Genomic DNA, 57,671 nt, shown 5'->3' on the forward strand with positions numbered 1-57,671 from the left:
TATGCCACAGTCCGAAGAGCAGCGACCCCGCCGCGAACACGCCCCGTGCACCGTAGATCCGGCCCAGCGTTCCGTGCAGAACTCCGCGGAACGCGAGCTCTTCCGGGATCACGGTCTGCAGTGGAATGACGATCATCGACGCGATCACAGCGGCCGAGACGGTCGCGTACCGATCGGCCATGAAGAACGGGCGGGTCAACGGCAGCAACGCGCCGATCGCGACGACCGTGAGGACGATTCCGACGGCTCCCAGCGCGTACAGCGAACCCGTCTTCCACTGTTTCGGTGACAGGCCCAATTCGGCCCAGCCCAGGCCACGGCGGTTCGAGAGAACGACCAACAGAACTGCGGCGATAGGAACCGTCGCGATACTGGCCCACGCCGTGGTGAAGTGCGCGATGAGGTTGGTGCCCACGAGTACGAGCACAACGATGGCGACGTCGAGGTAAGCGTGGAAGGCACGTCTTGGTGCCACGCTTCCGGCCGGGTCAACAGCAAGCATTGGATCGAGTGTACCGGCGTCAGCTGATAACGCCCGGAGAATCGAGGCTTCTGTCGAGGCCCTTGCGGTCGTAGAGAAGGGTGAACAGCAGGCCGAACACGAGCCCGATGAGCAGCCCGAGAGACGTCATGCCCACCGAGTGCAGCAGGCCGGCGTCAGGCGAGGCGTTGAAGTACAGGATCGAGCGGGTGCCGAGGAAGATTTGATGCATCGGCTCGAACTGTGCCAGCCACGTGAAGATCGGCGGGCTCGCCTCGAGGGGAATCGTGCCGCCCGAGGACGGCAGTGCCAGGATGATGAAAACGACCAAGTTGATCAGCAACCCTGCTGTGCCGAATGCCGACATCACCGCTAGCGCCGTGAATCCGACGGCGGTGATCGCGAACGCGCCGTACATCCACAGGGTCCATGCATGGGTGATGGGCATGCCGAGCAGATGGCTGATCAGCAAGTACAGGCCGGATACGAGCATGGCGAGAACGAACATCACCAGCCACTTGACCAGCAGGGTCTGGAACCGGCTGATCTGGGTGGGTCCGCGGTGGATGTACTTCGGGCCGATCTCGGTGGGGGTGAACCCCAGCAGTCCGTCGACGAGGGTGCTGACAATGGTGGCACCGGTGAACCCCGCCAAGACGAGCAGCAGCGCGTAGTAGAACGCAGACAGGCCACCGCCGGTACCGTCGGGTAGTGGATCATGCTGGGCAACAATCACATTGATCGGCTGCGCCAACGTCAGTGCGCTCGCGCCCGCCAGCGGAGTGTCTCCGAGTTGCTGGCGGACCTGATCGGATATCTGTTGGCCCACGGTCTGATTCACCGACTCGAATGCCGGCGTGGCTACTCCGGTCACGAGCGACATACCGAAGCTGCCGGCCCGCGGATTGGTGTACACCGTGATGACCGGCTTCTCTACATCGCCGGGAATCACGCTCGCCTGCGCCAGGATTCCCATTCTCTTGGTGAAATCACTGGGGATGACGATGGAGCCGTAGACCTCCGCAGTGGACAGCAACGACTCGGCCTGTGCCGGGCCGACCTCGCGGAAAGCGACCTTCTCGGAGTCGACGTTCTGGATCAAGCCGTCGACGATGTCGTTGCCGATATTGCGTTGCTCGCCCGCGAGGGTGTCGCCCTCGTCCTGGTTGACGATCGCGATGGGCAGGTCGTGCAAGTTGCCTCGGGGATCGAGAACGCCGCCCAGATACAGGGCCGCGAGGAACGACATCAATGCCGAGACAACGAGGATCGGAGCGAGCCAGAATCGCGGTGAACGAAGCACGTCGGCCATCGACCGAGGGGTTCTGTCGGAGGTCACCGGATCAGTGTCGCAAGTTCGGCTCCGCTGTGCGCGGTAGTTCTGCCTCTGCTGGATGTGGGGAGTGGCAGAACGCCCGCCCGACGGTGGCGGCAAGGGCGGCCCGTCGTCGGTCGTGGTCGGCGACGGGCTCGTTGCTGCCGGCGGTGTGGATGATCGCCGCCTGGGCCCACGTGCCGGCCAAGGCGATCAGCATCGACCAGATGTCTGCGGCGTCCACGTCGTCCACCAGCAGTCCGTCTCGTTGGGCGTCGGCGATCACGGCGAATTTCTCGTCGTCGTGTCCGGGTCTGCGGTCGAACAGCGGCCCGGCCGGGGTTCGCTCCAGCCGCGCCCACGTCAGCAGGCGTACCAGCGTGGGGTCGCCGAGGTACATGTCGTAGAGCTTCACCGCGTACCCGGGCAGGTCTTCGGGAGTGAAGGCGATGTTCTCGATATCGGTGTCGACTCGCGTGTCGAAGACGACGTCGAACAGGGTGTCCTTGTTGCCGAAATAGCTGTAGATCAACGATTTGTTCGACGCGGCCGCCGCCGCGATTCGGTCCACCCGTGCTCCGGCGATGCCGTGCGTCGCAAATTCCTCGGTGGCGGCGGCCAGCAGCCGAGCGCGGGTAGCAGCCGAATTGCCCATGCGTAAAACCATACATTTCCAACTGGTTGGTTGAAAACTATCTCGCCGGACGCTACTGTTTCCAACCAGTTGGTTACTTTTGAAGGGATGCGAACATGCGAACAGCTACCGGATACCGAGCTGTCGACGAGACTGCGCCACTCGAGCGGTGGACATTCGACCGGCGGGATCTTCGCGACGACGACGTTGCCGTTCGGGTGACGTACTGCGGGGTGTGCCACACCGATCTGCACTCGACGCGGAATCCCGGTGACTTTCCGGTGGTGCCCGGGCACGAGTTCGTCGGGGAGGTGACCGAGATCGGTTCCGGCGTCACGGACTTTGCCGTCGGCGATGCGGTGGCCGTCGGCAACATCGTCGACTCGTGCGGTCGGTGCGATATGTGCACGGTGGGTCAGGAAAATTTCTGTCGAGAGTTCCCGACACTGACCTACGGTGGGCGCGACCGACACGACGGAACTACCACTCGCGGTGCGTATTCCAACGAGTACGTGGTTCGCGATCGGTTCGTCTACCACCGTCCGGACAACCTCGACCCGGCGGCGGTGGCACCCCTGATGTGTGCCGGCATCACCGTGTGGGAGCCGTTGCGTCGCTGGAACGTCGGACCTGGCGTCAGGTTGGGGATAGCTGGGATCGGGGGGCTCGGCCATCTCGCGGTCAAGCTGGGTCGCGCACTCGGGGCGGAGGTCACCGTATTGACCACCAGCGCAAACAAAGTCGCCGATGCGCAGAAGTTGGGGGCTCACCACGTGGTCGTCTCGACCGACGATGCCGCGATGAACGCACTGGCAGGTGGTCTCGATCTGATCATCGACTGCGTGCCCGTCGAGCACGATCTCGCACCGTACCTGCGCTGCCTCGCACTCGACGGAACACTGTGCACCGTCGGCTATCTCGGCTCTACGACGGTCGATTTCCTGGATTTACTGATCGGCCGAAAGAGTCTGGCGTCGGCGGGCAGTGGTGGACGCCGATACACCCAAGATCTACTCGACTTCTGCGGCGAACACGGCATCGTCGCCGACGTGGAGACGATGCCGTCCGCTCAGGTGAACAACGCTTTCGACCGGTTGGCTGCCAACGACGTTCGGTACAGATTCGTACTCGATATGTCGGATTTACGCAGTCAACCCATGTGAGCGGAACTTCGACCCCTGCTACGAAGTTCCACTCACCTGCGGCGCAGCCGCTCCTAGGCGGTTGCCCGACGCGGCAGCTTCCAGTCCGGACGTACCCAGTGGCAGGTGTATCCCTCGGGGTACTTCTGCAGGTAGTCCTGGTGCTCGGGCTCGGCCTCCCAGAAGTCTCCTGCCGGAGTCACCTCGGTGACGACCTTGCCCGGCCACAGTCCCGACGCGTCGACGTCGGCGATCGTGTCTTCGGCGACGCGCTTCTGCTCGTCGTTCAGGTAGAAGATCGCCGACCGGTAGCTGGCACCGATGTCGTTGCCCTGACGGTTCTTGGTGGATGGATCGTGGATCTGGAAGAAGAACTCCAGCAGATCGCGGTAGGACGTCTGGGTGGGGTCGTAGACGACCTCGAGGCCCTCGGCATGGTTGCCGTGGTTGCGGTAGGTGGCGTTGGGAACCTCGCCGCCGGTGTATCCGACGCGGGTGGAGACCACTCCCGGAAGCTTGCGGACGAGCTCCTCGGCTCCCCAGAAGCACCCTCCGGCGAGGATGGCGGTTTCGGTGGCTGCAGACATCGTTACTCCTTGTGCTCTATCGGTCCATACATGGTGTCCAACGAACGAGCGGCCGTCATAATTCCGAGTCGTGGGGGCGTTCGCCGACCTCGAGAACCAGTTTGCCGGTGTTTGCACCGTCGAACAACAGGTTCAGTGTCGATCCGAAGGCGGCGACGCCGCCGATCTCGATCTGCTCCCGTGCGGTCATCTTGCCGCTGGTGAGCAGTTCGGACAGGGCCTCGATGCCTTCCTGGTACCGATCGAGGTAGTCGAAGATGATGAAGCCGGTCATCGATGCGCGATTGATCAGCAGGGACAGGTAGTGCGCAGGCCCGGGCTGGGGATCGGTGGCGTTGTAGCCGGAGATGGCTCCGCACAACACCACTCGCGCGCCCTTGCGTAGACGTGAGAGGGCCGCGTCCAGGATCTCGCCGCCGACGTTGTCGAAGTACACGTCGATGCCCTTCGGTGCTGCGGCCTTCAGGCCCTTGTACACCGACTCGTTCTTGTAGTCGATCGCCGCGTCGAAACCCAGTTCTTCGGTGAGCCATGCGCACTTCTCGGGACCGCCGGCGATGCCGATCACGGTGGCTCCCTTGGCTTTCGCGATCTGACCCGCGATGCTGCCGACGGCTCCCGCGGCTCCCGAGATGACGACGGTATCGCCCTCGGTCAGCTTGCCGACGTCCATCAGGCCGAAGTATGCCGTCAATCCGGGGAAGCCGAGGGCTCCGAGCCACGTGGGTGCCGGTGCGACGGATTCGTCGACCTTCTGCACTCCTGTGCCGTCCGACAGTGCATGCTCGGTGACGCCGAACGAGCCCGAAACAATCTCTCCCACAGCAAAATCGGGGTGATGCGATTCCAACACCCGTCCCACGGCATGCGCGCGCATCACCTCGCCGATACCGACGGGCGGCACGTACGAGCGTGCATCGTTGAGCCAGCCGCGCATGGCCGGGTCGAGAGAGACGTAGTCGACGGTGACGACGAACTCGCCGTCGCCCGGGGTAGGAATCGGCTCCTCGGTCAGATCCCACGTCGAGTCGTCGGGGCGTCCCACCGGGCGCTGAGCCAATCGGATCTGACGGTTCACAGATGTCATCTACCGTTCCTTCCACATCGAAGACGTGCATGTCGAAAACAGGGCACTTCGACACTAGGGCAGAATGACGTCACGATGACCAACGCGCCGAACACCACCCGCCTTGCCCCCCGACTCGTTGCCAGCGACGTCGACGGCACCTTGCTCGACCAGCATGAACGCGTCACCGAACGCACCAAGCGTGCCGTCTCGGCCGTGGTGGCCGACGGCGTCCCGTTCGTGCTGTCCACCGGCAGACCACCGCGATGGATTCAACCCGTCGTCGACCAGTTGGGTTACGCACCGATGTCGGTGTGCGCCAACGGCGCGGTGATCTACGACGCGGCCACCGATCGGGTGCTCAGCGCCGAGACGTTGTCGGTCGAGACGCTGCAGTGGTTGGCGGACGTCGCCTACCGCGCGTTGCCCGGCTGCGGTCTGGCCGCCGAGCGAGTGGGGCAGACCGCACACGACTCGGCCACACCGCAGTTCGTCAGTTCGCCCGGCTACGAGCATGCGTGGCTCAACCCCGACAACGTCGAGATGACCGAGGACGACGTCGTCGACGTCCCCGCGGTGAAGCTGCTGGTCCGGCTCTCGGGATCCACCAGCGGCCATATGGCCGATATTCTCTCGCCGCTGATCTCCGGTCGCGCCGACCTGACGTTCTCCACCGACAACGGACTCATCGAGCTGTCGGCCCCGGGGATCACCAAGGCGTCGGGACTGGCCAAGGTGGCCGAGACGCTGTCGGTCGACGTATCGGACATCGTCGCCTTCGGTGACATGCCGAACGATGTGCCGATGCTGTCGATGGTCGGACTCGGCGTTGCGATGGGTAACGCACACCCCGCTGCCGTCGCGGCGGCGAACGAACAGACCGTCACCAACGCAGAAGACGGAGTGGCGCAGGTTCTCGAACGCTGGTGGTGACGCGTCGCCGCCGGATCAGGGGCGGATGACGCGTCGACCCGGCCACATCCGTCCGCGGACGTCGTCGAACACGATGCGCACCGCACATCCGTCCCGTTGGGCGTGAATGTGCAGGTGCGGCTCGGTCGAGTTGCCCGAATTCCCGACGACTCCCAGCAGTTGGCCGGCCTGCACGCGCTGCCCCGCGGTGACAGCGACGCTTCCCTTCTTCAGGTGCGCGATCAGAATCTCCTCCGACCCGGCTCCCAGCACCACGTGATTTCCCGCCGGTTTCGCCGGGTTGAGCTCGCCGTCGTTCAGGCCGTCGCCGCACCTGAGCACCTCGGCGTCGACGGGGGAGTGCACGGGTGAACCGAAGGCGTAGTAGTCCTCGTCGCATCCGGCGAGAACCCCGCGATGCGAGGAACCACGACGATCGACCTCGACGAGATCCAGTGCCGCGCGCTGCAGTGGTGCCTCCCAGTGATGGTTGAACAGTCTGCCCTCGCCTGCGGCCACCTCCCACCGCCCACCGGCGACCGGAAAGTGCAACCGGAGAGTCGTCGAATCACGCACGGCAAGTTGGCGACTCGCAACCGTAGCCGCGACGGCACAGACGGTGAGCACCGCTTCGAACGAGAAGGCGTCGGTGTCGAAACCGGCGGTCCAGTCGTCGATTCGCACGGCCGATACCGCGCACACCAGCAGCAGCATCGCGCTGATCGGAACGTACGGAATGCCGAACGTCGTCGACGACGGTACCGAGAAGAAGTACGCGAACAGGAACGTCGCGAACATCAGCAGTAGAGATCCGGCCCACTGGCCGCCGTTCTCGGCCGTCCAGCAACCGACGACAGCTACGGCGACGAGCACGAGCCAGACCAGCTGGGGGATGGAGGACAACAACACGAAGCGCGTCCGCGTAGACATCACTTCACGCTACCCACCCCAACGCGAAAGGGCCGAGTCACCACAGTGACTCGGCCCTTTCGCGGGAATGTCAGCCCGCGGGTGCAGGCTCCGGTGCGGGTGCCGGTTCCACCGGTGCCGCAGCGGGGTTCTGCATTTCCGCGTTGTAGGTGTCGTTGTACGTCTTGATCACCGTGGTGACGATTCCGGTGAGCTCGTTGAAGATCAACGAACCGTTCTCGAAGTCCGTCCGGAAGCCCTCCGGCACCTTGAACTCGTCGGTGATCGGCAGACCGAGGACGCCGTCGACGCCACCCTGCTGCAGGTACTGCTGGAAGATCTTGCCGATGACGGCCACAGCCTGACCGGCCATGTTGGTGATGATCTCGCCGTTCTGGAACTGCGCCTTCTCACGGCCGCCGCTCACCTGCACCAGGCCGCTCACCGGTACGCCCAGTGAGCCGGTCTCGCCGCCCGAGGCCAACCACTTCTGTGCAACAGGACTGGTCGACGCCAGACGCTGCAGCTCGGCGACCAGCGCCGGGATGTTCTCGCCCAGAGTGGAACTGGCATCGGTGCCCGGGCGTGACGGAGCCGGGTCGGTCACCGCGGTGTCGGGAGCGGTGTCGGTCGTATCAGGTGACGCCGGTGTGGCATCCCCGCCGCCGAGGTTGGCAGCCGCGATGTCGCGGATCTCGCCGAGCCGGGCGTACCCGGCGTCACCGGGGCATTCGGTGTTGCCGACGTCGCGGTGCCCGAAGATCACCGGCAGGTCGACGGTCTTGCCCTTGCCGATGAACGTGAAATCCGTTCCCTCGGAGGTCATCGTCGTGGTTCCCTTCGGATCCAGACCGGCCTTGCCGAGTCGCCAGCCGAGGAACTTGCCGACCGAGTCGACGGTCTCCTGCGAGGGATCCTCGGTGGAGTAGTCGCCCATCATGGCGACACCAACGGTGTTCTCGTTGAACCCGCCCGCATGGGCACCCTGAACCGGCTTGTCCAGGCCACCGGCGCGGCCCTCGAAGATCTGACCGTACTTGTCGACGAGAGCGTTGTAGCCGATGTCGCACCAGCCGAGCGTCTGCGCGTGGTACGCGTAGATGGCCCGGACGATCTCGGCCGATTCGGACTTGGAGTAGTCGTTGCTGCCCGCGGTGTGGTGCACGGTGGCACCGCCGATGAAGTCGTCGATCGTCGGTGTGGCGCAACGGATCGACTCGTCGGCACCCCACTGGGCGCGGGTGATGACCTTGGGGCCCGCGTCGCCCGCCACCGGAGTGGCGAGGTCGCTGAGTGCGGAGTCGGCCGGGGACGTGCCGGGAGTGATGAGTACGGCACTGATGTCGTTCACTGCCGAGGCCAACTGCTCGGCCGAGCTCTCCGGTGCAGCCTCGGGCTGAGCAGGCTCGATCGGGGCCGCGGGGTCCACGGGAGCCGGATCCTGCTGGCGCAGTGGCTTGCTCGACGACGCCGGGGTGTAGCCGAGGGGCTGTTCCGCGGCGGCGGGAGCGGGCGCATCTGCAGCAGGAGCTTCGGCAGGCGCGTCAGCAGCGGGCAGCTCGACGACCGGAACCTCGGGAACAGGTGCAGCCGCAAAGCTTTCGGGAGCGGCACTGCTCGTCAAAGGCGTCAGCAGCACCTGCACGGCCTTGGTCAGTCCGACGAAGATCGGTTCGGTACCTTGCTTTCCCGCAGCGGGAACGGAGTCGTCGGCAGTGCTGTCGACCGGTGCGGTCTGCAGCCACGGTCCCCAGGATCCGTCCTCGAGCTGCCGGCGAACCTGTGCAGACGCGCCGTTCAGCTGCTCGGAGGTCAACGCCACCATGCTGAACGGGGTGTCCTGCGAGATTTCCTTGACTGCCGCACCGAGCGGCGGCCCGGTGGGGTCGGCAGCTTCGGGGTTGACTGGTGCCGATGCGTCCACCCGGGGAATCGGTGCCTGCGCGGTCGCGTTCCCCGGCGCCGGCGTGGTCAGGCCCGGAATGTCGGGGATCTGGATCGGCGGGATCACGATGGAATCCGGCAGCGGCAGATACTTCAGATCGGAGAGCCGCAGATCGGGCAGCGGCAGGCCGGTGAGCTCCTGCAGCGGAATCACGATGTCCGGTGCTGCGCTGAGTGCGGTCTCGACGATCGTGGTCGGCACGGTGACCGGGGTTGTCTCGTTGGCCGGTCGAACTCCGGTTGTCGTGCTGTCGGTGAGGCCGGCGACCGCAAAGGGGGTCGCGACGGCGAGTAGTGCGACAGCACCGAGAACGATCGACGGCTTCGTTCGACGGTTCGGCAAGGCGGTACTCCCTGGTTGTTGGTAGGTACGCGTCGTAGGATCTCGATTGCTGAACATCACGAATCACATCAGCAACATGAGTCCCATCAGACACAAGGCTAAACCTTAGCTTGACAGTTAGCCACAGCCGGGAAGTTCCAGTGGCGCGGCGCGTCGGACATGTCACCTACGCTTTCCAGCTGTGACTGTGCACTTCATCGGAGCCGGACCAGGCGCTGCGGACCTACTCACGCTGCGGGCCGTCGAGTTTCTGCGCTCCAGCCCGGTCTGCGTCTACGCCGGTACCTACATCGACAACGCGATTCTCGAACACTGCCCGGCCGGTACGCGCCTGGTCGACACGGCGAAGCTGGACCTCGACGCCATCACCGCCGAACTCGTCGCTGCGCACGAGCGCGGGGAGGACGTCGCCCGCCTGTGTTCGGGGGACCCGTCCCTTTACTCCGCGCTGGCGGAGATGTCCGCCCGACTCGACTCCGCAGGCGTGCCCTGGGACGTCACCCCCGGCGTGCCTGCCTACGCCGCTGCTGCCGCGTCACTGGGCGTCGAGCTGACGGTCCCCGAGGTGACGCAATCGGTGGTGCTCACCCGCGCGCAGGCTCGCTCGACGGCGATGCCCGACACCGAGGCGCTGAAGAACTTCGCCGCCACCCGCGCGACGCTCGCATTGCACCTGGCGATCACCCGCACCCGACTCATCGCCGACGAGCTCACCGAGTTCTACGGGCCGGATTGCCCCGCCGTGGTCGTCTTCCGCGCCAGCAAGCCGGACGAGCTGATCCTGCGCGGCACCCTGGGTGATATCGCCGATCAGGTCGAGGCCGCGGGCCTGCGTCAGGCCGCAGTCATCCTGGTGGGGCCCGCCCTGGCTCGACGCGTCGTCGCCGAATCGCATCTGTACGACGCATGCCGGGACCGCTCGTGAAGATTCATCTGATCGGCATCGGCGGCGGACATCCGGACCAGGTGACGGTGCAGGCCGTCGAGAAGCTCCGGGCCGTGGACGTGTTCATCGTGGCCGACAAGGGTGCGTCCGTCGGCGATCTTGCAGCAGCCAGGCAGGAGATCCTCGAGCGCCACCACGGTGGCAGCTACCAGGTCATCGAGGTGCCCGATCCACCGCGCGATCGGTCTCCCCGGGAGTACGAGACCGCCGTCCTCGACTGGCACGACGCCCGCGCCCGCGCGTACGCCGACGTGCTCGACGGTCTCGCGAAGGGCACCGTCGTCGGGTTTCTCGTCTGGGGAGACCCCGCGCTCTACGACTCCACTATCCGGGTCGTCGAGCGGCTGGCTGCACTGCGCGGCGACATCGAGTTCGATGTCACACCGGGCATCTCCAGTGTGTCGATGCTGGCCGCGAGTCACCGGCTCGTACTCAATCGCATCGGCGGACCGATCGTCATCACCACCGGCAGGAACCTGGCGGGCGACGTCGCTGCCGGGCTGGACAACCTGGTGGTCATGCTCGACGGCAACCTGGCCTGCAGCTCGCTGACCGGCGCGGGGTGGGGCATTCATTGGGGTGCCAACCTGGGCACGGTCGACGAGAAGCTGATGGCGGGGCCACTCGACGACGTGCTCGCCGACATCCGCCGCGCCCGCGACGAGGTCAAAGCGGCACACGGATGGGTGATGGATACCTACCTGCTCCGACGCCTGGGCAGTTGACACCCGACCGGCCGACCGACGCCTGGTGGGGTAGAGCGGTCACGATCGTCGGATACCCTGGTTGCCCGTGACTGCTGTGAGCTCCGAGACCACCTCTTCCGACGCCTCCGCGACCGGCCGATACGACTTGATCGTCGTCGGATCCGGGTTCTTCGGACTGACCGTGGCCGAACGGGCGGCGTCCCAGCTGGGCAAGCGTGTTCTTGTGCTCGATCGTCGGCATCACCTGGGTGGCAACGCGTACTCCGAGGCCGAGCCCGAGACGGGCATCGAGATCCACAAGTACGGCGCGCATCTGTTCCACACCTCGAACAAGCGGGTCTGGGAGTACGTCAACCAGTTCACCGACTTCACGAGCTACCAGCACCGTGTCTTCGCTCTGCACAAGGGCCAGTCGTATCAGTTCCCGATGGGCCTCGGCCTGATCTCGCAGTTCTTCGGCAAGTACTTCTCGCCGGCCGAGGCGCGGGCTCTCATCGAAGAGCAGTCCAACGAATTCGACTCGAAGGATGCGCAGAACTTCGAGGAGAAGGCGATCTCGTTGATCGGGCGTCCGCTGTACGAGGCGTTCATCCGGGACTACACCGCCAAGCAGTGGCAGACCGATCCGAAGAATCTGCCCGCGGGCAACATCACCCGGTTGCCGGTGCGCTACACGTTCGACAACCGCTACTTCAACGACACCTACGAGGGACTGCCCGTCGACGGCTACACCGCGTGGCTCGAGAAGATGGCCGCCGACGAGAAGATCGAGGTCCGGCTGAACACGGACTGGTTCGACGTGCGGGAGCAGATCGTGGCCGAGAGCCCGAACGCCCCGATCGTCTACACCGGCCCACTGGATCGCTACTTCGACTACTCCGAGGGCGAATTGGGTTGGCGCACAATCGACTTCGAGACCGAGGTGCTGCCGACCGGTGACTTCCAGGGCACGCCGGTGATGAACTACAACGACGGCGACGTGCCGTTCATTCGTATTCACGAGTTCCGTCACTTCCACCCCGAGCGCGAGTACCCGACCGACAAGACGGTCATCATGCGCGAGTTCTCCCGCTTCGCGAAGAGCGGCGACGAGCCGTACTACCCGATCAACACTCCCGACGACCGGAGCAAGCTCGAGGCATACCGCGATCGTGCCAAGGCCGAAGCAGCCTCCAGCGGCGTGCTCTTCGGTGGGCGACTCGGGACGTACCAGTACCTGGACATGCACATGGCGATCGCCAGCGCACTGAACATGTACGACAACACTCTGGCCCCGCACTTCGAGACCGGCGCACCCCTGGCAGGCGACAAGTGACCGCCAAACATCTCCTCGCCGACGGTGTTGCCGACGTGGCCCCGGTGCTCGGCAAGTCACTGCTGCAACGAGTACTGCTGCCCCGCTCGGGCGAGCCGCTCGACGTGCGCACGCTGTACCTCGAAGAAGCGCTCACCAATGCCAAACGGGCACACTCGCTCTCGCGGACATCGGTCACGATCGGCTCCGAGTCCGAGGTGTCGTTCTGTACCTATTTCAATGCTTTCCCGGCGAGCTACTGGCGGCGCTACAGCATCCTGAAGTCGGTGGTGCTGCGCGTCGAGGTCTCCGGACACTGCCGAATCGACGTCTACCGGTCCAAGGCCGACGCGTCGCGCATCCACGTCGAGGGCCGTGAAGCCGTGGACGGCGATGCGGCGCAGGAGTTTCTGATCGACCTCGGTCCGTTCGAGGACGGCGGCTGGATCTGGTTCGACATCACCTCCGATTCCGAGGTGGTGCTCGAGAGCGCGGGCTGGTACGCCCCGATCGAGGCACCGGGCGAGGCCACGGTTGCCGTCGGCATCCCCACGTTCAACCGCCCGACCGATGCTGTCAAAGCCCTTGTGGCCCTTGGCTCGGATCCGTTGGTTCTCGACGTGATCCAGGCCGTCATCATGCCGGATCAGGGCACCCGCAAGGCCAAGGACGAGCCCGGGTTCGACGAGGCCGCAGCAGCCCTCGGCGGGCGACTCGCCATCCACGACCAAGCCAACCTCGGCGGGTCCGGCGGCTACAGCAGGATCATGTACGAGGCGCTGAACAACACTGCCTGCCAACATATCCTGTTCATGGACGACGACATCGAGATCGAGCCCGACTCGATCCTCCGCGCGCTGGCCATGTCGCGATTCGCCAAGGTGCCCACGCTCGTCGGCGGCCAGATGCTGAACCTGCAGGCGCGCAGTCACCTGCACGTCATGGGTGAAGTGATCGACCGCAGCAACTTCATGTGGACCGGCGCGCAGAACGTCGAATACGACCACGACTTCTCCGAGGACCCGCTGCGCACCAGCAAGCTGCTGCACCGCCGCATCGACGTCGATTACAACGGCTGGTGGATGTGCATGATTCCGCGTGTCGTCGCCGAGGAACTCGGGCAGCCGTTGCCCCTGTTCATCAAGTGGGACGACGCCGAATACGGCTTGCGCGCACGCGACGCCGGCTACCCGACCGTGACTCTGCCGGGTGCGGCGATCTGGCACATGGCGTGGAGCGACAAGGACGACGCCATCGACTGGCAGGCGTACTTCCACCTGCGCAACCGCCTCGTGGTCGCGTCCCTGCACATGCCGGGCGACGGCAAAGGCCTGGTGCTCGACACCATCAAGGCCACCGTCAAGCACCTGCTGTGCCTCGAGTACTCGACGGTCGCCATTCAGAACCTCGCGATCCGTGACTTCCTGGCCGGTCCCGAGCACATCCTCGAGATTCTGCCCACGGCGCTGCCGACGGTGCACGCACTGCGCAAGGAATTCCCGGACGCCGTCGTCGTCGGCAGTTCCACGGAGTTGCCGCTCGCATCCGGTGAGGAAGTCGGAGCCGTCGGCCTGCCGAGCAACCCGATCTCCAAGGTCCGTCGTCTGGCAAAGGGCTTGCTGCACAACGTCAAGCCTGCGCACGAGCAGCATCACGAGCGTCCGCAGCTCAACGTTCCGACTCTCGACGCGCGCTGGTTCCTGCTCTCCCAGGTCGACGGCGTCACCGTCACCACCGCCGACGGCCGGGGCGTCGTCTACCGCAAGCGCGACCGCGCGCAGGCCGCCGCGTTGCTCAAGGAAGCACTGTCGTTGCGCAAGCAGTTGGCAGCCGAATTCCCCGCACTCAAAGCTCGATACCGTGATGCCGTGCCGCACCTGACCAGTAAGGAAACGTGGGAACGTGTCTTTCGTTACCAGGCGTAAAGGCCAGACCGAGGTGCCGACGGAAGTCCGAATCCTCGAGAAGGTGCAGAGCACCGTCGGCAGCGCACCCGGCGCGATCACCGTCGCGCGTGGCATGTCGCACTTCGGCGAGCACGCACTCGGCTGGGTTGCGATCGCCGGAATCGGTGCTGCACTGGACGCGCCGCGTCGGCGTCAGTGGGCATCGGTGGCCGTCGGGGCCGTCGGCTCGCATGCCGCGTCGATCGTCATCAAGCGCATCGTGCGGCGGCCGCGCCCCCACGACCCGGCCGTACGCATCAACGTCTCGACGCCCAGCAAGCTGAGCTTCCCGTCCTCGCATGCGACATCCACCACAGCGGCCGCGGTTCTCCTCGGCCGGGTGACCGGGCTACCGTTACCGGCGGTCCTCGTCCCACCCATGCTGCTCTCGCGCTTGGTGCTCGGAGTCCATTACCCCACCGATGTGCTGGCCGGATCGGCACTCGGCGCGTTGACGGCTGCGGCCGTCGTGAAGTTCGAAGGAGACAAATGAGCGAGGATGCCGCACCCGTAGGCGCACCGCCGAAGAATCTGGCGGACGGCATCGTCAAGGCGCTTCGTCCGCGTCAGTGGGTCAAGAACGTCCTGGTACTGGCTGCGCCGCTGGCGGCAGGCTCGGTCACCGATCGCGACGTGCTGCTGTCCGTCGCGCTCGCGTTCATCGTGTTCTGCTTCGCCGCCTCGGGCATTTACCTCGTCAACGATGCGCTCGACGTCGAGGCCGACCGCGCACACCCCACCAAGCGGTTCCGTCCGATCGCTGCTGGTGTCCTTCCGGTCAACGTCGCCTACGGGATGGCCGTCGTGTCCCTCGGCCTGGCCATCGGACTGTCGTTCATCGCCAACTGGAAGCTTGCCCTGGTCATCGGCGTGTACATCGCGGTCCAGCTGGCGTACTGCTTCGGCCTCAAGCACCAGGCCGTGCTCGACATCTGCATCGTCTCGTCCGGCTTCCTGCTCCGCGCCATCGCCGGTGGCGTCGCTGCCTCGATCCCGCTCTCGCAGTGGTTCCTGCTGATCATGGCGTTCGGATCGCTGTTCATGGCGGCCGGTAAGCGGTACGCCGAGCTGCAGCTCGCCGAGCGAACCGGGGCGAAGATCCGCAAATCGCTCGAGAACTACACCACCACATACCTGCGATTCGTCTGGACGCTGTCGGCGACGGCCGTCGTCATCTGTTACGGTCTCTGGGCCTTCCAGGAGGATGCGGGCACGGGAGCCAACTGGTTCGCCATCTCGATGATTCCGTTTACCATCGCAATCCTGCGATACGCAGTGGATGTCGATGGCGGCGAGGCAGGCGAACCCGAAGAGATCGCGTTGGGAGACAGGGTTCTGCAGCTACTCGCCATAGCGTGGATCGGAGTGGTTGGTGTCGCTGTCTACCTCGCCTGACCAGCGAGATACGCGGGAGGAGGACTCCGCTCGGGGATCGATCACCAGGCCCGTCTTCTGGGTCGGGGCCGTGGTCACCGGAGCGTTGTTCCTCTGGGGTGCGTGGGAGCGCCGCTGGATCGCCGACGACGGCTTGATCGTGCTGCGCACCGTCCGCAACCTGCTGGCCGGCAACGGCCCGGTGTTCAACGCGGGCGAGCGCGTCGAGACCAACACCAGCACCATCTGGACCTACCTCGTGTACGCGGGCAGTTGGTTGAGCGACGGACGCCTCGAGTACGTGGTTCTGACGATCGCACTCGTCCTGTCCACCGCTGCCGTCGTCATCGCGATGATCGGCACGTTCGCCCTTCAGGGTCGTACCGCGACGCGGACTCTGTTCCTCCCCGCAGGAGTCCTGGTCTACATCGCGGTTCCCCCCGCCCGCGACTTCGCAACGTCCGGGCTCGAGACCTGCTTGGTCATTTTCTGGCTGGCGACGCTGTGGTTGCTGATGGTCCGCTGGGGCCAGCGCCGCGGCGGTGGCGTCGAACTGCTCGGGCTGGCTTTCTTCGCCGGTCTCGGCCCGCTGGTGCGTCCGGAACTGTCCATCGTGGCCGTGTTCGCGCTGGCGATGATCTTCCTGGCTCCGCAGAGCTGGCTGTCCAGGATCCGGGTGTTCGCCGTCGCCGGAGCGGTTCCGGTGCTCTACCAGATCTGGCGTATGGGGTACTACGGCCTGCCGTACCCCAACACCGCGGTATCGAAGGATGCGGGCGGAGCCAAGTGGTCGCAGGGATTCGCGTACCTGTCCAACCTGGTGGGGCCGTACCTGCTGTGGTTGCCTCTCGCGCTTCTTGTGGTCGGAGCGGCGCTGTCGGTGTCGCGAATTCGGCTGTCCGTGCCACGGTCGCTCCACGATTGGCTTGCGGCGCTGAGGACGCCCACTGCCGTCGTCGTGTTCGCATTGATCAGTGGTTTCGTCCTCGCCGTGTACGCCATTCGTGTCGGCGGCGATTTCATGCACGGGCGCACGTTGTTACCGGCATTGTTCACGCTGTTGTTGCCGATTTCGGTGTTGCCCGTTGCCCTACCGAAACGCTGGTCTGCAGACCGGGCGACTGCGGTATTCGTCGCCGATGTTCTCGTGTGGGTCGGCATCGTCGTCTGGGCCGTCGCGGCCGCGAATACGACGGGGATGCCGCAGGGCTCGATCGTCGGCCGAAGCGGCATCGTCGACGAACGTGCCTTCTACTCGCTCAACACCGGGCACGCCCATCCGATTCTCGCCTCGGACTATCTCGACTACCCGCGGATGCGCGCGATGGTCGAGGCGATCGAGGACACCCCGGACGGTGGCCTGCTGCTGCCGTCGGCGCAGTTCACCTACTGGGACGTCGTCCCGCCGCCGCTGCCCATCCCCGACGGTGGGTTCGGTCACACCGTCTACTTCCTCAACCTGGGAATGACCAGCATGAACGTCGGCCTCGACGTGCGGGTCATCGATCAGATGGGACTGGCGTACCCGTTGGCGTCGCACACCGAGCGGCTCGAGAACGGCCGGATCGGGCACGACAAGAACCTGTACCCGGATTGGGTGGTGGCCGACCTCGGACTCGTCGGGATCCACCCGTACCTCCCCTGGTACATGGACGAGGACTGGGTCACCGAAGCTCAGGTGGCACTGACCTGCCCCGATACCGAGGAATTGATGGCGTCGTATCGAGCGCCGTTGACGAAGCAATTGTTCGTCCGGAATCTCAAACGCTCGTTCTTCTACGCGGGATATCGATTCGACCGAGTGCCCAAGTACGAAATACAGCGATGTGATCTTCCGGCTCCGATATTGAAAGCCGATAATTAGATGTCAGGACACGAAAGAGTCACCGGGTTGCGCCGAATAGATCTCGACGCCAAGATGAGCTATCTCAATCGTGTAACGGCGGTCGTACTTCGCGCGATATGTGCGAAGGATGTGTATGCGAACGACCTGTACGGCCGATCGACAGACATGATGAACTTGCGAGATCAAGCGTTGATTGCGTAACCGATGTGACGACGAAGCAGCTGAGAGGTCGAGTGCATGCTGGGTAGATGGAAGAGCCGGTCCGTGGATGAGCGTGGGGCGGACAAGCGAGCGGGGTCATGGGGACGCCGCGCCGCCACGTCCATGCTGATGGCGGTGGTCCTCCCACTGGGATTGGCTGTAGCGGGCGGTGGCGCAACTGCCAACGCGGCCTTCGACGGCAATGCCATCGACGTCTGGACCGACTCGAGCATGGGCCCGATCAAGAGCCGGGTGTGGCGGGCAGCGGACGGTAACACCAACCGCGTCGTCTACCTGCTCGACGGTCTGCGCGCCACGACGGACATCTCGGGCTGGGAGCACGAGACCGACGCCGGAGCAGTTCTCGCCTCGTGGAACATCAACGTCGTCGAGCCGGTCGGTGGACAGTCGAGCTTCTACTCCGACTGGTACGCACCGTCGAACTTCAACGGTCAGCAGACCACCTACAAGTGGGAAACCTTCCTGACGCAGAACCTGCGAGAGAACCTGCGCGCCAACTGGGGCTTCAACCCCAACCGCAACGGTGTCATCGGTATCTCGATGGGTGGCTCGGCCGCTCTGACGCTCGCCGCGTACCACCCCGACCAGTTCAGCTACGCGGGCTCGCTGTCCGGCTACCTGAACATCTCGGCACCGGGCATGCGCGAAGCGATGCGTCTGGCGCTGCTGGACTCCGGTCGCTACAACATCGACGCGATGTGGGGACCGCCGTGGGATCCGGCGTGGCTGCGCAACGATCCGTTCGTCTTCGCACCTCGTCTGCGCGACAACGGAACGCGTGTCTGGGTATTCGCAGGTAGCGGTCTGCCCGGCGGACTCGATCGCCCGCAGAGCTTCATCGACTACTACAACACCGCCAACGGCATGGGCCTCGAGGCCATCGCTCTGGCGAACAGCCGCGCCTTCCAGATCCGCATGGCGAGTATCGGTGCCAACAACGTCACCTACGCGTTCCCGGCCGTCGGTACCCACCAGTGGGGCTACTGGGGCGAGCAGATTCGCGTCATGGCTCCGGACCTCAGCGCCAACATCGGTAACTGACCGGCCGCACAACGTTTCGGTCGTTTCGCCCGCTTTTCGGCCCCTAGTGACAACTCACGACTTTTCAGGGCTGTTCAGCGGGGACGACGCAGGATAGTCTCCTGTTTCGGGGAAACGGCGAGATGAAACTGCGACGCTGATCACAGTTTTGCCTTGGAACCGCTCGATGGAATAACCTCCATCGAGCGGTTCTCCTGTTCTCAGCAGAACCTCAGCTTCTCGAGGCTTCGGTCTTGTCAGCATCCCCAGCTCCACCTCGGCCTCACGGGGCCACCAGTTCGCCCTGTTCGATTGCCGGGGGCCGCTACGACAGCGGAGACCGCGTAGATGAGAGAGAGCACCATTCCATGCGATTTGCCGGCCTCAGCAGTACACCGAAGGCCTCCTCACGCTGGCGTCAGCGCCTGCTCGGCGTCAGCGCAGCAGCGCTCGTTCTGCCCATCGCAGCCGGTGTGGTCGGCGGAGCCGTCGCTGTTGCGGCACCGGCGTCCGTCGTGCACCAGACTCCGGCCGGTGGACGCGAGGACCTGATCGTTCCGTCCGAGATGGGCCCCATCAAGGTTCAGGTTCAGTGGGCCGCTCGTGGCGGAAATGCTGCTCTCTACTTGCTCGACGGCCTGCGCGCCCGCGACGACCGCAACGCGTGGACGTTCGAGACCAACGCGCAGGACCAGTTCGCCAACGACGACGTGACCCTGGTCATGCCCGTCGGTGGTCAGTCCAGCTTCTACAGCGACTGGTACACCTCGTCGAACTTCAACGGCCAGGAAGTCACCTACAAGTGGGAGACGTTCCTGACGCAGGAGCTCCCGGCGTTCCTCGAGAACTACGGTGTCTCGCGCAGCAACAACGGTGTCCTCGGACTGTCCATGGGTGGTTCCGCGGCTCTGACGCTCGCGGCGTACCACCGCGATCAGTTCAAGTTCGCCGGCTCGCTCTCGGGCTACCTGAACATCTCCGCGCCCGGTATGCGTGAGGCCATCCGCGTTGCGATGCTCGACGCAGGTCGCTTCAACGTCGACTCCATGTGGGGACCGCCGTGGAACCCGGCGTGGCTGCGTAACGACCCGTTCGTCTTCGCACCGCGTCTGCAGGGCCTGTCGCTGTACATCTCGGCGGCCAGCGGTCTGCCCGGCGAGTTCGACCATCCTGCCGCGCCGATCGATTTCTACAACACGGCGAACGGCATGGCTCTCGAGGCGCTCTCGCTCGCCAACACCCGTGCATTCCAGATCCGGATGAACACTCTCGGCATCCCGGCCACGTACAGCTTCCCGTCGAACGGAATCCATGCCTGGCCGTACTGGGGAGCCGAGCTGTGGAAGGCTCGCACCCAGATCCTGGACGCGCTCAACGCCTGATCTCGACAGGTAATCGATGCTCGGAGAATGCCGCCCTGCGCACCAACGCAGGGCGGCATTCTTCGGTTTCGGCGGGATCGAATCCATCACCTCTGTTCACAATCGCACCATCAGTCACAGCGCGTCTGCTGTCCGTCGCCATCCGGCACGTGTAGAAAGACATACGAAGCATGTCTCCTAACGAGACCTTCGAGAGTTCACGTCGAAAGAGAGTCACCATCATGCGCACTGGGCTTGTTCGGTTCGGTCGAATCCCATCGGCCGGCACACGGGCCGGGCGAGCGGCAGCAGCACTGGCCGTCGCCTCCGCGCTGATGATCCCCTTCGCGACGACGACGGTTGCGGCCGCAGCTCCGATTGCACACGCCGGACCCGCCTACACCCAGACCTCCGGCGCCACGGTGACGTCCGTGGACTGGCTTTCCGATCGCCGCGTCGCGCTGTGGATCCAGTCGCCCTCGATGGGTACGCCGATCCAGGTTCAGCTGCTGCTCGCCCGTGACTGGAACATCAACCCGCAGGCGACGTTCCCGCAGGTCTACATGCTCGACGGCCTGCGCGCGACCGATCAGGAGAACGGCTGGACGGCCGAGACCGACGCCGAGTCGTACTTCGCCGACAAGAACGTCAATGTCGTCCTCCCCATCGGTGGCCAGTCCAGCTTCTACTCCGACTGGGTCGACCAGGACAACGGCAAGAACTACCAGTGGGAGACGTTCCTGACCAAGGAGCTCCCGCCGATCCTGGCCAAGGACTGGCGCAGCACCGACACCCGCGGCGTCGTGGGTCTGTCGATGGGTGGCACCTCGGCGATGTTCCTTGCAGCGCGTAACCCCGGTTTCTTCAAGTTCGCCGGCTCGCTCTCGGGCATCCTGACCACCACCTCGCTCGGCATGCCGCAGGCCATCCAGTACGCAATGACCGACGCCGGCGGCTACAACTCAAGCGCCATGTGGGGGTCGCCGTCCAATTCCCTGTGGGCACAACATGATCCGTACCTGCTCGCCGACAAGCTGAAGGGCGTCAGCCTCTACATCTCCAGTGGCAACGGCTCCACCGGACCGTACGATCAGCCGTCGCCCATTCCGGGTGTGAGCACCAACTACGCCGGCATGGGCCTCGAGATCCTGTCGCGGTTGACCTCGCAGACCTTCGCCACCAAGCTCAATCAGCTCGGTATCCCGGCTCAGGTGAACTACCGGCCGTCGGGCACGCACTCGTGGCCGTACTGGCAGTTCGAGCTGCACCAGCTGTGGCCGCAGCTCGCCACCGCGCTCGGTGTCGAGGTGGACAAGCCCGCGTGCAGTGCTGCCGGAATGATCGGCAACGCCAGCGGAGCCAACTCGTGGCTCGGACCGTGCCTGACCGAGGAATACAACGTCGCAGGTGGACGCGCTCAGGACTTCACGTTCGGCCGAGTTTTCTTCACCCCCGACACCGGCGCGCAGGTCGTCGCCGGAGCGATCGGTGGCATCTACCAGGGCAACAAGGGCCCCGAGGGTGCACTCGGGTTCCCGAAGACCGGCGAGATCGGTACCCCGGACGGTCGTGGACGGTTCAACGCCTTCCAGAACGGCATGGTCTACTTCACGCCGCAGACCGGAGCGCACGTGGTCAAGGGAGCCGTGCTCGACGAGTGGGCAGCCCAGGGCTACGAGGGTGGGCCCCTGGGCTACCCGGTGCTCGACGAGGTCGTGACTCCGAACAAGCCCGGGTCGGTTCAGGGATTCGAGATCGGTGCGATCTACACCTCGCCCGATGCAGGAGTCCATTCTGTGCAGGGCATGATTCTCGGTAAGTACGGTGAATTGGGTTGGGAGAGTGGACCTCTCGGGTTCCCCAAGTCCAACGAGCTCGGCCCGATCCGAGACGGCGGACGGTTCAACCAGTTCGAGACCGGCAACATCTACTGGAGCCCGCTCAGCGGTGCCTGGTCCACCCCGTACGGTCCGATCTTCGATGCCTGGGGATCGGTCGGCTACGAGGGCGGCCGCCTCGGCTACCCCACCAGCGATCAGTTCGATATCGACGGTGGCGTTAAGCAGCAGAACTTCCAGTTCGGCATCATCACTGTCAAGGACGGCGTGGCGACGATCGCGCCGTGACCTCTCGAGAGTGCTTCGGAGTCGGTCACGGCTTCAGAGTTCTCTCAGAGCGTGGCTGTACGCTCGCCTGCGACCCGACGACCGAAGGATTTTCGATCGATGACGCGTAACTCTCTGGCCAGAACTCTGTCTCTCGGCGTACTCGCCGTGGCAGCGAGCTCGATGCTGGTGGCCTGCGGAAGTGACGACTCGACGGCCACCGGGGCCCCGACGAGCACCACCACAGCAGCCGCAACGACAACCGAGACGAGTTCGACGACGTCGGCGGCGGAGAGCACCACTGCCGCCCCGACCACGAGCCCGGGCGAGGCGGCCACCGCGCCGCCGGAGCAGCCGCAACCCGTTCCGGACGATTTCCCGGGCCCGACCGAGAGTCAGATCGACGATCGCGGTCAGAGCTTCCTCGACGAGCTGAAGAAGCAGGGCATCACGCCGGCAGGCAACGGCGACATCGCGGTCTCGACGGCCAACTACATCTGCGCCGCACAGGCCCAGGGTGTGGCGGCGGACGAGATCTCGACCTACGTCACCGCGAACGTCGGCGTCGAAGCCAGTGCGGCCGGAACGCAGATGAGCGAGACACAGGCCCAGCAGGCTGCCCAGACCTACATCGCCGCCGCGCAGGCGACGTACTGCAGGCCATAGATCCACGCTGATGGAGATGCACGCCGATGGCCAAGCGTAAGCGCAGAATCCTTCCGGTGATCGCCGTTGCGGTGATCATCGGATTGATCATCGTCGCCCTCTGGTACCTACTTGCCGGACGGTTGCCGAAGGGCCCGGATACTCCGGTGCCGCCGCCGGGTCCGGAAGAGCCGACGTCGCAGCCGGCGGATTGCCCCGACGTGCAGGTCATCGCCATACCCGGCACCTGGGAGTCCTCGTCGACCGACGATCCGTACAACCCGACGGCCAACCCGGTGTCGCTGATGCTCAACGTCACGCGTCCGTTGCAGGAGCAGTTCCCCGGATCGCGCGCCGACGTCTACACCGTGCCGTACGTGGCTCAGTTCTCGAATCCCATCGCTCTACCGCCGGACGGTCAGCAGTCCTACAACGACAGCCGCACCGAGGGTAAAGCTGTTGCCGTACAGAAGATGACCGATGTGAGCGCACAGTGCCCGCTCACCAACTTCGTGCTCGCGGGCTTCTCCCAGGGCGCGGTCATCTCCGGCGACATCGCGTCCGACATCGGCGCGGGTAACGGCCCCATCTCCGCCGATCGAGTACTCGGGGTGACCCTCATCGCCGACGGTCGACGCGATGGAGTCTCGGGAACCGACGTCCCCGGCCCGCTCGACGGCGTCGGTGCCGAGGTGGCACTCGGGGGACTCGACCTGCCCGGCATCACCATGACGGGGCGTCGGGACGGTGGGTTCGGTGCGCTCGACGACCGGACCAACCAGATCTGCGCACCCGGGGACTTGATCTGTGCCTCGCCGTCGGATGGATTGTCGCTGCGCAACATTCCGCAGAGCATCCAGATTCTGATCGGTGCTGCAGGCAATCCCGTGCACGCGTCCTACAACAGTTTTGTCGTCGACGGCTCCGGCACGACGGCGACGCAGTGGACGGCGGCATGGGCTGCCGGGTTGATCGAGAATGCCCCGACACCCGCTCATTCGTGAGAACGTGCCGTTTATAACGGACACATCACAACGCGGCGTGTCGCTAGCTATTGCCGCCCACAAACCTGGGCCCGGCAACCCCCAGCCGGTGTGATCCAATCCGGCGAGCGGCTAGAGTGACGCCTTGGACCTGCGCAGATCGGCTCCGGCCGGCTGCTTCCAGCGCCCTACCGACCAGCTGCTTTCAGACCGCTACAACTTCGAAGACCCCCGAGGAGAGCATTAGATGAGTTCCGCCGAGGCCGCGACCGCCGGGCCGCGCAAATTCCGATTCGCTGCAGGCGGAGAGGGAAACGCCGAGGAGGGCGGGGCTCGGAAATTCATCAAGCTGGCGCAACAGGCCGAGGAACTGGGCTACGACAGCTTCATGATTCCCGATCATCTGGGTAATCAGGTCGGTCCCATCGCAGCGCTCGGCGCACTTGCCGTCGCCACCGACAAGATCCGGCTCGGCACGGCAGTGTTGGCGAACGGTTTTCGGCATCCCGCGGTGCTGGCCAAGGACGCGGCGACCATCGATGTGCTCTCGGGTGGTCGACTCGAACTCGGTCTCGGTGCGGGGTGGATGCGCGAGGAGTACGACAAGGCGGGCATCACCTACGACCGTCCGGGAGTGCGAATCGAGAAGCTCGAGGAGACCCTCGAAATTCTGGACGTGCTGTTGCGCGGTCAGGAATGCAATTTCGAGGGCAAGCACTACACGATCTCCGGACTGAAGGGCAGCCCTCGGCCGCGGCAGGGGCCGCGTCCGCCTATCTGCATCGGTGGCGGCGGTCCGAAGATGCTCGCGTTGGCGGCCAAGCATGCAGACATCATCTCCGTGGTGCCGAGCACCTCGAAGGAAGGCAAGCTGCTGCTGTCGGGCATGACCATCGAGAAGACCCTCGAGCGCGTCGAGTTGATTCGCGCCGCCGCCGGGGACCGGTTCGACGACATCGAACTGAACTGGGCGATCACCACCATCGTCGTGACCGACGATCGAGAGCAGATGGCCGAGATGGCGCTTGCGGCTCTCGACAACGGCTACCCGCCGAACGTGGACGTCGACGTCAAGCTGACCGTGGAGGACATCCTGTCGTCTCCGTACCTCGCATTCGGGACGTACGAGGAGATCGCCGATCAAATCCGTAACGTTCGCGCGCGAACGACGATGTCCTATGTCGGGGTTTTCCCTACTCAAATGGAAGCATTCGCACCGGTTGTCGACTTGCTGAAAGGCGAGTGACGAAGGCGCGTGTCGGTACCATGTACCTGGCCTCGAAGCCAGGTGCCAAACCGACACCGGTAGAGCTACTAGTCAGTAACATACAAAGCTGTTCGGTGTCTGCGCTCGTGCAGTCCGGCGTGCGGGTCCACTTCACGCAGGCTGTACGGCAGCGGATTCGTGTCGGAGGAGATTGAAGTAATGAGCCACAATTTCGATGATTTCATCGATGAGAACGGCCACATCACCATCGGTGAAGGGCAAACGCTCGTCCGCCACGTCGAGGTGAACGTTCAAGAGAATTCCGACACGCTGGCGTACCGCTTCGTCGACTACTCCCGCGAGCGTGACGGCGAGGCGCACGAGCTGACCTGGGCCGAGTTCGGAACCCGACTCAAGGCGGTCGCGGCCCGTCTGCAGCAGGTCACCCAGCCCGGTGACCGCGTCGCGATTCTGGCTCCGCAGGGCCTCGAGTACGTGGTCGCCTTCTTCGGCGCGATCTACGCGGGAACCATCGCAGTGCCGCTGTTCGACCCGGACGAGCCCGGCCACACCGACCGTTTGCATGCCGTCCTCGGTGACTGCAAGCCCAGCGCCATCCTCACCGCAGGCAACTCGGCCGCGGGTGTGCGCGCGTTCTTCCGTGCGCTGCCCGCCGCAGAGCGTCCCCGCATCATCGCAGTGGATGCCGTCCCGGACAGCGTGGGCGAGACGTGGGTCGAGCCGACGGCAACGCTCGACGACATCGCCTACCTGCAGTACACGTCGGGCTCGACGCGAACCCCGGCCGGCGTGGAGATCACCCACCGTGCAGTCGGCGTCAACGCGCTGCAGATGGTCGACAGCATGGAGATCAACCACGATTCGCGTGGCGTCACCTGGCTGCCGATGTTCCACGACATGGGTCTGCTTACCGTCATCCTCCCGGCGCTCGGTGGCAAATACATCACCATCATGAGCCCGCGCGCGTTCGTCCAGCGCCCGTGGCGCTGGATCAAGGAACTCGCGGCGGTCTCCGACGGCGCAGGCACGTTCGCCGCGGCACCGAACTTCGCGTTCGAGCACGCCGCCCAGCGCGGACTGCCGAAGAACGGCGAGAGCCTGGATCTGTCGAACGTCATCGGTCTGATCAACGGCAGCGAGCCCGTCACGACGTCGTCGATGAAGAAGTTCAACGACGCGTTCGGCCCCTACGGCCTGCCGAAGTCCGCCATCAAGCCGTCCTACGGCATGGCCGAGGCCACGCTGTTCGTCTCGACCAGCAAGCACGCCGACGAGGCCAAGGTCGTCTACGTCGACCGCACCGAGCTCAATGCGGGCAACTTCGTGGTCGTCGCCCCCGATGCACCGGGTGCCATCCCGCAGGTGTCCACCGGAACGGTCGCCCGCAGCCAGTGGGCCGCCATCGTCGATTCCGAGACCGCCACCGAGGTTGCCGACGAGCACGTCGGCGAGATCTGGTTGCACGGCGAGAACATCGGTCAGGGCTACTGGGGTCGCGAGACCGAGACCACCGAGACCTTCCACAACAAGCTCGTCCACCGCAACGCCGAAGGCTCGCACGCAGACGGCGCTCCCGAGGGTGGCAACTGGATGCGTACCGGCGACTTCGGCGTCTATCACGACGGCGAGCTCTACATCACCGGTCGCGTCAAGGACCTCGTCATCGTCGACGGCCGCAATCACTACCCGCAGGACCTCGAGTTCTCGGCCCAGGAAGCCAGCAAGGCTCTGCGGCCGGGCTTCGTCGCGGCGTTCGCCGTCCCGCTCAATCAGCTCCCCGACATCGTGTTCGAGTTCAGTGGCGCAGCCCTGACGAAGGACTCGGACGACAGCTCCGAACAGCTCGTCATCGTCGCCGAGCGCGCCCCGGGCTCCGGCAAGGCCGACCCGCAGCCGATTGCCGACGAGGTGCGTACCGCGGTGTCCGCACGTCACGGCGTCACGGTGCGCGACGTCCTCCTCGTGCCTGCCGGTTCCATTCCGCGTACCTCCAGCGGCAAGATCGCCCGGCGGGCCTGCAAGGCCGCCTACATCGAGGGCACGCTCCGCGGCGGATATCAGCAGACGGCGTTCCCGGACGCCGAACTGCCCGACTGATCTCTGGGCCTCCCGTTCCTTCGATACATAGCTTGGTGAGTGATGGCTGAACAAGAGACAGACAAGATTCAGAGTGCGGACGGGACGGACCTCACGGTCGCCCAACTGCGGGATTGGCTACGCAACTGGGTTGCGGACGCGACCGGGCAACCGGCGTCGGCCATCTCCGACGACCGTCCTATGGAGGAATTCGGTCTGTCCTCTCGCGATGCCGTCGCACTGAGCGGGGAGATCGAAGAGCTGGTGGGGGTCACGCTGACCGCCACCGTCGTCTACCAGCACCCCACCATCGCCTCGCTGGCCAAGATCATCATCGAGGGCGAACCCGACGAGCCGGTCGGCACCGTCGACGATGCGTTCTACACCGGCGGCGAACAGTCGGGCGACGCACACGACGTCGCGATCGTCGGCCTGTCGTCTCGCTTCCCCGGCACCGGGCACACTCCCGAGGAGATGTGGTCACTGCTCATCGAGGGCCGCGACGGCATCACCGATCTGCCCGACGGCCGCTGGCAGGAATTCACGTCCGATCCCGTCATCGCTGCCGCCGTGGCCGCGACGGTGACCAAGGGCGGTTACCTCGACGACGTCAAGACCTTCGACGCCGAGTTCTTCGCGATGTCGCCCAACGAGGTCGTCAACGTCGATCCGCAGCAGCGGCTCGCGCTGGAACTGACGTGGGAAGCGCTCGAGCACGCACACATTCCGGCCAGCTCGATCAAGGGCAGCCAGGTGGGCGTCTTCATCGGCAGCTCGTCCAACGACTACCAGCTCATCGCCGTCAGCGACCCGGCCGTGCACCCCTATGCGCTCACCGGCACGTCCACGGCCATCGTGGCCAACCGGGTGTCGTACTTCTACGACTTCCGCGGGCCGTCGATCGCCGTCGACACCGCCTGCTCGTCCTCCCTGGTTGCCGTGCACCAGGCGGTGCGCAGCTTGCGTACCGGCGAATCCGATCTGGCTGTGGCGGGTGGCGTCAACATGCTGCTCGCGCCGCCGATCACCGTGGGCTTCGGCCAGACGGGTGTGCTTGCGCCCGACGGCAAGATCAAGGCGTTCTCGTCCGACGCGAACGGCATGATCCGCTCCGAGGGTGGTGGACTCGTCGTCCTCAAGCGACTCGAAGACGCCGAGCGCGACGGTGACGACGTACTCGCCGTCATCGCCGGATCTGCGATCAACCAGGACGGCCGCTCCAACGGACTGCTGGCACCGAGCCCGGACGCGCAGGCCGACGCTCTGCGGTTCGCGTACCGCGACGCCGGTATCAACCCGTCGGGCGTGGATTACATCGAAGCGCACGGCACCGGAACCATCCTGGGCGATCCCATCGAGGCCGATGCTCTCGGTCGTGTGGTGGGCCGAGGCCGCGACGCCGACAAGCCGGCCCTGCTGGGATCGGCGAAGACCAACTTCGGGCACCTCGAATCTGCCGCGGGCGCAGCAGGATTGATCAAGGTCGTCCTCGCGATGCAGGCGAACAAGCTGCCTGCGTCGCTGAACTACGTGGGCCCCAACCCGTACATCGACTTCGACAAGGCACACCTGAAGGTCATCCCGGAGGCCACCGACTGGCCGCGCTACACCGGCAAGGCCGTCGCAGGCGTCTCCGGCTTCGGCTTCGGTGGCACCAACGCGCACGTTGTCGTGCGCGAGTACGTCCCGGGTGAGACCGACGGCGCGTTCGACGCCTCGGCCGTCGACCCGGAGGCGGCTCTCGTCGAGGGCCTCACCGATGTGGCCGGTGAGGAACTGCCGATCGTTGCCGATCCGGAGCCTGTCGTGTCGGAGCCCATCGTGTCCGCGGTCGAGACGACCGATCCGGTAGCCGAGGCCGAGACCATTCTGGCCGAGACCACTGTGTCCGATACTGAAACCGGCTCGGAGACAGTGATTCTCGCTGTGTCTGCTGCTTTGCCGTCACGCCGTAAGCGGGCCGCATCGGAGCTGGCCGACTGGCTCGAGACCGAAGAGGGCAGCACGACGCCTCTCGTCGACGTGGGCCGCACGTTGGCTCGCCGTAACCACGGGCGTTCGCGCGCAGTGGTTCTCGCATCCACCACGGCCGAGGCCATCGCCGGATTGCGCGCCATCGCCGCCGGCAAGCCGGGCCCCGGCGTGTTCTCCGCGGATTCACCCGCGTCCAACGGCGCGGTGTGGGTGTTCTCCGGCTTCGGCTCGCAACACCGCAAGATGGCATCGCGGCTGTACCGAACCAACGCCGTGTTCGCCGCCGAGGTGGACAAGGTGGACGAGCTGCTCGTCGACGAAGCCGGCTATTCCATCCGCGAGATCATCCTCGACGACTCGCAGACCTACGAGTTCGAGAACTCCCAGGTCGCCATCTTCGTCATCCAGATTGCCTTGGCGGCAACACTTCGCGCGCACGGTGCCGAGCCGTCCGCCGTCATCGGACACTCGATGGGCGAGGTCGCGGCAGCCTACGTCGCCGGAGGTCTCAACCTCGAAGACGCCGTCCGCATCATCTACGCCCGCTCACGGCTGCTGGCCGAGGGTCAAGACGGCCTCGGTGCCGCCTCGCAGGGTGCCATGGCGCTGGTGGAGTACACCCCCGACGAGGTCAAGACCCTCACTGATCAGTTCCCGCATGTGGAGCCCTGCGTCTACGCCGCACCGACGCACACCACGGTCGGTGGGCCGCGCGCCGAGGTCGAGGCTCTCGTCGAGATGGCCGAGGCCGCAGGCAAAATGGCTCGACTGCTCGACGTCAAGGGAGCCGGCCACACCGCGGCAGTCGATGTGCTGCTCGGCGAGCTGGCTGCCGAACTGGCCGGAATCGAACCGGGCAAGCTCACCGCCGGGGTCTACTCGTCGGTCGATCGTGAGGCGCACTATCGCGTCGGACATGCGGCGATCCATGGCGTCGACTACTGGACCAAGGGCATGCGCCATCCGGTCTGGTTCACCCAGGCCGTCAATGTCGCTGTCGGAGATGGACATACGACGTTCATCGAGCTCGCGCCCAACCCGGTGGCGTTGATGTCCGTGGCCGCGACCGCATGGGCTGCAGGCGTCGCGGACTCGACGCTGATCCCGACGCTCAAGCGCAAAGAAGACGAGGCCGAGACGTTCCTGGCCGCGCTGGCGCAGCTGTACGTCCACGGGCACGCGCTGGAGTTGGCCACACTGTTCGAGTCCGGCCCGTACGCCGCCATCCCGCGAACTGCATACCTGCGCAAGGAGTTCTGGCTCAACTCGCAGGTCAGCTCGAGCGGTAACACCCGGGTGCCCGGCGCACGCGTTGCGCTGCCCGACGGCCGCCACGTCTGGGAGGTTCAGGCCTCGGCCGTCACCGGTTTCGATGCACTCGTCACGGCGGCTGCGTCGCAGGTGTTCTCCGATGTGGCCCTTGGTGTTTCGGTCTCCCATGCTGCAGTGCCGAAGGTGGGCACGGTCGTCACCACACTGACCTCACACCTCGGTGGCGCGTCGGTCCAGGTGCACGCACACGAGGGCTTGGCGTTCACCCTGCTGCACGAGGCCGTCGTCACCTCCGGTGACGTGCGTCCGGAACCTGTTGTCGCCGTCGAGCAGCAGAGCTCGTCGCCCATGGAGGAGTTGCCGGAGGTCGTCGAGACGTTCGGTGACCGTTGGGATCCGAACGGCAATCAGAAGCTCGAAGACCGATTGGCCATCATCGTGGCGGAGTCCATGGGCTACGCGCCCGAGGATCTGCCGCCCGAGGTTCCGCTGATCGAACTCGGGCTCGATTCGCTCAGTGCCGTCCGCATCAAGAACCGCGTGGAATACGAATTCGACATCCCCACAGTGCAATTGCAGGCCGTGCGCGACGCGAACCTGCGTGAGGTGGAGAAGTACCTGCGCTACGCGATCGAGAACCGCGACGAGGTGCAGGCACTGGCCGACCAGCAGGCAGCAGAGAAGGCGGCCGAGCAGGCTGCCGTTGCACCGGCTTCGGTCGAGCCTGCCCCCGTCGAGACTGCTCCCGTCGAGGACGATGCTCCTGCCGCCGACGCTCCCGTCGAGAAGGCTGCCCCGGCTGTTGCTGCCCCGGCGCAGACCGACCTCGGCGGCAAGGAAGCGTTCGCCGAAGCCGCCGGTTCCGACGTCCCGCCGCGCGACAATGCCGAGCGGATGACGTTCGCAACGTGGGCAGTGGTGACGAAGGAATCGGCCAAGGGCATCTTCAACACCCTGCCGATCCTCGACGACGAGACGGCCGAGAAGTTGGCTGCTCGTCTGACCGAGCGGGCAGGCGGCGAGATCACCTTCGACGACGTCCTCGATTCGGAAACCATCGAGCAGCTCGCAGACAAGGTCCGACCGCACCTCGAAGACGGTGAGATCGACGGTGTTGTGCGCAATCTGCGCGCCCGCCCCGAAGGTTCCACCGCGACACCGGTGTTCGCGTTCCACTCGGCGGGTAGCTCCACCGTCGCCTACGAGCCGTTGCTGCGGAAGCTGCCGGCAGGCACGCCGATGTACGGGCTCGAGCGCGTCGAGGGACCCATCGCCACGCGTGCTGCGGAGTACGTGCCGCTGATCAAGGCGATCCAGCCCGAGGGACCGTACGTGTTCGTCGGTTGGTCGCTCGGCGGCATCCTCGCCTACGAGGTGGCGCGTCAGATGGAGCAAGAGGGTATCGAGGTCGCCTACGTGGGGCTGCTCGATACCGTCATGCCCGGTACCAAGATCCCGGACACCAAGGACGAGGTGCGCAAGCGCTGGGAGCGGTACGCGGAGTTCGCCAAGAAGACGTACAACGTCGACTACCCGATCCCGTACGACAAGTTGGTCGACTCCGACGACGAGGGCCAGATTCGGATCATCACCGATCTGGTGAAGCTCAGTGGCGCAAAGATTCCCGGCGGAATCATCGAGCACCAGCGCACCTCGTGGCTCGACAATCGCGCGATCCAGACGGCCGAGCTCAAGGAGTACGGCGGGCACGTGACGCTGTACTTGGCCGACAAGTACCACGACGACGCGATCGCGCTCGAGCCTGCGTACGCCACCCGCGAAGAACACGGTGGTTGGGGACCGGTGGTCAAGGACCTGGAGATCGTCTACGTCGGAGGCGATCACCTCGCGGTCGTCGACGAGCCGTACATTGGAAAAATTGCGGCCCACCTGTCGAAGACGCTCGAGAACATCGAGTCTGCAAGAACCGGAGCGTAGATTTTGAGTGCCACCACTGCCGAGAAGCTGGCCGAACTACGGGCGAGGCTCGACCTGGCCAAGGAACCGGCCGGCGAGATCGGGGTCGCGAAGCGCGCGAAGAAGGGCATCCCCAGCGCTCGCGATCGCGTCAACTCGTTGCTCGATCCCGGCAGCTTCGTCGAGATCGGTGCACTGGTGAAGGCACCCAACGATCCGGGTGCCCTGTACAGCGACGGTGTCGTCACCGGTCACGGAACCGTCGACGGCCGCCCGATCGCGGTGTTCTCGCACGATCAGACGGTGTTCGGCGGAACCGTCGGCGAGATGTTCGGCCGTAAGGTCGCCGGGATCATGGACTTCGCGATCAAGATGGGTTGCCCGGTCGTCGGTATCAACGACTCCGGTGGAGCTCGCGTGCAGGATGCTGTCACCTCGCTCGCGTGGTACGCCGAACTGGGTCGACGTCACGAAGCGCTGTCCGGCCTGTGCCCGCAGATCTCGTTGATCCTCGGTAAGTGCGCCGGTGGTGCGGTGTACGCGCCGATCAACACCGACATCGTTGTCGCCACCGAAGAGGCGTACATGTTCGTCACCGGTCCGGACGTCATCAAGTCCGTCACCGGCGAGGACGTCAGCCTCGACGACCTCGGTAGTGCCCGCGTCCAGGCCATCAACGGCAACGTCCATCACGTGGCAGCCGACGAGAAGGCTGCGTTCGAGTGGATCCGCAACTACCTGAGCTACATGCCGTCGAGCTGCCAGGAAGAGTCGCCGGTGATCAATCCGGGGCTCGAGCCGGAGATCACCGATTCCGATCGCAAGCTCGACTCGTTCATGCCCGACGCCGACAATGCCGGGTACGACATGCACGACATCATTCTGCGTATCTTCGACGACGGCGAATTCCACGAGCTGTCCGGCCAGTCCGCACCGAACGTCATCACCGGATTCGCGCGCGTCGACGGTCGGCCGGTGGGGATCGTCGGCAATCAGCCGATGCACCTGTCCGGGGCGCTCGACGCCAAGGCAGCGGACAAAGCCGCCCGGTTCATCCGCCTCAGCGATGCCTACAACATTCCGATCATCTTCCTCGTCGACACACCCGGCTTCCTGCCCGGCGTAGACCAGGAAACTCTCGGCGTCATCCATCGCGGTGGCCGCTTCATCTTCTCGTTCGTCGAAGCGACGGTACCGAAACTGACTGTGGTGATTCGTAAGTCGTACGGCGGCGGATACGCGGTGATGGGCTCGAAGCAGCTCGGATCCGACATCAACCTCGCCTGGCCGACCGCCCGCATCGCCGTCATGGGCGCCGAGGGTGCCATCAACATCATGAGTCGTAAGCAACTCGCCGAAGCAGGCGAGAATGCACCGGCGCTGCGCAAGCAGCTGATCAACTTCTACAACGAGCATGTCGCAACCCCGTGGATCGCCGCCGAGCGTGGCTACATCGACGCGGTCATCGAGCCGTCGCAGACGCGCCTCGAAATTCGCAAGGCCCTGCACATCCTGAAAGACAAGGAAGTGCACAAGAGTCCGCGCAAGCACTCGTTGCTCCCGATCTAGCCGGACTGGAGGGGGTGGTCCTTCGTACGCGGGGTCGCTCCGCTCCCGTTCGCGTCAATGGACCACTGCACCGGTCAGACGTATGCAAAGGTCCATTCACGCATCCTCTTGTTCGGTGTCAATGAGCCACTGCACCGGTCAGACGTGTCCGGTGGTCCATTCACGCGGTCGATTCGCGCGGAACCATCACCACATCCGGTCGAGGTCTGGCAAGAGCGTGCTGATAGTTCATCCGTAATTCTTCGAGCACCTGGTTCGGCCGATCGCGGATGTCTTGCGGTGAATGGGAAACGACGATCAGTCCGTGTGCTTGCATTCGGTTGCGTCGTGCTTGTGTCCGCTGGTAGTCGGCCGGTGACAGATGGTGGGTCACGGAATCGACCTCACGTGCCAGTGCCACGGCGTCGATCCACCCGTCGGTGTTGGCGATGAACTCGCCGCTCCGGGCGTAGATGTCGCAGTTGTGTGTCATCGCAGGCAGCCCGCTGGTTCGGTACAGTCGCTGGTCTTCGAGTTCCGCCACCGAGTGCGCGTTGTCGCGCAACTCGCGGAGTACTCGACGGGTGAGCGCGCTGTAGCGACGCGGGCCTTCGGCCAGTTCGATGGCGACCTGATCGATGGTCACGCCGCCCCTTTGGAGCACCTCGGTCAACAAGGCGACGCACCGTGCCTCGGACTTCGCGGCCCGCGTGGCGTCGACCAATGAACGCACCAGGGGAGCAACTCGGATGCTGCCCTTGGTTATCGGCTCGGGAAGCCGCCACGTCCGCTCGGCTCGGACAAAAGACACCGATGCCCGACGCATCTCCGCGGGTAGCAGTAGATGAACCTCCCCGGCGGATCCGTTGGTGCCGTATCCGAACGAATCGAGTCCGACGCAGCCGGTGATCATGCTCTTCGGTCCGCCGTATGCGAGCGCCGCGGCTGACCGCTCGAGCGTCGACGGATGGCCGTTGCGCAGCAGTACGACACCCGGCAGCAACCGCTGCCAAGGACCGCCGGCCGCGCATCTGCCGTCGATCGCTGCGTCACTCACGCCCGCTTCGCGAAGCTGCCGCCGCGTCACGACGCCGGTCGAGCTCAGGTCGAACAATGAAGCTGTGTTCCACAATCGTCTTCTCATGACCGAAGAGTGGAATTCGGCACCGACACGTTCGTAGCGTTTCGATGCTGTCGCCGGTTGTCTGTGGATAGCCGACGATTCTGTGGATGGATTGGCTGCTACCAGTCGCGAGCCGGACGACGCTGTCGGACTCGGATGCTAAGGCCGGCCGATGGAGTCCGCGGGCGTGGCTCCCGGAAAGGTGAATGAACCATCTACGCGCTCAGACGTCTGCAACGGTCCATTGACTCACGACGGGTCGAAACCTGAATGGACCCTTGCACGCTCGAGACGTGTGCAAAGGTCCATTGACGAGGAGCGGGGCCGGGCGGTCAGTCCTCGAATACCCGCAGTTGTCCGTCTTTGTACCAACCCGATCGGGTGACGTCGGCGGTCTCGAGTTCAGCGGGCACCGCGCTCGGGTAGTACTGCTCGTAGCGCTCCAACGATCCCCAGTCCCTGGCCCAGTCGTTTTTCAGGTAGGTGGGAACGGTGACGGGCTTTGCGAGCAGTTCGGACCAGCCCAGTGGACCGCCGTTCTCGCCCGATTGCCATGTGTCGGTGGAGCTGACGGCGAGTGGGCGGTCGGGGAGGATGCGGTATCCGGGCACTTCGGCGACGCCGTAGCGGTGGTCGAAGGGACGTTGGCACGGGAACTGAAGTCCGACGGCCCAGTCGAGCAGAACGGGCTGCTCACTGCCGATCATGGTGTTCAGGTTTTCCATCACCGGAACTCGCGGCGGGGTGAATGCGAGCCATTGGTCGCCGGTGAGGTTGGGGTCGTTGGCGACGATACGGACGGCGTCGGCGTCAGGTGCGATGTCCGCCAACGGGATTCGGAGGTTGCGCCACGAAGGTGCGGGCCCGATGTCGCGGGGGAGGTAGGTGCCCTCGGGCTGGACGGTTCCGTCGGGCTGACGCTTGCCGTATTCGAGCAGCAGTGACTGTCCGTAGGTGAGTGCTCCGGTGTCGTCGTACGACCAGATGCGTCCGGCTGCCGAGAAGACGACCAGGGGTGCGTCGTCGCTCCGAGCGGGCAGTTGGTACCAGCTCGACGTGGCCGACGCGGGTTCCTGGATGCCCTCCTGGTACGAGCCGAGTACCGGGGTGGTGGCGGGGTCGAGACCGAAGGGTAGAGCTGCGTTCGAGCCGTTGACGCCCACGGCTCCGGTACCGCCTGCGGTGCCGGAACTCTGGCCTTCCTCGAAAGCGGGTCCGACGGCCTGTTGGTCGGTATTGCCCTGTCCTGGTTTGACTTCCACGGCATCGGCGCTGAGGTCGCTGGGAATGCCGTTGGCGGTGAAGTTGCGCAGGGTGGAGCTCGATCCGCCGAGCGGGCCTGCGGTGGCATCGAACTCGCCCGGCAACGGGCTGAGGATGCCGGCGTTGGGGTTGGACTCGACGAGGACATCGTTTGCGAGGCCGCACGAATTGCCCAGGACCGATTGCACATTCGAGCGTGCGAGCGAGTACGCGGGGTACTGCGAGACGGCACCCTTGACGAGCGAGAGCACCTCGAACAGCACCATGATTCCGGCGATGACGGTCAGCGGTGCGGCAGCGAACTTTCGGATGCGCTTACCGCGCGCAGACGTCGGCTTCGGCTGTGGCGGAGCGTATCCCTCGCGCAGGTACTGGAAGGCGGCGACGGCAAGGACCAGTCCGAAGAGGATGAGGAACAGGGTGCCCGATTCGTTGCCGCCCAGCGACACCGTCTTGTCGAACCACGGCACGCCGTAGCTCGAGACGTACCAGTAGCCGTTGATGCCCGAGAACGACAGTGCGAGAACGAACATCAGCCCGGCTGCGAACAGTGAGCGGTTGCGCCGCGAACGCAGGGCGCTGGCGGAGACGGCCACCGCTGTCAGGGCGGCGAGCCCACCGGCGATGCCGGCGTAGGAACCGAAGTGGTGAGTCCACTTGGTGGGGTTGAACATCATGAAGAAGATGGTGCCTAGCACGACGCCCAGCAGACGCCAGGCCGGGCCGTTCGCGATGCCGGGGATGCGGCGACGACGCAGCAGCACGAACAGCGTCGTGAAGAGGCACAGGAGCATCGTCAGGAACGCGAAGCGGCGTGCGACGGAGCCGTCGACGGTCTGGACGAAGAGGTAGTAGTACCGCAGGAAGTCTTGGTACCAGGCCTCGTTGGGGCCGATGATGGTCCGAACTCGGGTGGACTCGATGACCGTTGCGTACGTCTGGTCGGCGAAGACCACGACGAGGACGAGCACACCGGCGGCGGCCAACGGTGCCAGCAGGGCGAGGGTGCCGACCTGACGGTGGCGTCTGACGACGATCCGCGCGATGGGTCGTGCGCCGGCGAGAAGTGCTGCCACACACATCAATCCGGTGGGAGCGGCGGCGAGGGTGAAGGCTCCGATGAGACAGGCCGCGGCGGCGGGGAGCAGCCTGCCGGTGGCGATGGAACGCTCCACCGAGCACCAGGTGAGCAGTGCGCCGAGGGCGACGATCGGTTCGGGGCGCAGTCCGTTGTTGTACGGGAGCCAGAAGGCGAGGAACACCAGTCCGCCGGTCCAGAGCGCGACGTTGGACTTGCGTACTGCACGACCGAGGCGCGGAACCACCTCGCGGCTGATCACCATCCAGCACAGGACTCCGGCGATGAGGGCGGGCAATCGCATCCACGGGCTTGCGGTCGAGATCTTGGCGAAGACGGCGAGCACGTCGTAGTACCAGCCGAACGGTGCTTCGGGGACGCCGAACCAGCGGAAGTAGTTGGCCATGTAGCCGGAGTGGTCGGCGGCGCGGGCCATCGTGAGCAGGTAGCCGTCGTCGGAGGTGTTGGCACCGACGAAATGCCACCCCACCAGAACACCGAGGACGGTGACGTCGACACCGGTGAACTTCCACCAGTGGGACGGGAAGAAGCGGCGGTGTGCGCGGCGATCGGTGCCGTCGAGTCGTCCGAGTGCACCGATGGCCAGCGCGGTGCAGGCGATCGCCAGGATCATGATCAGCAACTTGAGCAACGTCGGCGACGACGAGAAGCGGGAGTCGACGTCGACGGTGACGGACATGTCCGCGGGTGCCGCGCCGCTGAGATCGCTGAAGATTCCGACGACCTGGGGGCGCAGATCGCCGTCGAGCCGGCCTTGCAGGGGCTGGCCGTCGTCGTTCGTCAGGCCGGTGAACGCGGCCGAGGTGTACTGGTCGTTCGAGGTGATTTCGATGGCCGCGCAGCGCGTGCTCTGGACGTCGGCGCGAGGTGCCGTCGCGACCACGACGTTGCGATCGAGGACGTCGACGTTCGATTCACCGACGCGCACGAACAAACTGTTCAGCGCAGCGCCTTCACCCTGCGGGGGTGCCGTCGCCAACAGCAGCCCGCCCGACGCGGGGAGCGCGGCGACAGCAGAGCACGGCAGGGTCGCACTGAGGCTCACCGGTGCCTGGGACACCAGCGGGGCGTCCACGTCCTGCAGGAGCCCGTTCTGCGGCCACGCAATGGTGGCGGTGGTCTGCGTGACAGGGGCGAACGGAGTGATCAGTGCGAACAGCACACCGAGCACGCCGGCCACCATGGCGATCAGCCGTGGAATTCGTACCTGAGCACGAAGTTCGTCCGAGGCTCGCAGTGGAGCGGGGACGGGGGGACCAGCTGATGAATCTGTCACGACGTCGGGCACGAGAGTCGATGTTATGCGAGCGTGACGAAGAGGTCACACAGGCACCGTCCCCGTAACCCACCGAAAAACAGGACTTCAGTCTGTTTTCATCGGTCCGTCGCTGGACAGTCCCGACCGAGACTGCTGCTCGACGGCGATCTCGGCCGTCGCGGCGTCAGGGTCGAGTGGCATGTATCTCTCGATCGAACCCCAGTCCCGGGCGTAATCGTCGGCAAGATACGACGGCAGCGTCTGCGCCCCGAGGAGCAGTTCGGTCCAGCCGAGTGGGCCACCGCCGATCGAGTCCTGCCAGGCGTTGGTGGATTCGGCCCCGGTGCGGTCGGGCAGAATCCGGTACTTCGGAACCTCGGCGACGCCGTCCCGATGATCGAACGGTCGCTGGCACGGGAAGGCCAGTCCGACGGCCCAGTCCAGCAACACCGGATCGGTCGATCCGACGAGCGAGTTCAGCGTCTGTGTCTTCGGGACGCGAGGCGGGGTGACGGCGAGCCATTGGTCGCCGGCCAGATCGTTGTCCTCGGCGACGATGCGAACGACGTCTGCCTCGGCCGGTAGATCGCTCATCGGGACGCGCAGATTGCGCCACGACGGCGACGGGCCGATGTCGAGAGGCGTGACGCGGCCCAGTGCCTGGACGTCGCTACCGTCGCGGCGTCCGTATTCCAGTTCGACGCGTTGGCCCGGGGTGACGATGCCGTCCTTGTCCACCGATCGGATTCGGCCTGCGGCGGCGATGGCGATCAGGTCGCCGCGGTCGGTGTCGGAGAGCTGGTACCAACCGGAGGTCAGCGATGCAGGCTCGGTGGCATCGAAGCTACCGAGCACCGGAGTGGTCGCGGGATTCAAGCCGAAGGGCAGGGCGACCGAGCTACCGTTGATTCCGACGTTCTCGTTGGTACCGCCGGAGGTGCCCGCGGAGTTCGACGAGGTTGCCGCCGCGCTCTGTTCGGAGTCCTCGGGTCGGATGGAGTTGGCGCTGCCCTGCGCGGTGTCCTCGGAGTCTGCGGTCAGATCCTGGGCGACGCCGTCGGGCGTGAATCCGGTACTACCGCCCGCTCCGAGTGCGTCCGCTGCTGGGTCGATCGGTTGTAGCACCGATCCGTTGACGTCGGTTTCCACCTGCACGTCACCGGCGAGTCCGCACGAATTTCCGGCGAGAGCCGAGAAGTTGGAGCGGGCGATGGAGTACGCGGGGTATTGCGCCACAGCGCCTTTGGCGAAGGAGAGCACTTCGAAGGCGACGACGCCGCCGGCGACAATGGTCAGTGCGGACGGCGCGAATCGGCGTCGTGTGGTGGGTTCTTTTCTGCGATAAGGCAATCGGACGTGCTGGTAGGCCGCGTAGAGGAGCGTCAGAACCGTCAGGCCGAGCAGGATCGTCGAAAAGCCCTTGCCGGCAATGGACGGCGGCTTGTCGAACCACGGAATTCCGTAGCTCGACACGTACCACCAGCCGTTGGAGCTGGTGAACGCCACCGCCGTCAGGAACAGAACAGCGGCAGTGAACAGTGTTCTGTTGCGTGGAGATCGTACGGTCGCCGCGGTGACGGCCACTGCCGCCAATGCGGCCAGCGACGCCGCGAGACCGGCGTACACACCGAAGTGGTGGGTCCACTTGGTGGGGGTGAACATCATCAAAGCCAATGCGCCCAGGATGATTCCGAGTATCCGACGCGACGGCCCGGTGGCGGTGCCGGGAATGCGTCCGTTCTTGCGGAGCATCACCGCGATGCACACGACGATGCACAGCAGCATCGCGAACATGCCGAATCGTCGGGCGAGGGAGCCGTCGGGTGAGATGGTCATCAGTGCGTCCCAGCGCACGCGCTCTTCGAACCACGGCACGTTCGGTCCGATGGCCGAGCGCACCCGGGTCGCTTCGAGCACGGTGCTCAGAGTCTGGTCGGCGAAGATCGCGATCAACACCGCCAGTCCCGACGCGACCAGCGGCGCGAGAACGGCGAGCAGACCCACCTCCCGAGCCCGCTTGACCACGATCATCACCAACGGGCGCAGCCCGGCGAGCAGGGCGGCGACGGCTATCAACCCGGTGGGTCCGGCGGCGAGGGAGAAGGCGGCGATCAGCGTGCCGACCGCGGCTGGGAGCAGTCGTCCGGTAGCGATGGCGCGTTCGATCGAGCACCACGTCAACAATGCGCCGAGAGCGATGATCGGTTCGGGCCGCAATCCGTTGTCGTAGGGGAGCCAGAAGGCGAGGAACACCAGTCCCGCGGTCCACAGTGCGACGCGGTTGGTGAGCACCGCGCGGCCCAGACGCGGGATGACCTCGCGGCTGATGACCAGCCAGCACAGCAGCGCGGCGATGGTGGCGGGCAGGCGCATCCAGATGCTGGCGGTGCTGACCTTGGCGAGGGCGGCCAGCATGTCGTAGTAGGGCATGCCGAACGGTGCTTCCGGGACGCCGAACCAACGGAAGTAGTTGGCCATGTAGCCGGCGTTCTCGGAGACGCGGGCCATGTTGAGCAGATAACCGTCGTCGGAAGTGTTCGCGCCGATGAAGTGCCACAGCACCAGCACACCCACCACAACGGCGTCGACTCCGGTAACGGATTTCCAGCGCGAGGGAAGGAATCGTCGGTGGCGTCGCCCGTCCATGCCGTCGAGTCGATGCAGCGCGAACAGGGAGGCGATGACAGCGAGTGCGCCGACGATCATCGCCAGCAACTTGAACGTCGTCGGAGTGGAGGAATAGCGCGAGTCGATGTCCACGCGCACGTTCAGGCCGTCGACCGGTGCCGTGAGATCGGTGAACACGCCGACGACCTGGGGCCGGATGTCTCCGTCCACGGTGTTCGCGTTGCCGTCGAGGTCGACGACCGTGCGAGTGGCGTTCGACGACACGGTCAGCGCGCAGTTACCGCTCAGCTCGTCGACGGGTGCCTCGGCAAGAACGCGATCGCGCAGCAGCACCTGCAGTCGGCCGTCGTCGACCCGGACGATCAGTGCCTTCTGCTCGGTCTTCGCAGCGGCGATGGGTGCGGTGGAGACCAGCGTGCCGCCGTCGGTGAAAGCAGTGGCCGCGCTGCACGGAACGGTTGCCTCGAGGTCGACGGGCGAGTAGCTCACCAACGGGGCGTTCACGCTGCCGAACGAGCTCTGTGGCCACGACAGCGTCGCGACGTCCTGCTGAACCGGCAGCAGGGGCGTTGCGATGGCCAGGAGTGCACCGATGATTCCGGTGACGATCGCTATCAGCCGGGCGGTCTTGACGTTCGGAGCGGTCTCGGGCACGCCGACGATGCTATTGGACGAGCGTCCGCACATCCCACACCCACACGCCACCGGTGTATTGCGGCTGGACGCCGAGCAGTTCGGTGACGGTGGTGCGCAGTGCAACGGTCCGCTTGCTCGGCGGCAGTACGACCACGTCCGCCTCCCAGAACGTCAGATCCTCGACGGCCTGCGCACGTTGATCGTCGGTTATCTCCGGGACAGTGCCTTGGTCGTACACCGAGCCCAGCAGCAGTGCCGTCGGCCGGTCGACGGCTCCGTACTTGGCAACCTTCTCTTCTTGATCACTCGGTCCGACGAAGTATCCGGCTGCCAGCTTGAAGCCCATGTCGGCGTCCATCTGCCAGCGCAGCGGGCGGGCGTCCTCGGGCCGTGGCAGGGGCACGGTAACGACGGAACCGTCGTCGACGTAGTTCTCCCACTCGCCGTCGGCGAAGAACTCCGGCGTCGGAGATTTGTCGACGGCAACCAGCGGCGTCGGGATCAGCGGAACGAGTGCGAGGGCGAGTCCGGCGATCCAGAAGGCAGGCAGTGGGCGCAGTCCGTTCCGGAACGTCCGATCGGTGGCCAGTACAAGCAGCAGGGCCAAAGCGGGGACCGCACCGAGGGCGAAGCGGGTCTCGAGGACGGATTCGACGAGTGGGTACTCGGCGAGCTTCGTCCACGGCAGGGTGATGCCGGTGTCGTTCTTGCCGATCATCAGCGTCGCACCGAGCGAGAGCACGCTCATGACGATTGCCGTTGCCGCGGCGGCACGGGCGCAGGCGACGCGCCACATCCACACGGCAGCCACCAGGCACAGCACCAGCAGCGGCCACCCGAAGTACGCGTTCTCCTCGGTGGCGTTGATGCGGACGTTCTGCCCCGGAGTCGCGACGCCGCCGATCGATTGCGTCGGGAACTGGAACAGGGCCTTGGCGTCGTTGCCCATCGGTCCGTGTTCGAGAAAGGAATACGACTGTGGTCCGAAGAACTGCCACCACAGCGGAAGCGCGACGATGGCCAGCGCGATCGTGGCCGATACAGCGAGCCGGGGCACGGCATTGCGAACAGCCGGCCACAGCGAACGTGGCCGGGTCACGTAGTAGGCGACGGCAAAGATGGCGAACGACATCGCGAAAATCAGCAGCGGCTCTTCGCCGAGAAGGATCTGCAGCGCGACGATCAAGCCGAGCCCGACGGTGTTCTTGGTGGTTCCGCCGCCGTGGGCGATGCGCGTGACCAGCATCGCGATGACCGGAAGCAGGAATAGCACCACGAAGTTGGGGTGCCCGTTGGCGTGGGAAATTGCTCCGGGCGCGAAGCCGCACAGCGCACCGCCGATCGCGGCCGCACCCTTGGAGGCGTTCAGCTGACGCGAGAACAGCCAGTACCAGGCGAAGGAGGTTCCGGCGAGGCCGGCGGTGAGGGCGATCGCCCAGGTGACGGTCGGTCCGAAGAGCAATGTGATCGGGGCCAGGGGTATCGAGATGCCGAACATTGCCGTGTTCGCCATCAGATTCACCCCGAGCGGGTAATTCTGCAGGTCACTCGACAGCGGGTTGTCCAGATGCGCGACGGCATGGGCGGCGACGGAGAAGAACCACTCCCACATCGTCTGGTCCTGGCCACTGTTGTAGAGGTAGCCGCCGCTCAGATTTCGCCACTGGCCCTGCAGGACGTACACCGCGGCCACAAGGAATCCCACCGCCGCAACAGCGTCACCGCGCCCGACGCCGGAGTGTCGAGCCGGTGCCGTGGTCGGCTGCCGCTCGAGAACTCTCTGGTCGTGGGTGGTCATCGCGTCGAGGTTACAGAAAGATCACGGCAGGCGGAAACCTGAACGACGTGGGTCACACCGTTGGGTGGGAGCCTGCCCGCTCTGTGACTGGAGACCCCCGGACTTGTTCCCAGTCATAAAATTCTGGCCCATTTATCGAATAATGCAGTGATATAACACAACTTAAGTCTACAAAAAGAACTTGAAGTATGTTTCGGCAGCAAACCTCGGTCCGGGCGCTTGTTTGTTGCACAATGAGCCTGACAACTGTTCAAAAATCAAACAACACGCTCGACATGCCTCAGAAGGGTTGTCGATCATCACTCAGGAGTTCACCGTTGACGACCCCCGTATTCCCTAGCGTCCACTCGGCACATCGGCCGAGCTCACGGGCACACGAACCCGATATGCCCGGCCCTCTCCGAGAAGGGCTCGATGCCGGTCCCTGGTCGACGCGTTGCGCCGGGGGAACCATGACATTGACGGCCGCGACGCCATCGGGTTCCCCGGAGCTGTGGTCCCGCTACGTCGAAGGAGCGTGGGAATCGTACTCTCGCCATGGTGTCACCGCTGCACTCGATATGGACGAAGTCGCTTCGGGCGCAACGACAACCCTGTTCTACGTGGTGCTCGACAAGGCAGGGCAGATGCTCGGCGGCGTCAGAGCCCAGGGCCCGTACACGATGATCGAGCAATCCCACGTGTTGGCCGAATGGGAGGACTCGCCTGGACTGCCGCTGGTCACCGAACTGTTGCACGCTCGGCTCTCCCACGGGATCGTGGAAATGAAGAGCGCGTGGGTGGATGCGGGGGCCGCAGGGCGGACGGTGTCGAATGTCCTGGCTCGAACCGCATTGCCGACGCTCGAATTGACCGGTAGCCGGTACCTGTTCGCCAGCGCGGCCGATCACGTCCTACGTTTGTGGGAGAGCTCCGGGGGGCGGATCGACCACGCCATCCCTGCTGCGGCGTACCCGAGTGAGCAGTACAGGACCGTCATGATGTGGTGGGACATGGACTCGCTGGCCCGCAACGCGAGGCCCGAGGTGTGGCAGTCGATGGTCCGCGAGGCCCGCTCACTGTGTGGGTACGGTCAGCGCATCCCGTCGGTGGCGTGACGGCTGGTGGAGTCTTTGGGGCGGCTCGTCCGCGTCTGTCCGGACCTGGGGCTGCCCGACCAGCCGATCGTGAGTGTGCCTGCGTGGTACGCCCGATCTCGACCGTCGGCTTTGGCGCGGTAGAGCGCTGCGTCGGCGGCACGGACGACCGCGTCGAGCACCTGATCGAGACCGCCCGATTCGCTGGAAGCAACGCCTGCGGTGGGCAGCGCCGGGTCACCGGGTGCAGTGGGTCGTACGTCGAGTGTCACCGTTCCGATGCTGACAGTGACCGGGCAGTCGGACCGGATTCGATCGAGTATCTGCTGCGTGAGTTCGTGACCGTCTCGGTGCGGGGCGAGGATCAGGAACTCTTCGCCACCGGTTCGCGCGACGACTGCTTCGGATTCGCCGACCTCTGCGTGTACAGCGCGAGCCAGGGTGTCGGCGACTGCCGCAAGCGTTCGGTCCCCGGCCGTGTGACCGGCGGTGTCGTTGACGGTCTTGAAATAGTCGACATCGACGACGAGAGCAGACAATGGTTCCCTCCGCTCGCACGCCTCGTGCACGAGGACCTGGGCATTCGAGAGCAGTCCACGGCGATTGACCAGCCCCGTCAACGGGTCCGTGTCGGCCAGCCGTTGCAGTTTCTCGTTCACCGAGGACAGGGTTCGGCGCAGGCCGCCGATGAGCGCAACCGGCACCAGCACCGTGGTCGCGGCGGCACCGATCGCAACGGCAGTCACCGCCCACCCCGAAGATCCCACACTGACCACCGACAGCACCGTGGCCATGACCACCGAGGCCGCCGACAAGCCGGCGGTGACTCGTGGCGGTGAGCTCGATGCCGCAATTGCCGGAACGATGGCCAGCATCGAGGTGACCGCACGCGTGCCGGATGGATCGGCGATCAGGAAGGCACTGATCGCGACTCCGGTCATGCCTCCGAACCCCAGGACGGCGAATTGGCGTTCACTCAACCTCCCCACTTTGGCAGCGAAGAGCACGGTGACGGCGGTGAACGTCAGCACCACGATGAGAATCGGAAGTGCGTTCGGCCGCAAGAACGTCGGAGACAGCAGGGCAATAGCCAACAGCGGTACGGCACCGGTGGCGCTGGCAATGACTGCGGTCGTGCGGGTATCGAGCCGTGACCGCCAGGAGTTCGCTCGCCGACGAGACGACTTGTCGATCACGTTCATCGGGTAATTCCTCGGATCAAAGTCGGGCGAACCCCAAGAACAGTATCTGGCGATGCGTCCGGTCGGGGGTGCGCCCGCTCATACGTTCTCAGGGCCGGCTGCCGGGTCGCGTCCGGTGCGCACCAACGCATCCAGGTCGATTCGCCGCCGACCGGACGCGAGCGGTTCACCGCGGCCGAATGCCCTCACAGCAGCGGTCACAGCGGCACCACCGAGCGCGACGTCTCCGCCGAGCTGTGGCCAGGTCGAGAGCGTGCGCCCGATTTCCGGCACCGATGCGATCATTCGGGGCGTCAGTTTGGTCGGTTCGAGCAACGTCGCTGCGATTGTGCTCTTCTGTTCGACGGTCAAGTCGGCCACATCCGCGGTCTTCATCTCTCCGAGCAGTCCGTGGAACACCGGTCGGTCGGGTTCGAGATCGAAGCGTTCGACATCGAGGACGCCTCCATCGCTGGTCTCCATCACCACGGGGATACCGCGGGCGCGGGCGTGATGACGGACCAGCAGTTTGGTGTCGATCGAGTCGCATTCCTCCACAACTAGATCGAGCCCGTCCAGAAAGCCATCGAGAGTCTCTGCCGTCACACCGTCCGCGAACACCTGCACATTCAGGTAGGGGTCGAGTTCGGCGATCCGTCGGGCAGCGACGACCGCCTTGTTCACGCCCAAATCGAACACCGAGGACGGGACACGGTTGAGATTCGAGAGATCGAGCTCGTCGAAGTCCGCCAGACGCAACTCGCCGCACAGTCCTTCCAGCGCGAGGGTGTGGGCGACGGCGTGGCCGACACTCAACCCGACAACTCCCACTCGCAATCCTCTGAACCGAGCTTGTTCCTCGGAAGTGATCTTGTTTCTGTTGCGGTCCAGTCGCAGCCGATCGAAGTCGCGTGGGCCGAGGACCCGCACCATTGTGCGCCGCCATGGGTAATGCACCCACCGTGGCAATTCCTCGGAGTCGCCCGCTATCGCGGGAAGTAACCGGCGGAGCGAAGCCAGCTGATCCAGTGTCGTGTCGATGACACTGACGTTGGGATCATCGAGCAGAGCACGGACCACCGCATCCTGTTCACGCTCGGATGGGTCGAACACCGTGTGCTCTGACATTGCTGATGCTCCGCATCTTTCGGATGACTGTCGACGACGAGCACGCCGATCATGTCCGACGGCCTGGAGGCATGTCAGACTGTTTCACGGTACTAAAGACTCTCCGGCAGTGCGGGTCAGTAGCAACGCAGTCGCCGGCATCACCACTGTGGCGAAGCCCGTATGCAGGCAACGCCCCCGCGTGCCTCGGCGCAGGGAACGAAAGTCTTTGTGCATGTGCAGCACTGGGATCGAGAATATGGGGTGAAAGTTGGGCGTCGACGGTGACTTCGATGAGCGTTTCAGCTCACTGATCTCAGTCTTTCAGCCGATCGTCGACTCGAGGACCGGGTTGGTGGTTGCGCACGAGGCGCTCACCCGGTGGCCAGCTTTTCCGGACACCTCGCCGGACCAGATCTTCGACATCGCTCGCACCATGGGGATAGCCGAGGAATTGGACCGTAGATGCATAGCGTCAGCAGTCGCCGCAGCGGCGCAATTCACCCCCGCCAACCACCCGCCACGTACGTTGTTCGTCAACATAGAAGCCGAAGCGATTTCCTCCGAGAACTCGTCGACCTCGGCCCGTCGCCTCAGCGAACTGTTGCGTGGAGGCGGCTCGCAGGTTCGGCCCGTTGCGGAATTCGCCGAACGCTCCCTGCTCACAGACCCGGCGCGGTTACTCCGATCAGCCGACCGACTGCGACGTGACGGCATCATCATCGCTCTCGACGACGTCGGTGCCGACCCCGACTCGATGGTGGTCCTGCCCCTTCTCGCACCCGAGGTGATCAAACTCGACAGATCGTTGCTCGACGACGACCTCACGGGCGACAAGCTCGCCACCTTGCTCGCCGTTCTTGCCTACGCGAGCCGGTTCGATGTTGCACTCATCGCCGAAGGAATCGAAACCGAGAGACAGAAGGAGAAGGCGATCGCGTGGGGTGCCGCCTACGGACAAGGATTTCATCTCGGCCGGCCCGCCCCCCTCGATGCATCCCAGACGTCGTCCTTTCCGGTACAGCCACGCCCTCCTGTGACGAGACCGTTGACAGAGATCCTCGACGACCGTGCCACCGACACGACATCGATCTCGGTCCTCGCGTCCATTTCCGACCACCTACTCGACTTCGCAACGGCCACCGCGGAAGCTCTGACGATTGTGATCGCATTCCCAGAACCCGACATGTGCTCAGCCGACATGGCGCGAACGCTGCGGCGTCTCGCACGCAAACACCCGTATGTGAAAGCACTCGACGCACCTCGCGCACTGTTCACCGCCACCGACGGGGTACGCCACGCCGACCTGGTTCAACCCTCGGAAAGAATCGGTGCCATCGCCGTTATCGGCCAACGGTTCTACTGCGCCTTGGTCGCACGCCCACTCGACCCCGATGGTCCAGCGTCGCCGTCGAACCAGTGGAGGTACTTCCTCACTGTCGATCCAGCCCAGGTCTGCACAGCCGCACACACGCTGATCGTGAACAGTACGAGCCCCACCGACCCGGGTACGTCCGGTTGGCTGGGCTGACACTCGAAGTTCGACCGTGCCGAACCCCGATGTCGGTCAAGCAGTACGAACGACCAGCGCGAAGGGCCCAATATCCGTCACGGTGAAGCGCGGATCCTCGAACAGTGACTCCGGGAAGGTGACGGTGTAGCGACGCACGTTGGGGTCGTTCGGGTAGACGTCCTCGGCCAGGCGCAGTGTGTAGCCGTCGGCTCCGCGTCGGAAGAGGAAGGCGTCCGGCGCGCGCCACTGGCTGGTGTTCAACGCCTCGATCAATTGGTCGGGTGTCTCGAGCTCGGTCCATTGCTCGATGGCGTCGGCTCGCTGATCGAACTGCGCCAGCGGGTTGGCGTAGTGCGAGGTCAGTCCTTGGAAGCCGAAGTACGGGTAGTAGCTGAGGAACGAGGTGTCCGCGGTCAGCACGACCGTCTCGTCGCGTGGGCGCTGAGTCTGCTCGGTGAGGGCGTCGTCTACCTCGCGGTAGTACGAGACCGCGCTCGGTGGGCGCATGTCGGCGCGGTTGCCGTCACCGTCGGTGTCGGAGTACGCGACGGTGATCTCGCTCTGCAGTACCTGGGGGATGTTCTGCGCGAAGGCCATAGCACCGATGATCGCCACGACGACGGCCGCGATACGGAACTTGGGCGGTTCGTTGATGGCCTGGTAGATCGCGTGACTACCTTCGAGAAAGCCGAAAACGCCTGCGCTGCCGAGCAATACGATCAAGACCGCTTCGAGTCGGAAGGAAAGCAACGTGGTGCCCGCGGCCGTGGCGGCCATGGACAGCAGTGTCCACAGGTAGATCGAGACGACGCCGACGCCGAGTGCCTGCGCTCGACGCGAGGAGGAGAAGCGCACTGCCAGCCATACCGTGCCGATCAGGCACAGCGCACCCGACATGGAGAACTCGAACATCGGGAAAGGAAGTGTTGCACCGGCTTCGGGTAGATAGTGCAGCGCCGTGCCCGATGTGGACGGTGCTCCGCGCAGGAAGTCGATGAGGTACGGCAGCCACACCGTCGCGGCGATGACGCCGGAGATGGCGGCGATCGAGGCGACCTTGATCGCGATGGGCACCAGTACTTTCCAGGTCTTGCGCTCGCGATAGGCGAGAACAGCGGCGAACAGCGCCATGAGTACGACGGTGAATGCGGCCAGGCCCAGGTACAGGGTGTAGAACGTCGCGGCCAGTCCGAGGAAGAGGCCGGTGCCTGCCGCCGCTCCCCACCCGCCGGCCGCTTTTCTGTGCAACGCACCCCATGCCAGCACAAGTGCGGGGGCGAAGAGCAGCACGATGACGGCGCTGTAGGCCTCGGGGGAGGCGTAGGCGACGACGAGCGCAGTGGTGACGGCACTGGCGGCGACAGCCCAGTCGCTGCGAATCAGGGCCTTCCACAACACGAATGCGACCACCGATGTAACGGCGAGCAGCCCGATTGCGTAGGGCTTGAATACTTCCCACCCGTCCATGCCCAACACGTTGCCGACGCGTCCGCCGAGCCAGAACCAACCGGCGGGGTAGAACGGCGGGATGTCGGTGTACGTCATGTCGCGCAACGACGCCGAATCGGTCAGGCGCGTCAGGTATTCGGTACGGAATTCCTGGTCGACCGAGATGCCGAACAGGTACAGCTTGGTTGCCGCCAAGGGCATGCCGAGGGTGACGGTGACGAAGCCGGACAGACCGACCCACGCCGAGAGTCGAGCGATCCACGGCCACTTGTGGATTCGGTACAGGTAGATCGACGTGGCGAACAGTGCCGCAGCTACGACCTGGCCCAGGGTCGTCAGAGCGCGAGTGACGTTGGACGAGTTGAACGCCGGCCACTGAACCAGTGAGAAGGCGTACAACCCGACCGTAGCCACGACGACTGCGACGAGGATTCCGGCAACTATTTCTCCGACGGCAGAAGCAGTTCTGCGCGCCGGCGCAACCCCGACAGTCATACAGTTAGATGGGCAGCTTGCGGAAGATCGGCCGCGGTACGTGTCGCAGCACCATCATCACCAGACGCCAGGGAGCAGGCGTCCAGATGAGGGGAGTGCCCTTGCGCGAGGCGTTCACCGCGAGCTTCGCGATGACCTCCTTGTCGACGGTCATCGGCGCTTCCTTGACGTGCGCGCTGAACTTGGTGCGCACCATGCCCGGACGAACCACGGTGACGCGAGGCCCGAACTCGCGCAACGCTTCTCCGAGTCCGAGGTAGAACCCGTCGAGGCCGGCCTTGGTGGAGCCGTAGACGAAGTTGGAGCGACGAACCCGCTCGCCTGCCACCGAGGACATGACGATGATGCGGCCGTACGCCTGCGCCTTCATCTTCTCGCCCAGCAGCACACCGACCGACACCGAAGCGGTGTAGTTGATGTTCGCGGCGAGGACGGCCTTGCGCTGGTCCTGCCAGAGCTGCTCGGCATCGAAGTCGACGGCGAAGGCGACGATGGCGACATCGACGTCACCCTTGGCCCAGGCGGCGTCGATCACCTTGGGATGCGACGCGGTGTCGAGTGCATCGAAGTCGATGACGTCGACGGACTTTGCGCCCTTGGCGGTCAGTTGTGCGACGGCGCTCTCGCGCAGCGGGTCGTTCGGCAGCGCGGCGAGGATGACACGTGCCGGAGACTTCGACAGGTACTCCTCGGTGATCGCGAGACCGATCTCGCTGGTGCCACCCAGAACGAGAATCGTCTGGGGGTTACCTACGGCGTCTATCGTCACAGCAGTTCCAGCCTTCTAGCCATATCGGAGGCGAAAACGCCTGTGGGGTCTACGGATCGACGGACCTTGATCCACTCGTCGATCCGCGGGTACATCGAATGGAACGTCTCGGCGTCGGTGCGCGAATCTTTCGCGGTGTACAGACGGCCACCGAATTCGAGCACGCGCTTGTCGAGTTCGCGGACGAACTCGTTCAAGCCCGGCTTGATCGGGAAGTCGACGCAGATGTTCCAACCCGGAATCGGAAAGCTCAGTGGCGCTTTGTTTCCGGGCCCGAACAGCTTGAACACGTTGAGGAACGAGTAGTGCCCGGACTTCTGGATATCGACGATGATCTTCTTGAACTCGTCGACGGCCTCCGGCGGCACCACGAACTGGTACTGCAGGAATCCCTTGGAGCCGTAGGCACGGTTCCACTCACTGAACATGTCGAGTGGGTGGTAGAACGCCGTGAGGTTCTGCACCTTGTTGCGGTAGTTGCCCGACTTGCGGTACCAGACCTCGCCGACGGCCGAGAAGGTGTACTTGTTCGCGAGTCCGTTCGGGAAAATGTCGGGGAACTTCACCAAAGGCTTCGCGTTGAAGAGCAACGGATCCTTCTGCAGCTTCTCCGGCAACTGATCCAGGCGCGCCAACGATCCACGAGAGACAGCCGCGCGACCGAGCTTGGGTGGTGGAGCAACCGCGTCGAACCATGCGCTGGAGTAGTCGTAGTTGTTCTCGCTGCCGTCGCTGTGCAGTGCGATGGTCTCGTCGAGGGTGCTGGTGACGTCGCCGTCGGCGATGAAATATGCCGTTTCCGTCGGTGTCATCTCGATGGTTGCGCGCAGGATGATGCCGGTCAGTCCGTTGCCGCCGACCGTCGCCCAGAAGAGTTTGGCGTTCTTGCCCGACGGCGTCAGGTGGCGGATCTGACCGTCCGCGGTGAGCAGTTCCATCGAGCGGACGTGGTTGCCGAAGCTACCCGCGCTGTGATGGTTCTTACCGTGGATGTCCGTTCCGATGGCCCCACCGATGGTGACCTGGCGCGTACCCGGCAACACCGGTACCCACAGGCCGAACGGAAGCGCGGCACGCATCAGCTGGTCGAGGTTGACGCCACCGTCGACGTCGACGATGCGCGTCGACGCGTCGATGCTGTGAATGCCGTTCAGCGCATTCATGTCGATGACGAGCCCGCCGGAGTTCTGCGCGTTGTCACCGTAGGAGCGGCCGAGGCCGCGGGCGATGACGCCGCGTCGAAGGTAGGCCGGCTTGGAGTCGTTCTGCTCGGCGACCTGCTTGACCGCGTTCGCGATGAGCTCGGGGTCGGAGGTCGAGAGCACCTCTCCGGTGGAGGGCGCGGTGCGGCCCCAACCGGTGAGTGTGCGGGTCTGCGTGGGTAGCGGCGCAGTGTTCGCGGCCTGTGGTTCCAGGGGGAAGAGTGCGTCGTCGGCTGTCGTGGACATCGCTCAAGAGGGTACCCGCACCGCGGCAGCGGCTAGTGTCAGTCCTCGTGTCCACCCCCGACCGCTCCGCAGAAGAAGGCTCAACGGGCGACGACTGGTCGCCCGAGGACGACGAGTTGCAGCATCACGTTCCGCTACCCGTCGAGCTGCCGCTGACCGAGAACATCGCCGACGCGGCCCTCGATCTCAAGACGCAGGTGCTGCGTTTCTTGGCGACGGGTGTGCTGTCGGCCATCGTCGACCAGGGCGTCAACCTGCTCCTGCATTTCGTGTTCGGGGTCGGGGTGACGCTGGCCAAGGCCATCGGCTTCGTGCTCGGAACGACGACGGCCTACCTGATCAACCGCCGCTGGACCTTCAATGCGGCTCCGTCGCGCGCCCGGTTCTTCGCCGTCGTCGCGCTGTACGGCGTCACCTTCGCCGTCCAGGTGGGCATCTACACCTGGCTCTACCAGGCTCTTCCGGACGGTTTCTGGTACGCCAACGTGGCCTTCGTCATCGCGCAGGGCACGGCGACGGTCATCAACTTCCTCGTTCAGCGATTCGTGATCTTCAAGATCCGGTAGCTAGAAGGTGGGGAGGCTGCCGGCTTCGAGGGCTTGGGCGAGGGCGGGGGCGGCTGTGTCCTTGTCGGAGAGCTCGTAGGTCAAAGGTGATCCGTCGCGTCCGATGGTGGGCCAGTCGATGCCCAGGGCGGGGTCGAGGGGGTTGATGTCGCGGTCCAGGGCCGGGGTGTACTCGAGGCTGCACAGGTACATGACGGTGGAATTGTCTTCGAGCGACAGGATGGCGTGGCCGAGTCCTTCGGACAGGAACACCGCTTTGCGGTCGATGTCGTCGATCAGCACCGAGTCCCATTGCCCGAACGTCGGGGAGCCGAGCCGCAGGTCGACGATGACGTCGAGGAACGCGCCGCGGGCGCAGGTGACGTATTTCGCTTGCCCGGGCGGGTTGGTGGTGAAGTGGATCCCGCGGAGCACGCCTGCGGCGGAGACCGAACAGTTCGCCTGCTTCAGATCGAGCGCTCGACCGGTGGTCTCCTCGAACGCCGACGCTTTGAACCATTCGAAGAACACGCCGCGGTCGTCTCCGAACTGGCGTGGGGTGTATTCGTAGGCACCGGCGATGCTCAACTCACGAAAGGTCATCGGATCCCTCGGTCGATCAGATCGAGCAGGTAGGTGCCGTAGCCGGATTTGACGAGCTTCTCGGCGCGCACGCGCAGTTCGTCGTCGGTGATGAATCCGCGTCGCCAGGCCACTTCTTCGGGGGATCCGATTTTCAGGCCTTGGCGTTGTTCGATGGTGCGCACGTAGTTCGAGGCATCGAGGAGAGAGTCGAAGGTGCCGGTGTCGAGCCAGGCGGTGCCGCGGGGCAGGACCTCGACCTGGAGGCGGCCGGCCTCCAGATAGTGGCGGTTGACGTCGGTGATCTCGTATTCCCCACGCGCGGAGGGCTCGAGGTCGCGGGCGATGGCGATGACGTCGTTGTCGTAGAAGTACAGGCCGGGGACGGCGTAGTTCGATTTCGGGGCGGCCGGCTTTTCTTCCAACGAGATGGCTTTGCGGTTGTCGTCGAATTCGATGACGCCGTAGGCGGTGGGGTCGGAGACTTCGTAGGCGAAGACCGCTCCGCCGTCGATGGTCTCGAAGCGGGACAGTTGAGTTCCCAGGCCCGGGCCGTAGAAAATGTTGTCGCCCAACACCAATGCCGCGGAGTCGGTGCCGATGTGCTCGGCTCCCAACACGAATGCCTGCGCGAGGCCGTTCGGCTCGTGTTGGACCTTGTAGGTCAAGTCGATGCCGAATTGGGAGCCGTCACCGAGGAGGCGGGTGAACTGGTCGGCGTCCTGGGGGGTGGTGATGATGAGGATCTCGCGGATCCCGGCGAGGATCAGGGTCGAGAGCGGGTAGTAGATCATCGGTTTGTCGTAGACCGGGACCAGCTGTTTGCTGACGCCCATCGTGATCGGATGAAGACGCGAGCCCGTGCCGCCCGCCAGAATGATTCCCCGCATGAACCCGCAGTCTTCCAGACCCTCCGGTCGACCGTGCGGTTGTGCCTTCCCCGTTTCCGCTGCGGGGGCTCGGAGGTGCACCTACGCTCGCCGCATACCCAGCCTTCCGAGAGATCCGAGGACAACGATCGTGACGAGCCGCACCCAGATCGAAACCGGTATCAGCCAGGTCACCTCTCTGCTCTCCGCTGTGACCGCAGACGAACGCGCGTCGGCGACGCCATGTACCGACTGGACCGTCGCCGAGCTGTCGGACCACCTCGTGAACACCGCGGCCAATTTGGTGACCATGGCGCGGGGCGGCGAGATCGATTGGTCGGCGTCACCCGAGCCGTCGTCCGACCCGATTCCGCTGTGGACCGAGAGGACCCGCGAACTGTTGGCCGAGATCGACGCAGGATCACCGCTGCCACTCGGTATGGTCGCCGCGGAATTCTCGGTGCACGCGTGGGACCTCGCGACCGCACTCGGTCGCGGCACAAACGACTTCGACCCGACCGTCGCGGAAGACGGGCTGGAGTTCATGTCCGAGAATTTGACCGACGAACGCCGCGCCGGTGCCTTCGAACCGAAGCAGCCCACACCGGACGGGTCGAACGCGTACGAGCGTTTGGCGGCCTTTGCCGGACGTACTGTCGCGCGTTCCTGAGACTTCGCTGGCGACGGCTCATTCCCACGGGATTCGATACGGCTGAGATGGGACCTCCGTCGTCGAAGTCGGCCATTCGCTCGGCCACATGATCTGCGAATCGGCTTTGAGCTCTTCGACTTCCGGTGGTACCGGATCTGCGTCCACCTCGATTCGTTCCCAACTGCATTCACCCGACGCGACGCGGGTTGCGTAGTGGATCAGGTCGGACGACGCTTGCGGTGACGACGCCAGGCGGGCCAGCAGTTCCGCGGTGACCCTGCGGGATCCCGCTCGAGCCTTCAGGTCCGTGTTCAGTGCTCGCGTGCGTGCGGCCACGAGCTCATCGCAGGATGCCATCAGACGGTCGTATGCGGCTCGGGCGTGCGGAGGCAGGGACTCGATCATGCGTCCCGCCATGGTTCGTCGCCGGTGCCGACGGAGAAGTCCTCGTCCGGTGTGTCGAGTACTGGTCGGATGTCCGCTGTCTTGCCCGCTTCGACGGCTTGCTTGCCGTAGTCGAGGAAGTCGTTCAGCGGCCGCAGTGTGTCGTCGATCTTCTGGCCCACCTGGCCTTCGGGGTCGCCGAGCGCGTCGAGGAACGCGCCGAAGTCGTCGACCACCTTTTCGATCTTCACGATGAGTTCTTTGGTCAGATTCATTGCTGTCCAGCATATTTCGATGATGCTTTCGACCTGCCATGCTGTGCCGACCACCGGAACCTTCTTGACCACTACCTTCAATGCACCGCGGGCGTTGTCGACGGCCACCTCGGACTCCAGTAACTCGACGATTTTGCGCACCACTGCCGAGGCGGCTTCGCGAAGCTGGTCGGAGATTGCCGCACAGATCGCAGAGATCGTTCGTCCGGCCGGACCTTCCCATCGCATTGCGGCCAGTTGCCGGTCGGCGTAGTCGGTGAATGCCTGTGCGGCAGCGCCGTTCCAGTGACCTTCGACTCGGCGCACTCCTGCAGCTAACGACTCCGCTGCGGCTTCCATCGCGTCACCCGCTATCTGGTACGCCTGACCGATTCGACGGATTTCGTTCCAGTTTCCGGTGACGGGGATGGTCGCTTCGCGTAGCGGACTCCACCCGGAGAGCTCGAAGATCGTGCGGTCGATCTCGCCGAGCCACTCGGAGGCATCGGCGAGTACGTCGCGGAGGTCGTCGAGCACGGGATTCGTTGGTGAGTAGTCGATCCCGTGGGGCCGGCCGTAGTCGGCGGGTCCTTCGAATTCGTCCACGTGCCCGACGGCGGCACGATCCGAACTGCCGCGGTCGATGCCCGGTAGTGTCGGAAGTGTCGTGTGAGCGTTCAGCAGGTCGTAGTTCTTTTGATCTTGATCGGCGTACAGCCACGCAGCCTTGTTCAGTTCGACACCCATCTCGCCGCAATTGGCGGACAGGTGAACCTGCCGAGTGCGTGTCAACTCCTGGAAGCCGGCGAGATACGGCTGGAGTCGTTGCAGAATCTGCCCGACCACGTTCTCGCTCAGGCCCGCATTGTCGATCAGATAACGATGACCGGCCAGAGTATCGACGCCGATGCGATCGAGAAGATTGCCGAGACCGGCTATTTCCGAGGAATTAGCGTAAAGAGGTTCGGTCATTGCACTGGACTCTTTCGAAGAGTGGAGATAAGGCTGTCGACGTCCTCGTCGTTCAGCGCATCCTCTACGTCCCGGTCGGCCAGAACTACGAAGACCGCCACCTCTGCTGTGGCGAAACCGGTTGTGGTGACCACGTCGAATGTTGCTCTGGGAGGTGGGCAATCAGGCGTATCGGGTATGTCTTCGACCGAGGCTGAGTAACGGACGGCCGGCTCACCGTCCACTTCCAAGTACCGAGGGTCGCTGATCCGAACAGTAGGTGTTAAGGATCCGTCTCTGTTGGTGAAGATCATCGAGGCCTTCTGCACCTCTTGCAACGCAAGCACCGTCAAGTTTCCGACGCGTCGACCGGTCATCCCTGTGATTGCCGAGGTCTGAAATTCGCCGCCTTCGCAGTCGAAGCGCCCGTGCAGCCCCAGCGCGCCGTATGTAGCGGTGGACCCGTCCTCACCGGTCCACTCCGAAAACGCGTCGTACTGATTCTCCCAATCCGCCGGAATTTCGTAAGTCCAGCCGAATTTGGTGGCGATGGGCTGCGGCTGCCCGGCGGGTACCTCGATTTTCGGTGGCGGACGGTTCATCGAGGGAAAGCCCGGCGGCAACGGCGGCGGCGATGTCGTCGAGCCCGTGGGTTTCGGTGACACCGGCGGCAGAACCTGCACACCCTCGTACGGTTCAGGCACCGGAGGTGCCAGCTGCGGAATTGCCCACATGATCCCGAACAGCAGCGCTACCGATGCCGCGAGACGAATCAGAATTTTGCCGAGACCCAT

General features: G+C 64.8%; 43 protein-coding genes (1 of these 43 running past the window's edge). 22 read left to right on the forward strand and 21 right to left on the reverse strand.

Features of this window, described 5'->3' with window-relative positions:
• The 3 genes in view from CH286_RS09640 to CH286_RS09650 are tightly spaced (at most 19 nt apart) and all read right to left on the reverse strand, a layout consistent with a single transcriptional unit that may run on beyond the window.
• Positions 1-502 carry the 5' portion of a CPBP family intramembrane glutamic endopeptidase gene (locus tag CH286_RS09640; RefSeq protein WP_032381067.1) on the reverse strand. The gene continues 242 nt to the left of window position 1, outside the view, so the window shows 502 of its 744 coding nt (coding positions 1-502); it begins with the start codon at positions 500-502; the stop codon falls past the left edge of the window.
• 19 nt (positions 503-521) lie between these two features.
• Complete coding sequence (locus tag CH286_RS09645) at positions 522-1,820, reverse strand: YhgE/Pip domain-containing protein (protein WP_371828290.1); 1,299 nt, start codon at positions 1,818-1,820, stop codon at positions 522-524.
• Between the two features lie 4 nt (positions 1,821-1,824).
• The gene (locus tag CH286_RS09650) at positions 1,825-2,451 is read right to left on the reverse strand and encodes a TetR family transcriptional regulator (RefSeq protein WP_094609044.1); all 627 of its coding nucleotides are present in this window, start codon (positions 2,449-2,451) and stop codon (positions 1,825-1,827) included.
• A gap of 95 nt (positions 2,452-2,546) precedes the next feature.
• On the opposite strand from CH286_RS09650, the gene CH286_RS09655 reads away from it, so the two are divergent.
• Positions 2,547-3,593, forward strand: a complete 1,047-nt coding sequence (locus tag CH286_RS09655; RefSeq protein ID WP_032405408.1) for an NAD(P)-dependent alcohol dehydrogenase — start codon at positions 2,547-2,549, stop codon at positions 3,591-3,593.
• A 53-nt stretch (positions 3,594-3,646) separates the two neighbouring features.
• Here CH286_RS09655 and msrA read toward each other — a convergent pair whose 3' ends face one another.
• Together msrA and CH286_RS09665 are read right to left on the reverse strand one after the other, a co-directional pair.
• Positions 3,647-4,159, reverse strand: a complete 513-nt coding sequence (gene msrA / locus CH286_RS09660; RefSeq protein WP_032381071.1) for a peptide-methionine (S)-S-oxide reductase MsrA — start codon at positions 4,157-4,159, stop codon at positions 3,647-3,649.
• Between the two features lie 55 nt (positions 4,160-4,214).
• Positions 4,215-5,246 (reverse strand): NADP-dependent oxidoreductase, encoded by a 1,032-nt coding sequence (locus CH286_RS09665; RefSeq protein ID WP_032405407.1) that lies wholly within the window; start codon positions 5,244-5,246, stop codon positions 4,215-4,217.
• Between the two features lie 75 nt (positions 5,247-5,321).
• Here CH286_RS09665 and CH286_RS09670 point away from each other — a divergent pair, with 75 nt between their 5' ends.
• Positions 5,322-6,158, forward strand: coding sequence for an HAD family hydrolase (locus CH286_RS09670; RefSeq protein ID WP_094609045.1), 837 nt, complete (start codon positions 5,322-5,324; stop codon positions 6,156-6,158).
• Positions 6,159-6,173: 15 nt separating this feature from the next.
• Here the strand turns inward: CH286_RS09670 and CH286_RS09675 are convergent, their stop codons facing one another.
• Positions 6,174-7,067 carry a M23 family metallopeptidase gene (locus CH286_RS09675; RefSeq protein ID WP_217902915.1) on the reverse strand — a complete coding sequence of 298 codons (894 nt, stop codon included), beginning with the start codon at positions 7,065-7,067 and terminating at the stop codon, positions 6,174-6,176.
• A gap of 70 nt (positions 7,068-7,137) precedes the next feature.
• Entirely contained in the window at positions 7,138-9,333 is a 2,196-nt protein-coding gene (locus CH286_RS09680) for an N-acetylmuramoyl-L-alanine amidase (RefSeq protein ID WP_037152814.1), read from the reverse strand.
• 181 nt (positions 9,334-9,514) lie between these two features.
• Here CH286_RS09680 and cobM point away from each other — a divergent pair, with 181 nt between their 5' ends.
• The 16 genes from cobM (at position 9,515) to CH286_RS09770 (ending at position 33,818) form a co-directional block, all read left to right on the forward strand.
• Positions 9,515-10,258: a precorrin-4 C(11)-methyltransferase gene (cobM, locus tag CH286_RS09685; protein WP_037152817.1), complete on the forward strand. Its 744-nt coding sequence runs from the start codon at positions 9,515-9,517 to the stop codon at positions 10,256-10,258.
• On the forward strand, positions 10,240-11,004 hold the full coding sequence (cobF, locus tag CH286_RS09690) for a precorrin-6A synthase (deacetylating) (RefSeq protein WP_037152819.1): 765 nt from the start codon (positions 10,240-10,242) through the stop codon (positions 11,002-11,004). Before cobM ends, cobF begins: the two co-directional genes overlap by 19 nt.
• Before the next feature lie 67 nt (positions 11,005-11,071).
• Positions 11,072-12,301, forward strand: coding sequence for a UDP-galactopyranose mutase (glf, locus tag CH286_RS09695; RefSeq protein ID WP_052058605.1), 1,230 nt, complete (start codon positions 11,072-11,074; stop codon positions 12,299-12,301).
• Positions 12,298-14,205 (forward strand): glycosyltransferase, encoded by a 1,908-nt coding sequence (locus CH286_RS09700; protein WP_032405402.1) that lies wholly within the window; start codon positions 12,298-12,300, stop codon positions 14,203-14,205. Before glf ends, CH286_RS09700 begins: the two co-directional genes overlap by 4 nt.
• On the forward strand, positions 14,183-14,719 hold the full coding sequence (locus CH286_RS09705) for a phosphatase PAP2 family protein (protein ID WP_170944675.1): 537 nt from the start codon (positions 14,183-14,185) through the stop codon (positions 14,717-14,719). Before CH286_RS09700 ends, CH286_RS09705 begins: the two co-directional genes overlap by 23 nt.
• Positions 14,716-15,621 carry a decaprenyl-phosphate phosphoribosyltransferase gene (locus CH286_RS09710; protein ID WP_032405400.1) on the forward strand — a complete coding sequence of 302 codons (906 nt, stop codon included), beginning with the start codon at positions 14,716-14,718 and terminating at the stop codon, positions 15,619-15,621. Before CH286_RS09705 ends, CH286_RS09710 begins: the two co-directional genes overlap by 4 nt.
• The gene (zomB, locus tag CH286_RS09715) at positions 15,599-17,464 is read left to right on the forward strand and encodes a flagellar motor control protein ZomB (protein WP_094609046.1); all 1,866 of its coding nucleotides are present in this window, start codon (positions 15,599-15,601) and stop codon (positions 17,462-17,464) included. The genes CH286_RS09710 and zomB overlap by 23 nt, the downstream gene beginning before the upstream one ends.
• Positions 17,465-17,683: 219 nt before the next feature.
• Entirely contained in the window at positions 17,684-18,709 is a 1,026-nt protein-coding gene (locus CH286_RS09725) for an alpha/beta hydrolase (RefSeq protein ID WP_371828289.1), read from the forward strand.
• A gap of 347 nt (positions 18,710-19,056) precedes the next feature.
• Positions 19,057-20,070: an alpha/beta hydrolase gene (locus CH286_RS09730; RefSeq protein WP_052058606.1), complete on the forward strand. Its 1,014-nt coding sequence runs from the start codon at positions 19,057-19,059 to the stop codon at positions 20,068-20,070.
• A 221-nt stretch (positions 20,071-20,291) separates the two neighbouring features.
• Entirely contained in the window at positions 20,292-22,175 is a 1,884-nt protein-coding gene (locus CH286_RS09740; RefSeq protein WP_441347108.1) for an alpha/beta hydrolase-fold protein, read from the forward strand.
• 99 nt (positions 22,176-22,274) lie between these two features.
• Positions 22,275-22,820: a DUF732 domain-containing protein gene (locus CH286_RS09745; protein WP_032405396.1), complete on the forward strand. Its 546-nt coding sequence runs from the start codon at positions 22,275-22,277 to the stop codon at positions 22,818-22,820.
• Positions 22,821-22,846: 26 nt separating this feature from the next.
• Positions 22,847-23,803, forward strand: a complete 957-nt coding sequence (locus CH286_RS09750) for a cutinase family protein (protein ID WP_094609048.1) — start codon at positions 22,847-22,849, stop codon at positions 23,801-23,803.
• Positions 23,804-24,029: 226 nt separating this feature from the next.
• On the forward strand, positions 24,030-25,028 hold the full coding sequence (locus CH286_RS09755; protein WP_032381083.1) for an LLM class F420-dependent oxidoreductase: 999 nt from the start codon (positions 24,030-24,032) through the stop codon (positions 25,026-25,028).
• 180 nt (positions 25,029-25,208) lie between these two features.
• Positions 25,209-27,107 carry a long-chain-fatty-acid--AMP ligase FadD32 gene (fadD32, locus tag CH286_RS09760; protein WP_032405394.1) on the forward strand — a complete coding sequence of 633 codons (1,899 nt, stop codon included), beginning with the start codon at positions 25,209-25,211 and terminating at the stop codon, positions 27,105-27,107.
• A 42-nt stretch (positions 27,108-27,149) separates the two neighbouring features.
• The gene (gene pks13 / locus CH286_RS09765) at positions 27,150-32,270 is read left to right on the forward strand and encodes a polyketide synthase Pks13 (protein WP_094609049.1); all 5,121 of its coding nucleotides are present in this window, start codon (positions 27,150-27,152) and stop codon (positions 32,268-32,270) included.
• Between the two features lie 3 nt (positions 32,271-32,273).
• Complete coding sequence (locus CH286_RS09770; protein WP_094609050.1) at positions 32,274-33,818, forward strand: acyl-CoA carboxylase subunit beta; 1,545 nt, start codon at positions 32,274-32,276, stop codon at positions 33,816-33,818.
• A 160-nt stretch (positions 33,819-33,978) separates the two neighbouring features.
• Here CH286_RS09770 and CH286_RS09775 read toward each other — a convergent pair whose 3' ends face one another.
• From CH286_RS09775 to CH286_RS09790, 4 genes are all read right to left on the reverse strand, one after another.
• Entirely contained in the window at positions 33,979-34,941 is a 963-nt protein-coding gene (locus CH286_RS09775; protein ID WP_094609051.1) for a hypothetical protein, read from the reverse strand.
• 311 nt (positions 34,942-35,252) lie between these two features.
• Complete coding sequence (locus tag CH286_RS09780; RefSeq protein WP_094609052.1) at positions 35,253-38,570, reverse strand: arabinosyltransferase domain-containing protein; 3,318 nt, start codon at positions 38,568-38,570, stop codon at positions 35,253-35,255.
• Between the two features lie 75 nt (positions 38,571-38,645).
• Positions 38,646-41,855 (reverse strand): arabinosyltransferase domain-containing protein, encoded by a 3,210-nt coding sequence (locus CH286_RS09785; RefSeq protein WP_094609053.1) that lies wholly within the window; start codon positions 41,853-41,855, stop codon positions 38,646-38,648.
• On the reverse strand, positions 41,833-43,602 hold the full coding sequence (locus CH286_RS09790; protein ID WP_094609054.1) for a glycosyl transferase: 1,770 nt from the start codon (positions 43,600-43,602) through the stop codon (positions 41,833-41,835). Before CH286_RS09790 ends, CH286_RS09785 begins: the two co-directional genes overlap by 23 nt.
• 386 nt (positions 43,603-43,988) lie before the next feature.
• Between CH286_RS09790 and CH286_RS09795 the strand changes: the two genes are divergently transcribed.
• Positions 43,989-44,699: a hypothetical protein gene (locus tag CH286_RS09795; RefSeq protein ID WP_255182626.1), complete on the forward strand. Its 711-nt coding sequence runs from the start codon at positions 43,989-43,991 to the stop codon at positions 44,697-44,699.
• On the opposite strand, the gene CH286_RS09800 is transcribed toward CH286_RS09795, so the two are convergent.
• Complete coding sequence (locus tag CH286_RS09800; RefSeq protein WP_032405387.1) at positions 44,675-45,880, reverse strand: GGDEF domain-containing protein; 1,206 nt, start codon at positions 45,878-45,880, stop codon at positions 44,675-44,677. The genes CH286_RS09795 and CH286_RS09800 overlap by 25 nt on opposite strands.
• Positions 45,881-45,958: 78 nt before the next feature.
• Complete coding sequence (locus tag CH286_RS09805) at positions 45,959-46,987, reverse strand: Rv1355c family protein (protein ID WP_094609055.1); 1,029 nt, start codon at positions 46,985-46,987, stop codon at positions 45,959-45,961.
• A 250-nt stretch (positions 46,988-47,237) separates the two neighbouring features.
• Here CH286_RS09805 and CH286_RS09810 point away from each other — a divergent pair, with 250 nt between their 5' ends.
• Entirely contained in the window at positions 47,238-48,497 is a 1,260-nt protein-coding gene (locus CH286_RS09810) for an EAL domain-containing protein (RefSeq protein WP_094609056.1), read from the forward strand.
• A 36-nt stretch (positions 48,498-48,533) separates the two neighbouring features.
• Here the strand turns inward: CH286_RS09810 and CH286_RS09815 are convergent, their stop codons facing one another.
• From CH286_RS09815 to CH286_RS09825, 3 genes are read right to left on the reverse strand one after another with little or no spacing between them, the layout of a single operon-like run.
• Entirely contained in the window at positions 48,534-50,423 is a 1,890-nt protein-coding gene (locus CH286_RS09815; protein WP_094609057.1) for a galactan 5-O-arabinofuranosyltransferase, read from the reverse strand.
• Positions 50,424-50,427: 4 nt separating this feature from the next.
• Entirely contained in the window at positions 50,428-51,192 is a 765-nt protein-coding gene (locus CH286_RS09820) for a decaprenylphospho-beta-D-erythro-pentofuranosid-2-ulose 2-reductase (protein WP_032381093.1), read from the reverse strand.
• Positions 51,189-52,640 (reverse strand): FAD-binding oxidoreductase, encoded by a 1,452-nt coding sequence (locus CH286_RS09825; RefSeq protein ID WP_037152852.1) that lies wholly within the window; start codon positions 52,638-52,640, stop codon positions 51,189-51,191. Before CH286_RS09825 ends, CH286_RS09820 begins: the two co-directional genes overlap by 4 nt.
• Positions 52,641-52,687: 47 nt before the next feature.
• On the opposite strand from CH286_RS09825, the gene CH286_RS09830 reads away from it, so the two are divergent.
• Positions 52,688-53,206, forward strand: a complete 519-nt coding sequence (locus CH286_RS09830; protein ID WP_080734491.1) for a GtrA family protein — start codon at positions 52,688-52,690, stop codon at positions 53,204-53,206.
• Here the strand turns inward: CH286_RS09830 and CH286_RS09835 are convergent, their stop codons facing one another.
• Positions 53,207-53,788, reverse strand: a complete 582-nt coding sequence (locus CH286_RS09835) for a dTDP-4-dehydrorhamnose 3,5-epimerase family protein (protein WP_094609058.1) — start codon at positions 53,786-53,788, stop codon at positions 53,207-53,209.
• Complete coding sequence (gene rfbA / locus CH286_RS09840) at positions 53,785-54,657, reverse strand: glucose-1-phosphate thymidylyltransferase RfbA (RefSeq protein ID WP_094609059.1); 873 nt, start codon at positions 54,655-54,657, stop codon at positions 53,785-53,787. The genes CH286_RS09835 and rfbA overlap by 4 nt, the downstream gene beginning before the upstream one ends.
• A 130-nt stretch (positions 54,658-54,787) precedes the next feature.
• Here rfbA and CH286_RS09845 point away from each other — a divergent pair, with 130 nt between their 5' ends.
• On the forward strand, positions 54,788-55,306 hold the full coding sequence (locus CH286_RS09845; protein ID WP_176458196.1) for a maleylpyruvate isomerase family mycothiol-dependent enzyme: 519 nt from the start codon (positions 54,788-54,790) through the stop codon (positions 55,304-55,306).
• A gap of 18 nt (positions 55,307-55,324) precedes the next feature.
• Here the strand turns inward: CH286_RS09845 and CH286_RS09850 are convergent, their stop codons facing one another.
• Genes CH286_RS09850 through CH286_RS09860 form a run of 3 tightly spaced genes read right to left on the reverse strand, consistent with a single transcriptional unit; the run spans position 55,325 to position 57,671 of the window.
• Complete coding sequence (locus tag CH286_RS09850) at positions 55,325-55,693, reverse strand: hypothetical protein (protein WP_141215826.1); 369 nt, start codon at positions 55,691-55,693, stop codon at positions 55,325-55,327.
• Positions 55,690-56,898 (reverse strand): WXG100 family type VII secretion target, encoded by a 1,209-nt coding sequence (locus CH286_RS09855; protein ID WP_094609062.1) that lies wholly within the window; start codon positions 56,896-56,898, stop codon positions 55,690-55,692. Before CH286_RS09855 ends, CH286_RS09850 begins: the two co-directional genes overlap by 4 nt.
• A complete protein-coding gene (locus CH286_RS09860; RefSeq protein WP_094609063.1) occupies positions 56,895-57,671 on the reverse strand; it encodes a hypothetical protein in 777 nt (258 codons plus the stop codon). The genes CH286_RS09855 and CH286_RS09860 overlap by 4 nt, the downstream gene beginning before the upstream one ends.

This window comes from Rhodococcus sp. WWJCD1, from assembly GCF_002258735.1.
Classification (GTDB): Bacteria; Actinomycetota; Actinomycetes; order Mycobacteriales; family Mycobacteriaceae; genus Rhodococcoides.

Bases quoted from the DNA above. Each gene is read 5' to 3' on its own strand.
- CH286_RS09650 (WP_094609044.1), bottom strand. From the start codon at position 2,451: ATGGGCAATTCGGCTGCTACCCGCGCTCGGCTGCTGGCCGCCGCCACC.
- CH286_RS09655 (WP_032405408.1), top strand. From the start codon at position 2,547: ATGCGAACAGCTACCGGATACCGAGCTGTCGACGAGACTGCGCCACTC.
- msrA (WP_032381071.1), bottom strand. From the start codon at position 4,159: ATGTCTGCAGCCACCGAAACCGCCATCCTCGCCGGAGGGTGCTTCTGG.
- CH286_RS09665 (WP_032405407.1), bottom strand. From the start codon at position 5,246: ATGACATCTGTGAACCGTCAGATCCGATTGGCTCAGCGCCCGGTGGGA.
- CH286_RS09670 (WP_094609045.1), top strand. From the start codon at position 5,322: ATGACCAACGCGCCGAACACCACCCGCCTTGCCCCCCGACTCGTTGCC.
- CH286_RS09675 (WP_217902915.1), bottom strand. From the start codon at position 7,067: ATGTCTACGCGGACGCGCTTCGTGTTGTTGTCCTCCATCCCCCAGCTG.
- cobF (WP_037152819.1), top strand. From the start codon at position 10,240: ATGCCGGGACCGCTCGTGAAGATTCATCTGATCGGCATCGGCGGCGGA.
- CH286_RS09710 (WP_032405400.1), top strand. From the start codon at position 14,716: ATGAGCGAGGATGCCGCACCCGTAGGCGCACCGCCGAAGAATCTGGCG.
- CH286_RS09725 (WP_371828289.1), top strand. From the start codon at position 17,684: ATGCTGGGTAGATGGAAGAGCCGGTCCGTGGATGAGCGTGGGGCGGAC.
- CH286_RS09730 (WP_052058606.1), top strand. From the start codon at position 19,057: ATGCGATTTGCCGGCCTCAGCAGTACACCGAAGGCCTCCTCACGCTGG.
- CH286_RS09740 (WP_441347108.1), top strand. From the start codon at position 20,292: ATGCGCACTGGGCTTGTTCGGTTCGGTCGAATCCCATCGGCCGGCACA.
- CH286_RS09745 (WP_032405396.1), top strand. From the start codon at position 22,275: ATGACGCGTAACTCTCTGGCCAGAACTCTGTCTCTCGGCGTACTCGCC.
- CH286_RS09750 (WP_094609048.1), top strand. From the start codon at position 22,847: ATGGCCAAGCGTAAGCGCAGAATCCTTCCGGTGATCGCCGTTGCGGTG.
- CH286_RS09755 (WP_032381083.1), top strand. From the start codon at position 24,030: ATGAGTTCCGCCGAGGCCGCGACCGCCGGGCCGCGCAAATTCCGATTC.
- fadD32 (WP_032405394.1), top strand. From the start codon at position 25,209: ATGAGCCACAATTTCGATGATTTCATCGATGAGAACGGCCACATCACC.
- pks13 (WP_094609049.1), top strand. From the start codon at position 27,150: ATGGCTGAACAAGAGACAGACAAGATTCAGAGTGCGGACGGGACGGAC.
- CH286_RS09775 (WP_094609051.1), bottom strand. From the start codon at position 34,941: ATGAGAAGACGATTGTGGAACACAGCTTCATTGTTCGACCTGAGCTCG.
- CH286_RS09785 (WP_094609053.1), bottom strand. From the start codon at position 41,855: ATGTGCGGACGCTCGTCCAATAGCATCGTCGGCGTGCCCGAGACCGCT.
- CH286_RS09790 (WP_094609054.1), bottom strand. From the start codon at position 43,602: ATGACCACCCACGACCAGAGAGTTCTCGAGCGGCAGCCGACCACGGCA.
- CH286_RS09795 (WP_255182626.1), top strand. From the start codon at position 43,989: ATGCCCGGCCCTCTCCGAGAAGGGCTCGATGCCGGTCCCTGGTCGACG.
- CH286_RS09800 (WP_032405387.1), bottom strand. From the start codon at position 45,880: ATGAACGTGATCGACAAGTCGTCTCGTCGGCGAGCGAACTCCTGGCGG.
- CH286_RS09805 (WP_094609055.1), bottom strand. From the start codon at position 46,987: ATGTCAGAGCACACGGTGTTCGACCCATCCGAGCGTGAACAGGATGCG.
- CH286_RS09815 (WP_094609057.1), bottom strand. From the start codon at position 50,423: ATGACTGTCGGGGTTGCGCCGGCGCGCAGAACTGCTTCTGCCGTCGGA.
- CH286_RS09825 (WP_037152852.1), bottom strand. From the start codon at position 52,640: ATGTCCACGACAGCCGACGACGCACTCTTCCCCCTGGAACCACAGGCC.
- CH286_RS09835 (WP_094609058.1), bottom strand. From the start codon at position 53,788: ATGACCTTTCGTGAGTTGAGCATCGCCGGTGCCTACGAATACACCCCA.
- rfbA (WP_094609059.1), bottom strand. From the start codon at position 54,657: ATGCGGGGAATCATTCTGGCGGGCGGCACGGGCTCGCGTCTTCATCCG.
- CH286_RS09850 (WP_141215826.1), bottom strand. From the start codon at position 55,693: ATGATCGAGTCCCTGCCTCCGCACGCCCGAGCCGCATACGACCGTCTG.
- CH286_RS09855 (WP_094609062.1), bottom strand. From the start codon at position 56,898: ATGACCGAACCTCTTTACGCTAATTCCTCGGAAATAGCCGGTCTCGGC.
- CH286_RS09860 (WP_094609063.1), bottom strand. From the start codon at position 57,671: ATGGGTCTCGGCAAAATTCTGATTCGTCTCGCGGCATCGGTAGCGCTG.